The sequence below is a fragment of the Steroidobacter cummioxidans genome (assembly GCF_003104955.1).
This window is the reverse complement of record NZ_LSRW01000045.1, coordinates 1-57671: the sequence shown is the minus strand read 5'-3', so window position 1 is coordinate 57671 and position 57671 is coordinate 1. Positions and strand designations below refer to the sequence as shown.

Annotated in this window: 14 protein-coding genes (1 of these 14 running past the window's edge); all 14 read right to left on the bottom strand. The window is 61.2% G+C overall.

Features of this window, described 5'->3' with window-relative positions; translation table 11 throughout:
- Positions 1–785 carry the 5' portion of an ACP S-malonyltransferase gene (fabD, locus tag D0550_RS20975; RefSeq protein ID WP_116811144.1) on the bottom strand. It extends 358 nt beyond the left edge of the window, so only the first 785 of its 1143 coding nucleotides appear in the window; its start codon is at positions 783–785; its stop codon lies beyond the left edge, outside the window.
- 81 nt (positions 786–866) lie between these two features.
- On the bottom strand, positions 867–1877 hold the full coding sequence (locus D0550_RS20970) for a hypothetical protein (protein WP_153067255.1): 1011 nt from the start codon (positions 1875–1877) through the stop codon (positions 867–869).
- 14 nt (positions 1878–1891) lie between these two features.
- Positions 1892–3163 (bottom strand): hypothetical protein, encoded by a 1272-nt coding sequence (locus D0550_RS20965; protein ID WP_116811142.1) that lies wholly within the window; start codon positions 3161–3163, stop codon positions 1892–1894.
- A 10-nt stretch (positions 3164–3173) separates the two neighbouring features.
- The gene (locus D0550_RS20960; RefSeq protein WP_116811202.1) at positions 3174–4145 is read right to left on the bottom strand and encodes an NAD(P)-dependent alcohol dehydrogenase; all 972 of its coding nucleotides are present in this window, start codon (positions 4143–4145) and stop codon (positions 3174–3176) included.
- A gap of 25 nt (positions 4146–4170) precedes the next feature.
- The gene (locus D0550_RS20955) at positions 4171–5541 is read right to left on the bottom strand and encodes a DUF1302 domain-containing protein (RefSeq protein WP_153067254.1); all 1371 of its coding nucleotides are present in this window, start codon (positions 5539–5541) and stop codon (positions 4171–4173) included.
- A 31-nt stretch (positions 5542–5572) separates the two neighbouring features.
- Entirely contained in the window at positions 5573–6457 is an 885-nt protein-coding gene (locus D0550_RS20950) for an outer membrane lipoprotein-sorting protein (RefSeq protein ID WP_116811140.1), read from the bottom strand.
- A 31-nt stretch (positions 6458–6488) separates the two neighbouring features.
- Positions 6489–9059, bottom strand: a complete 2571-nt coding sequence (locus D0550_RS20945) for an efflux RND transporter permease subunit (protein WP_116811139.1) — start codon at positions 9057–9059, stop codon at positions 6489–6491.
- A 61-nt stretch (positions 9060–9120) separates the two neighbouring features.
- Positions 9121–20853, bottom strand: a complete 11733-nt coding sequence (locus D0550_RS20940; protein WP_116811138.1) for an SDR family NAD(P)-dependent oxidoreductase — start codon at positions 20851–20853, stop codon at positions 9121–9123.
- Positions 20854–20936: 83 nt separating this feature from the next.
- On the bottom strand, positions 20937–35678 hold the full coding sequence (locus D0550_RS20935; RefSeq protein ID WP_161965956.1) for an SDR family NAD(P)-dependent oxidoreductase: 14742 nt from the start codon (positions 35676–35678) through the stop codon (positions 20937–20939).
- A gap of 20 nt (positions 35679–35698) precedes the next feature.
- Entirely contained in the window at positions 35699–37474 is a 1776-nt protein-coding gene (locus tag D0550_RS20930) for a polyketide synthase dehydratase domain-containing protein (RefSeq protein WP_116811136.1), read from the bottom strand.
- Positions 37471–50964 (bottom strand): beta-ketoacyl synthase N-terminal-like domain-containing protein, encoded by a 13494-nt coding sequence (locus tag D0550_RS20925; protein ID WP_116811135.1) that lies wholly within the window; start codon positions 50962–50964, stop codon positions 37471–37473. The genes D0550_RS20930 and D0550_RS20925 overlap by 4 nt, the downstream gene beginning before the upstream one ends.
- 61 nt (positions 50965–51025) lie before the next feature.
- Entirely contained in the window at positions 51026–51841 is an 816-nt protein-coding gene (locus tag D0550_RS20920) for an START domain-containing protein (protein ID WP_116811134.1), read from the bottom strand.
- A 227-nt stretch (positions 51842–52068) separates the two neighbouring features.
- On the bottom strand, positions 52069–53292 hold the full coding sequence (locus D0550_RS20915; protein WP_116811133.1) for a hypothetical protein: 1224 nt from the start codon (positions 53290–53292) through the stop codon (positions 52069–52071).
- Positions 53289–57644 carry a beta-ketoacyl synthase N-terminal-like domain-containing protein gene (locus tag D0550_RS20910; RefSeq protein WP_206606440.1) on the bottom strand — a complete coding sequence of 1452 codons (4356 nt, stop codon included), beginning with the start codon at positions 57642–57644 and terminating at the stop codon, positions 53289–53291. The genes D0550_RS20915 and D0550_RS20910 overlap by 4 nt, the downstream gene beginning before the upstream one ends.
- Between the last annotated feature and the right edge of the window lie 27 nt (positions 57645–57671).

Here is a 57671-nt window from a genome sequence, read left to right as displayed (position 1 = left end):
GACTCGCCGCGGTGTTCGGCCAGCGCCATCAGGTATTGAATGCTTTCGCACCAGCGCACCGTGCTCGCGATCTGACCGGAGAGGCCCTCGACGATCTTGCCCTGCTCATAGGGCCGGGCGGTCACGTTCGCGAGCACGGGAATCTTCGGTGCGGAGAATTTGAACGTGCGCAGATAAGTGCCAAACTCGTCCATCGCGCTGCGCATGAAGCGCGAATGGAATGCACCGCTGGTCACGAGCGGGTAATAGAGCATCGTGCCCACCTGGAACAGCGACTGCGCCTGCGTGATCTCGTCGAGCAGACCGGAAATCACGATCTGCGACGGCGTGTTGTAATTGGCCAGGTCGATGTTCCTGAGTCCATTGCGTCTCAGAATGGTCTCGATCTCGTCCTTGCTGGCATTCAAGATCGCCGCCATACCGCCGCTGGAGACGCGGCTCATCAACTCGCCGCGCCGGCGCACCAGCCGCAGGCCGGTTTCGAAATCGAAACAATCGGCCGCAAGCAGCGCGTTGAACTCGCCGAGGCTATGGCCCGCAACGAAGTCCGGACGGCCCTGCTCCGTCACCTTCTTCAGATACGACAGCGCATTGACCACGAACAACGCGGGCTGCGTGAACTGCGTCTGGTTGAGCTGGTTTCTCGGGTCGTCCAGGCACAGCTCTTTGATGGAATATCCCAGGATGCTGTCGGCCTTGGCCGTGAGCGCCTCGAACTCATCGAACAAAGCGCCGCCCATGCCTTTGGCCTGCGACCCCTGCCCTGGGAACATAAAGACTTTCATGAACTCGCCTCCACTACCTTGAACTAGGAATGCATTCCCGAATGACGCTCGGCAGCTGGCCGTCGTCGAGTGCCTGGCCTTTCAGGCAGAAATTCGTTCACCGAACCGTTCGAGGCCGGATCGGTCGACGCTCGCCGGCGTCGCTTGAATGAAGGGCTCTGTCCAGGCGTCGAGCAGGTCATGCGTGTCTTGCAAGTTGTCGCTCAGCGCTTCATGCAATTGCACGGTGAGCGCCATGCAGCCGTTGAGCGTCAGACACCCGGCTCCGATCGGTTGGGCGCGCGACACGGCGGGGCCGAAAACCCAGTGGCCGGCGCCTGGCACGGTCCAGACACCGAGGTTCGAAAAGAGTCCCGTCCAGCTGTTGTTCTGCTTGTCCCGCTTGCGCAGCTCGCGACGGATGCCTGCCGCGCCGATCAACTTGCCGAGGTGTAATGCAGCCCATGAGCCCCAATGACAATGCCGGTCCTTGAGGCTCGTGATCCGTGCTTGCACCTGCCCCACCGACGGGCGGCCTTGCAGATCGACTGGAAAGAACGACATCTTGAGAAACGCTTCCGGATGCTGCCGAGGCAATCCGCCTCGCAAGTTCACGGGAATCATCCACAGCCGGTCCGCCAATTCGGGCGTCAGCTGCGCAGACACGGCTCTGTCGAGGTGAAACAGCAGCAACGTATTGACGGTCACTCCCGTGGCCTTGGCCGCCGCAACGATCGATTTCGTTTCGTCTTCGGTCAGCAACTTCCAGGCGACACGCTGGGCCACGGGGCGGAAGGTCGCGCTACGAGTGGCGTCGAAGTTTCGCCACTGCTGGGTTCGTACTTTCAGAGCCGGTGAGACGGCAACCAACCCTCGCACCGCTCGAGAGAACGTCAGGCTATCTGCGTTCAACACCGGTAGCTCATCCACCGGACAGCCATGTTCCCGCAGCAAGTGCCCGAACCCACCGATGCCGTCGAACTTGTCGTGCGGCAACTCGGCCCACTCGGGCTCGGCGCGCGGCCCCTTGTTGACCCGGCCATAGACGATCGAGATGTCCTCGCCGCAATCGCGCATGGCGGCGAAGCCTTCAGCGACCCAGTCGATTTTCATGATGGCTCCTTGCGTCACTCGGCTTCGCGCGGCGTAGCCGTGCCTACCTCGTCGCGATCGACGCCCGCGTGCACACGATGCTCGTCCGCGTCGTGATATCGATCGACCAGCTCCATGAACCAGCGATAGCGCGCGTTATCCCATTGGTAGCCGTCCAGCCGCTCATCGAGCGCGATTGCCTGCCGGAGACCCGCCGGAAACATCTTGAATTGCTTCTTGATGTCCTCGGAGATGTGCGGCTGATCGACGTTGACGGCGAAGCTGTAAGGCTCGACGCGACCGAAGTGATGGACCGAGTGCTGAGCGATCTCGAAGATGTGTCGCGGCAGCTTGGGGAACACGCCAGGGATGTACTGGTGCAGGTCGATGTCGCTCTTCACCTCGATGGTGTAGTAAAGCGCCGCCACTAGCGGATTGAGGAACGGCGTCGGAAACGCGATGGCGCCTCGCAGGAAACCCTCCAGGTAGCCATTGCCGGCCACCCCGATCAATCCCGACGGAATAGCGTCGTGATGTGAGCCGTGCAGATAGACGAAATCGAATTCCGAGTTGTGCCCCACCCAGTGATCTCGATAGAACCACTCGTTGATAACGTTGGCGAACTGAATCGAGAGCACCGCGCCCGCGACCAGCGTGAGCGGCAGCAACACCAGCGAGAAGTTCGCGTGTGTAATCACCAGATACCACGGCACCACCAGCACGAGGTGCGTCAGCAATCCCGTCCAGTAGGCGTGCAGGATCTCGAGCACGATACTCGGCTGCCGCTCCAGACGCTTCTTCCAGATCGACTGCATCAGGATCTCTCGCACCAGATCCTTCTTGTACAGGTGCGAGAACAGGATGACAGTTCGATACAGCGTGATGACGGCGAGATGACCGTAGAACAGATACAGCGCCGCCTTACGCATCCACTCCACGTGATGCGGCCACTGCGGCGTCAGATAGATGACGAAGTTTTCGAGCAGAAGCAGTCCGATCGCCCACAGGTACGGCGCCTTGATGTTCTGGACCTTGTAGAGCAACGAATACAGCACATCTTGCGGACTGGAGAGAATGATCGGCGTTCTAAGCTCGATGCCATGTCGGATCGGAAACGAGAACAGCATGAAGGCGCACAGCGCCAGGCCGATCGGGGTCAGCACATTCGTCGCGCCAAAGCTGAACCAAAGGAGCGCACCGGTGGCGAAGATCATCAGCGCATAGTCCAGCGCATCTTTCGGCTGATACGTGATTCTCTGCCGCTTGGCGCCGTAGAGCTTGTGGAAATGTTCGGCTTCGGTGCTCATGATCTTCCCTTCAGACGATCGAGATGACGACGTTGCCCTTCTTGCGGCCCTGGTCCACGTAGCGATGGGCCTCGACGATTTCATCGAACCTGTACTTGCGGTCGACGACGACTCGGATCTTTCCTGCTTCCAGCAACTCGCGGATGAAGTCCAACGCCTCGGCGGTCTCCGGCGGCGCTTCGCCGAGGATCAATTTGTGAGCGCCGGACAGCTTGGCGCGCATGACCTGGATGCTCGGCAACACGGGCGTGCAATTCAGATAGCTGCCGCCACTCTTCAGTACCTTCATGCAGTCGCCGAATGACGCCTTGCCCACTGTGTCGAATACGACGTCGTATCTGTCTGGGCGAGTGGTGAAATCATCTGCGGTGTAATCGATGACCGCGTCGGCGCCCAGCGATTGGGTCAACTCGACGTTCGCAGTGCTGCAGACTGCGGTGACGTTGGCGCCGAAGTGCTTCGCCATCTGCACTGCATAGGTGCCGACGCTTCCAGACGCGCCGTAGATCAAAACGTCCTGCCCGCTTTGGACATTTGCCTTTCTGAGGTAATGCAGCGCCGTGCGAGCACCGATAGGAACTGCCGCGGCTTCCTCATAGGTTAGATTGCGGGGCTTCGCGGCGACCGGACCATCCTCGGAAATACATCGGTATTGCGCATAGGCGCCAAACCCCTGCAGGGTCGCCGCGAACACTCGATCGCCCTTCTTGAAGCGCTGCACCTGACCACCCACCGCTTCAACCTCGCCAGCGAGCTCGATTCCCAGAATGTTCCGCCGCGGCCGCGTGAGACCCAGCGCCATTCGCGCCGGTAACCACACTGCGGAGGGCACCGTAAAGCTTCTGATCCTGTGATCGCCCATGCTCACCGTAGTCGCATGCACCTTCACGAGCACTTCGTTATCGGCGGGACGCGGCTTCTCCACATCCTGCATCTGCAGCACTTCCGGCGGTCCGTAACCGGTGCACACGATTGCTTTCATCGGCGTCTTCATGGCATCGCGCCCTCTAGAATTGATACTGCACCTTGAGCGCGACCTGCTTCTGGTCACGAACGTTCCAAAGGCCAGCCTGCTCGTCCCGTGTGTACGGATAGACGACGTTGAAGCCGAACCTCAGGTTGTCGTTCCAGTCATAGGTGGTCTGCAGGATCGCCAGGTTGCTGTTGCCCGGCTGGGTGTAGAAGTTCATGACCTGGATGTTCAGATCCTCGTGCATCAGCAGCTTGGTCAGGGTCACCAGCAGCGATTGACTATCGCGCGGCGCGCTCGCGACCTCGGCGCTCCAGTCGGAGACGTGCTGATTGATGCCTTCGACGCTCAAGGTGAGCGTCGACGAAACCGAATACTCCAGTCCCAGATAGGCCTCGATTGCATCGCGCTCGACGATCTGCATCTCTGCGGTGTTGAAAGGTAGCTTCGACTTCCAGGCTGCCTCGCCGCGCAGGACGAAATCGCTAAAGGCGTAGTTGAAGGAGAATCCATTCATCGAAAAGCGCACTCGCTCTCGCGACACCGTGCCGTCGTCGTTCATTCGCAGCGCGTAGTCGTTGTCGATCAGGCTGGCCGTCATGAACGTGATGTCGCCGCGGGTGAATGTTTTCCTCCAGCTGGCGCCGTACTCCGATAGATCGGTTTCGCCCGATACTTCGGGTTGGTAGCGAAACCGGTCGAACGAATAGGCAGTGCCGCGCTCCGGGTTCCTGTTGAAGGAAGCGCGCGGATTGAAGAACATGCTCACGCTGCCCCAGCCCGAGAACTGATCGACGACCAGCATCGGCTGACCGATCCGCAGCTCCTCCAGATTGAAATTGAACAACTCCCGGTTGTCCCTGGGACTGACTTCGTCGGTGATCGGCGCCAGGATCGATTCGCCCCAGGGCAGGCTTTGAAATCCGGCCCGGATGGCCGTGCGCCCGAAGCTCGTCTGCACGTAGGCTTGCGACACCAGGAAGTCCTCGCCTTCCGCATCGTGCCGATGATCTTCGCCCCAGAACCCGGTCGCCTTGCCGTCCAGCTGCACATAGAAGTTGTCGAGCACGTACTTGGAATACTCGACTCGCAGCGACGAACGATTCTTCACCACGAACTGCGGCTCCTCGACCTTGTAGGAAACCTCGTGCGCCAGAGTGACACGCAGCGGTGATGTCGCTTGCCGCCCGCCCATGCCGCCGCCCGGCGAGGACTCTTCCGCTGCCGAATCGAATATGGAGAAGTCCGGGACAGCTTGATCGGTACTCGAATTCGACTCGGGCTCGGTCGTGAGTTGCTCGGCGCCCGCCAGCAATGGATTCACGGCCGTGAGGCACAGCGGCACGATCAATCGCAGATCGCATCGCACGTGACCCTGCCGCGACTGCTCCAGTAAGAGGGTTGGCATCGCTGCCTCCTGTCCGCTTCAGCTACCGTCTTTAGTGGTAATAGGTTCTGAGCAGGGCGAGATTTCTTTCTCTGAAGGTGAAGTCGGTGAGGCTGCGTTCGGTCAGCACTTCATCCGGCACTTCGCGGTGATAGGTCACGGAGAGGTTGTCTATCGACGTGATCCGGTTGGTCGACAGATTGTTCATGGTCTGCTGCCGCGACAGCCACACGTTGTCGATCAGGGAATACTTGCGGTACAGCCGCTGGCGATACAGCCTGCCGGAGCGGTTGTAGATATCCTCCTTCAGGTAGATCTTGCGCTCCTGGTCGATCCACACGACCAGCTTTCCATACGCCGTTTTCTTCGCACGCGCCGCTGTGGGCGTCACTTCGACAACCCATGTCGGACGGTCGTCGTAGGTTTCCTCGCGCAGCAGGACGTAAGTGAACTCGTCGATCTTGCGCGCCTGCGCATCGTCACCGTAGAACTCCGTGCCGAAGAAGCTGCCGCCATCCTCGTTGTCGCTGCCCGACACCAGGCGCCGCACCTTGCCCAGCGCCGGCAGGTACAGAAAATTCTCGTTGTCCCGATTCGCCTCGTAGTATTCGTAGCGCAGCATGCCGACGCCCTTGTCGGAGATCGGCTCGAGCACCAGCGCGATCGACTTGCCGTCGCGGTTGTCGCCACCGTACTTCTTCTCGCCCACTTCGAGCACGACGACGCGCGGCTTGTCCTTGCAGCGAATGCCGCTGTCCGACTTCTCGTACTTGCAAGTGGACAACTGCGTCTTCACGACCGCCGTCGAGAACGCCTTGCGGTTGACCTCATCGACCATCTTCATGATCTCGGGACCGTTCATGGCGGGCAGCCGCAGCGGCACCAGCAAACAACCGATGGCGAGCGCCCGAGCAATGGCACCCCAATAAGTCTTCATGGGAATCTCCTCTACTTGCGGTGGTTGGCAGTCATGCTTGCGCGTTCTGCGGCACGGCTTGCGGCTCGACGGTCTTGGGCGCGAACGTCAGCTTGAACACCATGATCAGTGCCGGGGTCAGGAACAGCTCGCAGAGCAGTCCTGAGAAGATCGACAGGAAGCCGAGCTTGCCCAGATTGGCCACACCCGGGGAGCTGGCAATGGCCATGATGCCGAAGCCGAGTCCGAGCACCAGCGATGAGAAGAAGATGCCCTGGCCGCACTCTTTCACCGTGTCTCGCACCGCCCTGCGGATGTCTCCATCCCTCAACACTTCGGCTCGGTACTGGCTGACGAAGTGGATCGTGTCGTCGACCGCGATGCCGACCACGATGGGCGCGAGCATCATGGTGTAGAAGTCGATCGGCACATCCAGCAACCCGAGGATGCCCAGCACCAGGAACGAGGGAATCAGGTTCGGCAGCAGCGAGATGAGCCCGGCTTTGAACGAGTTGAAGATCACCAGCAGGATCAGCGAGATCACCAGCAGGCTCAGGCCGAAGCTCTGCAGCTCGTTGGTCATCAGGTAGTCGGCCGCCTGCAGGCCCATCGAGAACAGACCGGTGATGGACACGGTCGCGTCCGGATAGGTCTTCTTGATGACGCTCAACGCGTCGTTGACATCCTGTTTCATCGCCGCGAACACATCTGTGTATTCGTTCGACCCGAAGGTGCGCAACGTGACCGTGATGTTCGCTTTGCGATAATTCTCGCTGACGACCTTCTCGCGCTCTTCGGGATCCGCGGTATTGAACATGAACAGCGTCTGCGACAGCTCCTGGTGGCTGTCCGGGATCTTGTACATCTCGGGACGCCCTTCGTTCTGCTTCTGATTGGCGTCTTTGACGATGTCGACGATCGACGCAGTCGTGACCACATACTTCTTGTAGTCGGTCTCGAGCTTGCGCTGCATGGCCTCGACGACGCGCAGTACCGCCGGATCCTGGAAGCCACTGTCCTTGCCGAGATCGACATAGAGCGACACCCGCGCCGAGCCCGCCATCTTTTCATCCAGCAGCTTGATGCTTTGGTAGAAGTTGGACTCTTTGGGATACTGGTCGTAGCTGGTGTAGTCGACCTTCACATGGAAGGCGCCGTAGACGCAGACCGCGAGAATCACCGAGAACAAGGCAACGTAAGTTCGCGGGCGCTTCTCCACCATGGGCGGGATCTTGTCCAACACCTTTTGTAGCGCCAGCGCAAAGTCAGGCAGGAGCCGCTGCAGGATCGAAGCAACACGCCCCACCTTGACCTTCTTCACCTTCGGCACCGGCGACCACAGATCGAGCAGCACCGGCAGCAGATAGAGCGTCAGGAACAGCGCCGCGGCCACACCTGTCGCCGACATGATGGAGAAATGCTTGATTGGCACCAGGTTGGTCGACGACAGCGACAGCATGGCGGCCATGGCCGTCGTCGCCGTCAGCAAGCACGCGACGCCGGCCTTCTCGTACGCCAATCGCACCGCGGACTCGTAGTCGTGCCCTTCGTTACGGAAGAACAAGTAACCGGAAATGATATGGACCACGTCGGCCATGCCCATCGTCAGGATCAGCAGGATGGTCAGGGTGACGAACGGCGTAGCGGCCAGGCCCAGCAACCCTGCGATTCCCAAGGTCCAGATCGTGCTCAGGATCACGACCAGGAATGACCAGATTGCCGCCGACAACGAACGGAACACCAACAGCAGCGACACCAGCATGATGACCAGCGCCGCCAGATACAGGCCGGCCACTTCCTTGCCCATCTCCAGCTGATGCTCGGACTCGATGGTGCTGCCGACCTTGTAGTACTCCAGATGCTCCGCGAACTGGGGCTTCTCGAGGATGTCCTTGAGCGCGGCGTTCAACGCCAGGTAATCCGCGGTATCCGTGGGCTTGAAACGCGGCGGCCCCTTCTTCTCAGTACTGGCTGCCGCGGCGATCTCCTGCGCCATGTCGATGCTCAGGCCCGAGGCTGGCTTCTCGTCCGAGTCCAGCGGGATGGCGCCGAAATCCGTTTTTATATAGATCGCCGCATACTGCATGTCCTCGGAGAAGAACTTCAGCGGGAAGTCGCGCTGGGCCAGCGCTCTGCGCCGAATATCTTCGAGCGCGGAGCGGTCGGTGGGCACCGTATCGCCCACCAGGCCGCTGGACAGCAAGATGTCGTCCTTGACCGTCAAGATAAAAGCATTGATCAGGGTGTCGATATCCACGATGTGATCGAGCGCGGATGCTTCGCCTTCCTGCAGATGCTTGTGATAGTTCAGCAGCTCGTCACGGATGCCTTGCACGGCCTTCAGCGACTGGGCGGAGAACACATCTCCGTCCTTGGCTTTGTAGACGATGACGACGCCGTCCTCGCTGCCGAACTGCTCGTGGAATTCGTTGTACGCGATGAACGATGCGTCGTCCTGCTCGAACCAGCGCTCCAGCGTGAAATCGAACTTCAGCTGGCTCAGCCCGTAGCAGAAGATCGCGGTGGTGATCGTAAAGAACGCCAGGACCAGCAGCTTGCGCCGCCGCAGCCGCTCCGGCACATGAGTGATGTGCTCGGCAATCGCTTGCAATACTCTCTTCATGGCAGTCCTACATTGATTGAGGGCCCGCAAAGGGTTGCGGGCGCTGCTACGGATCGAACGGTCAGACGCTCAGCGATGCGCTGGCGGGAGTGAACTTGAAGGAGCGAACGCAGAAGTTGCTGAACTTCACCAGCACCAGACCCTGCTCGTTCGTGATCTGGAGATTGAACTTCCTGACATCGGCACCGCCCTGCGATTCACAACCCGCGGCCTCGACGTGCACGTAGCACGATGGCGCGGTGGATCGCAGGATCTGCACCTCCTCGATCGCGAACGGCAGATACGGCACCGATGTTTCGACGCGGCCGATCAGGCCGGACACTGTCTGCAAAGCGCCATCGACGATGCTGGGATGAAGCACGTACTCATCCAGATCGGTCGCGAGCTCGTCGGGCAATTGCAGTCGCGACAATGCGAACGAATCGCCGACGTACAGCTCCTGCACGGTGCGGAACGACGGCCCATAGCTGAGGCCGGATTTCTCGACCTGGTCGTAGTAGCTAGCCCCGTCCATGCGCTTCGAGCACTGCTTTTTCAGCGCTTCGATGTGCAGATGGGCCTCGCTCAGCTGCGGCTCGAATGCGTCATCCTGAAATTGAACGACGCCTTCCGCGTGCACCACCTTGTCGTGGTTCTGATCGAACGACGTGATGGTGTACTGCGCTTCACCGTCGCCGGGCTGAAGTGCGGTCTGGAGCAGCTGCGACTCGGATGAGAACACCAGCGGCTGAACCCAAACTACGTCCTTGATCGCGGTCACTCGGGCTGCCGCCGCGACGCAGCCAGCGAGACGAGCGATCTCCAGATAGCCCGCGCCTGGGAAAATCATCTCCTCGTTGACCCGATGATCGCGAGCATAGAACTCGTGCGCCGACAGCAACGAGCTGAAGCTGACCTCTTGCAGCGTCGATGAGTTGTGCGAGACCAGCGGATGCAAGCGAGCCTCGCTGGTCACGGTCACGGGCAACGCATGCCGTGCGGACCGCGAGACCCAATAGCGCTCCTTTGCGAACGGATAGGTCGGCAATGAGATTCGATCCGGTCGAGCGCCGGCGTACAAGTGTTCCCAGTCGATCTCTGCACCTGCCGTCCAAGCTTTTGCCAGCGATTCCAGATCTCGATCAGCGCTCGTCGACGACTTCCTGATTGCCCGGCCGGGACCGATCGTTCCGCGATGGACCGCTGGCGACGCAGGATCGCTCAGCCAGTCGCTCAGCTTTTTCTTGAGTTCTGCAACACTGGCGACGACGACGGCCAGGCGCTCGGTCATCGCTTCCCGGCCCACCTGCAAGGTGAAGGACAGTGCTGTGAGATCGACATCGCTGCTCGTACCCAGGTAATCGAGCAGCCGTTTGCCGTACTCGTGCAAACGATCTTCAGTCTTGGCGGACAGGACGATAAGACTCGGCCCCGTCGATGGCAATCGTCCTGAGATAACGGGCGATTGATGCTCTTCGAGGACGACGCAAGCATTCACGCCACCGGCACCGAAGGAATTAATGATGGCTCGACGCGGATGCTCGACTGAGGCCGGCCACCGCGACAACTCCCGCTGCAGATAGCAAGGCGAGGCCTCGAAGTCGATGTTTGGATTGATCTCTTCTGAATGAATGCTGGGTGCGAGCTGCTGATGCCTCATCTGCAGCAAGATCTTGGTCACACCGGCAACGCCGGCGGCCGATTCGGAGTGCCCCAGATTCGCCTTCACCGAGCCCACCGGACAGAACTGACGCTTGTCCGTCTGTTTCTTGAAGGCTTGCGCCAGAGCGGCGATCTCCAGGCTGTCACCCAGCTGTGTGCCAGTGCCATGCCCCTCGATATAGCCGATGGTCTCCGGATGAATCTGCGCCTTCTCCAGCGCGCGAGCGATTACGCTCGCTTGCGAGTTCGGATTTGGCGCCGAGTAGCCGTTGGAGCGTCCGCTGTGATCGTAAGCACTGCCAGCGACGACTGCGTAGATGTGATCGCCGTCTCTGAGCGCCTCGTTGAGCGGCTTGAGCACCAGGGATCCGATCGCTTCGCCAGGAACGAACCCGTCGTCGCCAGCGCCGTAGCTGCGGCATTTTCCGCCCAGCGCGAGCATGCGTCGGTCGCAGAGAGAATGATATTTCGCCGGATGCAGGTACATGTTCACGCCGCCGGCGATAGCGACCTGGCATTCGCGCTTGCGCAGGCTTTCACACGCGAGGTGAATGGCCACGAGTGAGGACGAGCACGCCGTATCGATCGGCATGCTGGGTCCCTGGAAGTCGAAGAAATAAGAAACCCGGTTCGCAATGGACCAGGGCAGCGCGCTCGCAGAGGCGACGTTGCCCTTGCCCCACTCGTCCGCTGCCAGCAACTGATACGAATTGGTCGTGACGCCGACGAAAACGCCTACGTCCGCGCTCTTTGCCTTCGGATGCCGCCTCTTCAAACTGTCGCGGGTGTAACCCGCGTCTTCCAGCGCTGCCCACACCGAGTTCAGGAACAACCGCTCCTGGGGATCGATGACTCTGGCCTCTTCCGCCGGGATGTTGAAGAACAGTGCATCGAACTTATCGGCGTCGGCAAGGAAGGCACCCGATTTGCAGTAGATCTTTCCTTCCACTGATTTGATCGGATCGCTGTCGTAGAGCGCTTCCGCATCCCAACGATCGGGCGGCACCGTGCCAACCAGATCTGTGCCGTCGCGCAGATGTCGCCAGTAGTCGTCGAGATCTGTGCAGCCCGGGTAATAGCCGTGCACGCCAATGATGGCGATCTGCGCGGGTTCCTCCGCTTTCGTTGCGGGCTGCGCCGGCGGCGGGGCCAGCTCATTTGTAACGAGCGGCGCCGCAGTGCTGGTGGTCGCTGCCGCACCCAAAAGTTTCGACAGCGCGCCCGGTGCTTCGTCGACCAGGTACTGCGCCAGCTCCTCGATGTTGTCTCGCTCGTAGAACAGCGTCTTCGGCAACTCGCCCAGATCGCGCGTCAGCGCCGCATTCAAGCGACCGACGACGATCGAATCGATGCCGAACGCCTCGAAGCGTTCCTGCGGATCGACCTGCTCGGCGGAGAGCTTGATCTCAGCGCCGATGAGACGCTGCAGGTATTCCCGAGCTTGCGCAAGTAGATCGCCGGCGATCGCTGCCGACTCGACCGTGGCTGCTGCTTCGGGCTGTGTCGCTGTCGAAAGTTGAGCGCTGATCTTTGCCGCGTCTCCGTAGAGCCCCACCGCTCGGGTGAGGTCGGTGCGCAAAATCTCTTCCCACAGTTGAATGCCGTCCTCGCTCGGCAGCGGGCTGAGGCCGGTCTGCGTTTCAGTGCGCTCCAGGTCACCTTGCGACACAGTCATGCCGCCTTCGACCCAGAACGGCCAATTGATCGACAGCGTGCGACCCGACCGCTCACCATTGCTCAGCAACTGCTCTCGGTACTCGGCGAATGCATCCATGAAGTTGTTGCCGTACGCGTAATCGCTCTGCCCTGCATTGCCCCACGTCGCCGCAACCGACGAGAACATCACGAACAAATCGAGCCGCTCCGCGCGGGTCGCCTGATCCAGATTCACCGTGCCGAGCACCTTCGGGCTCAGCACCGCAACCATTTCGTCGCGCGTCTTCTTGAGGATGAACGCATCCTTGTTGACACCTGCCGCGTGAATGACGCCATTGATAGCCCCGAAGCGCTCTTTCGCTATCTGCACCGCGTGCGCAACGTCATCAAGCCTGGCAACGTCGGCCTGCACGTACGTGGCATCTGGCTGGTGAGCCTGTAGTCGACGCAGCTTGTTTGCCTGTGCTGACGTGAGCGCCGAGCGACCGAGCAGGATCAGCCGAGCGCCGAACTGCTTGGCCAGGTACTCGCAGACGATGAATCCCAGCCCACCCAACCCGCCGGCGACGATGTAGACCCCACGCTGTTTCAGCGGCAGCTCATTGCTGAGATCGCTGGCCGGAAGATGAGCGACGAGTTCCTCGACGCTCCGACTGTAACGATGCTGGCTTCGCTGATAACTGACCGCAGTCGTCTGCCAGTTCGAGTCCTGCAACTCACCGAGCACGAGCCGCGCCGTTTCCGAAGGCGCGATCTCGCTGGTTCGAATGTTCACGACTTTGCCGCGGTACTTGGGATTTTCCAGCGACAGCGTCTTGAAGAACCCCGCCAACGCCGCATTTTGAGCAGCCTGCAAGCTCGACTCACCGGCGTACACCGATACGACTCTCACGCGTGATTGCTGCTTGTTCGCGAGCAGCGCTTTGCACAGGTCAAAGAGCGAATAGAAGCGTGCATTGAGCTGTGAGGTGTCGTCACTGCTCAACACCTGCGTCGGGAGCTGGTTGCGAGACTTCAGCGCTTCTACGAGCTGGAAGAACTGTGCGCCCCCTGCCGGATCGAGCGTGAAAACATCCGGCGCAACTTCCTGGAACCTCGCAGCGGCTTGCAGCCGGACGAGCGTCAGCTTCGTATCAGCCGGCACCTGCTTCTTTAGCGCCAGAAACAACTCGTCTGAGGTATCCAGCAGCAACGTTGGGCCCGACAGCGGCTCAACTGGCGCGGATGGCGGCAATGCTTCGGCTTTCCAACGTGGCGCGTAGATCAAACGCTGTTTTGCCACAGCACAAGGAATTGCAGCTGCGTTGCCGCGCTCCAGCGTCGCACTGGCTGGGGTGGAGGCCGTCGCAGTACCCGCATTCACGTTCGGCCAGTATCGATCCTTGGCGAACGGATACGTCGGCAACCCGATGCGGCGTGGCGGCGTTTGCCCCGCGTAGAGCTTGCGCCAGTCCACGTCCAATCCCTTGACCCAGAGATCCAGCAAGCTGCTGAATTTGCCCTGCTCCAGCCAACGAGCGATGGTCGCCTGCAAATCTGCATCAGCCGTGAAGACCGCGAGCGCCTCCTTGTCACGACCCGCTTGGCCGCGATAGACGCGCTCGGCACTGGTCGTACCCGAAAGGTAAGCTCGGAGCTTCTCCACCAGCTCTGCTACCGAGCCAGCTACCACACCCAAGCGTTCCTTGAACGTCTCTCTGCCGACCTGCAGCGTATAGGCGACGGCGACGAGATCGACTTCTCCAGCGAGCAGGAAATCCAACAGATCTTTGGCCTTCTGCTCGAGTTGTGCCGAGGTCCTGGCCGATAACAGCACCGCGACCTCCTTGGCAGGCGACAGCGTGCGAGTGGCCGTGGACGGCGGCACATACTCTTCCAGGACTAGGTGCGCATTGGTGCCACTGAACCCGAACGAGCTGACGCCAGCGCGCAGTAGCGAGCCCGGCGACGCTTTCCACGCCTGCTGCTCCCGGCAGATGTAGAACGGCGAGCGTTGGAAATCGAACAACGTGTTCTCTGCCTTCACGTTCAGGCTCGGCACCAGCGAGCGATGCCGCATCGACAGCAACACCTTCTGCACGCCGGCAACGCCGGCCGCTCCGGAGGTGTGACCGATATTCGTCTTGACCGAGCCCAACGCGCAGAAATTCTTTTTCGCGGTCTTTTCACCGAACACCGTCGCCAGCGCTTCCAGCTCGATGGGATCGCCAAGCTTGGTGCCGGTGCCGTGCGTCTCGACGTAGCTGATCGATTCGGGATCGATCTGGTATCTCGCGTACAGATCGCGCTCCAGCTCGATCTGACTGCTGACACTGGGCGCGGTGATGCCGTTGGTCTTGCCGTCCTGGTTGATGGCCGAGCCGAGGATGACGCCATGGATGAAGTCGCCATCCGCCTCGGCATCTTCCAGGCGCTTCAAAACCAGCGCACCGACGCCCTCGCCCGGCACAAAGCCATCAGCGGAGTCGTCGAACGTCTTGCATTGCCCATCCTTCGACAACATGCCCAGCTGGCACATCGCCAGATAGGAATCGGGCGTCAGATACAGCGTGACGCCACCCGCGAGCGCCATGTCGATCTCGCGATTCAACAGCGCCTGGCAAGCCAGGTGAATGGACACGAGCGATGATGAGCACGCGGTGTCGATCGGTATCGCCGGCCCTTTCAGGTTCAAGTGATAGGCAATACGCGCGGCGCCGATGGCGTAGCTCGTGCCAGTCGCGGCAGCATGGATAGAGCTGTCCTTGGCGAGCAGCAATTGGTACTCGTTGCTCATGATGCCGAGGTACACGCCGCACTTCACATTGCTCAGCGCAGTGTTGGAATAGCCCGCGTCCTCGAACGCTCGATAGGCTTCCTGCATGAACAGGCGATGCTGCGGATCCATGGCCTGCGCTTCGGCGGGCGAGATCTGGAAGAACAGCGGATCGAAACAATCCACATCGTCCAGCAGGCCGAGCCACTTGCAATACACCTTGCCTGGCTGGTTCGGATCCGCATCGAAGTAGTCGTCGACGTTCCAGCGCGAGCGTGGAATTGCAACGATGGAATTCTTCCCCTGAGCCAGGTTGTCCCAGTACCGATTGAGATTGTCCGCTTGCGGGTACCGGCCCGACATGCCGACGATGGCGATCTTGCCTGAGGGGCGCGCTGCGGTTTGCTTCACCACAGTCGCGTCGGGCTCAGGAACGATGTTTTGATCTCGCGTGACAGTCGCCACCGATTGCGTCACCGAGGTCGTGCGCTTGACCGCAATACTTGCCTGCGGCGGATCGAGCACTGGCTTACTTGTCGCAACCGACTTGACGGCTGTAGCCGATTTGGCGACCGCTGTCGGCTTGGCGATCGGTTTGAGAGCCGCGAGCTCCTTCGCTACGAACGAGGCCAGCTCTTTGATGTTCGGGTAGTCGTAAACGCGCGTGGCGGCGAGCGACAGGCCGTAGCGCTTGTTGATGACCTTCACCCACTCCACGCCGACGATGGAGTCCATCCCCAGATCGACGAACGACTTCTCGCTGTCGACATCGGCGACATCCATGTACAGCGCTTCGGCCAGCGTGGCACTAAGCTGACGCTGTAGCTCGCTCTGCGAAGGAACAACGACCGCGGCGTCGACAGTCGCGGAATCGTCCTGCGGCATGAGCACCGCCATCTCCTGGACCGCCTCGATCTCTTCGACGATCCGAATCTGCTCGATGACCTCGACCTGCTCGATCTGCGGGTCCTGCTGAACCTGATCGGCGTCGCGACTGTCCTCGACCGCTCCAATCTCCTGCAACCCAATCAGCGCCACCGACTTCGGCTTGCCCGCTGCCGTCGCCGGGGCGGCGCCACGCAAAGCATCGTTGGCCGAAGCCTCACCCAGCTGAATCGCTTGCGGCTTCACCGCTGCGGCTGAAGACTGCACGGCACTCTTGACAACCTGCCCCACCGTTTCAATCCAATACTTCTCCTTCGCGAACGGATACGTCGGCAGGCTGATCCGGCGCGGCGCACCGGCGCCGTACAGCTTGTGCCAGTTCAGCTCCAACCCCTTGACCCACCCATCCAGCAACTTGGGCAGATTCCTGCGGGCCATCCACTTGTCGACGGTCTCCTGAAAGTCCGGATCTTCACTGAAGGTAGCCAGCGTTTCTCTGTGATCCTTGATCCGTCCCCGACACATGCCCTCGATATCAGCGTCGTCCACATCCGCGCTCGCAAGGAACGCCTCCAGTCTCTCCACCAGCTCCGCGACCGAATCGACAATGAAGCCGAGGCGAATCTCCATCGCCTCTCTGCCGACCTGCAACGTGTACGCCATACCCGCCAGATCAATCGATCCCTCCGCCTTGCGTGCGCGGGCAAAATCCAACAAGTCGCGAGCTCGCTGTCTGAGCTGCTCCGGCGTCCTCGCGGACAGTGGAATGATCACCGGCCCCTGCTGAGGCTGCGCATCGGCGCACACATACTCCTCCACCACCACGTGCGCATTCGATCCACCAGCGCCAAAGGAAGAAATCCCCGCGATCCGAGGCAGCGGTCTGCCCTCGCTCACCGGCGGCTCCCAAGCTCGCAGTGCTTGATTGACCACGAACGGCGTACGCTCGAAATCGATGTGCGGATTCAGACGCGCCGAATGCAGCGACGGCACGAGTTGTCGATACTGCATTTGCAGCAGCACCTTGGTGAGACCAGCGATACCTGCAGCGGACTCACAATGGCCGATGTTCGACTTCGCGGATCCGACGGCACAGGCAGCGCGCGATTCGCTCTGCGACACCTCTCGACCCAGCTCGTCGAAAGCTTTGCTCAATGCCGCGATCTCAATCGGATCGCCCAGCTTCGTGCCGGTGCCGTGCGCTTCGATGTACGAGACATGGCGCGGGTCGGTGTTCGATTCCGTCAACGCCTGGCGAATGACGCTCGCCTGCGCCTGAGGATTCGGGACCGTATAACCGTTGGTCTTGCCGCCATGATTCAGCGCGCTGCCGCGGATGATTCCGTAGATGTTATCACCCGCTCTCTCCGCGTCCGACAGCCGCTTCAACACCACCGCGCCGACACCCTCGCCCGGGATGTAACCATCGCCACCCTCGCCGAAGCTCTGGCAATGACCGTCGCTGGAAATGAACTGCCCGGCGCTGAGCATCAGATACTTGCTGGGATGAATGCTGACATTGACGCCGCCAGCGATCGCGGCATCCGTGCGACGCTGCCTCAAGTCCTGGCAGGCGAGATGAATGGCGGTCAGCGAGGAAGAGCACATCGTGTCCAGCGTCATGCTGGGCCCATGGAAATTCATCACCGAGGACACGCGATTGGCGATGCCGGCAAGACTTCCCGATAAGTTGTATTCGCCATACATCGCGCCGACGTAGACGCCGACCTGACCGAGCTGGCGATCCGGCCGAGCATTCGGCACTTGCAGGGCCGCACGCGTATAGCCCGCATCCTCGATGGCCATCCACGCGTGTTGAAGGAACAAGCGCTCCTGCGGATCCATCAGCCGCGCCTCGCGGGGCGAGATACCGAAGAACAATGGATCGAACTCATCGACTCCCGCAATGAATCCGCCCCATTTGCTGTAGTGATATCCCGGCTTGGTTCGATCTTCGGTGTAGTACTCGCGCCAGCTCCAGCGCTGCTCGGGCACTTCGGTGATGCAGTCCTTGCCATCACGCAGATTGCGCCAGTAGGCGTCGACATCGATGGACTCGGGATATCGGCCGCTCAGGCCCACGATCGCGATCGGCTCGTTCGTCGCCGCGAGGCTTGCTGGCTCGAATGCTTCCTGCCCCGCGCGACGGAATCGCCGTGCAGTCTTGGACTTCGCCCTCCTCGACTTCACGATTACCGAAGACACAGGCGATGCCTGCGCCTTGGTTGCGCGCTGTTCGACCGCGCCGGTCTCCGCTGCGAACAAACTCGCCAACGTGTCCGCGTGACACTCGATGAGATGTCGAGCCAGATCACGTACGTTCCGATACTCGAAGAGCAGCGTCTTGGGCAACGAGCCGAAGGTGAGCTCCAGCTGATTGGTCAGGCCCATTGCTACGATGGAGTCGATGCCGTACTGATCCAGCGGTGCAGCCGGATCGATCTTCTGCGCGGGCAGCTTCAGCACCACGGAGAACTGTTTACGCAGGAAACTCTGCGTCTTTTCCATCAGGTCGCTGGAATCCACAGCAACCGCTGGACTGACGACATCGCGCTGAACAACTGCAGGCGACATCGGCGCTGTGCCGAGGAAGGCGCGATGAATGCGCTCCAGCTCGCCCTCCACGACCAGCACCTGACTGCGCTGTAACGTCAGGCACTCATGGAACGCGCGAAGGCCCGTTTCCGTCTGCATCGGATGCATGCCGGTCGAGCGCTGCAGGACTTGCAGGTGCTGAGGCTCGATGGTCATTCCGCCATCCCGCCACAGCGGCCAGTTGATCGAGACGGTCAGCCCCTGCCTTGCGTTGGCAGCGACCAGCTGATTGCGGTAAGCCGCGAACTGATCCATGAACCCATTGGCGGCGGCGTAATCCGCCTGACCAGGGTTGCCGTGAACCGCTGCGCCGCCCGAGAACAGCACCAGAAAGTCGAGATTGATGTCCTGGCTGGCTGCGTCCAGGTTGAAGGTACCGATGACCTTCGGCTCCAGCACGCGAGCGAATTCCTCCGGTGTTTTCTTCAGGATGAAGGCATCGCAGATCAGGCCCGCGCTGTGCAGGATTCCATCGACGCGACCGAACTCCTGCAGAACATCCGTGAACAGTCCTTTGACCTGATGCAGGTCGCTGAGATCGAGCTGGCGATAGAACGCGCGTGGCGAACTGCCCGCGGAGAGCTCATTCAACGTTTTTTGAGTCGCTGCGCTGGCCGCAGAGCGCCCCGTCAGGATGACCTTGGCATCTGCCGTCCTCGACAGGATCTCCCGCGCAAATATCATTCCCAAGCCGCCAAGGCCGCCCGTTATCACATAGACGCCGCGGTCCTTGAATGCGATCTGCTGCTTCAGTGGGGTCGAGTCATCGACCGCCTGCCAGCGCAGCACCTGGGGCTCGTGATTCTCGAATCTGACGATCGCCTGATGCGACAGAGCGCGTGCCTGTCGAAGCTGGTTCGCCAGCTCGGTGGCAGACAGCGCAGGCGTCGTCACGACGATCTGGCCGAGCAGGTTCGGATTCTCTTGCGTCGCTGTCTTCAACAAGCCGGTCAGGCCGGCGAAGATCGAATCCGACTGTGCAATGACGACCTGCACGAGCGCGCGATCCTTCAAGCCCTGCAAGAGCGACCGCAGCGTTTCAAAACAAGCGAGCGCTGCTGCGGTATAGCGACCCGCCATCGATTGCTGAGCGCCCTGCCACTCGCGACAGGAAACCTGATCGCCGGACTTGCCAAGCTCGATCTCGAGCTCCCGCGCGACCACACCTGAAATATCACAAAGAATCACGTGCGTCTGAACCGGCCGAGCCGCAACTTCGACTGATTTCGGAACCGCCGCACTAGCAGGTTGCCACTCCGGCACAGCGAGCACACAACCAATCTTGCTGGCGACGCTCGACACGCGAGACGAGAAGCCTCTCAGGCTGACGCACACATTCCCGTCGCCATCGCACAAGTCGATATCCAACTTGGCAACCGCGTCTCCAGGCTTGCTGCCCGGCGCATGACGAGCCCAGGCGAACATCTCCGGCTGGCAACCGGAGAACACTTGCAACGATTCCAGCGCAAACGGTAGTGGCGGCTGACCGGGCTTGCCCGTCAGATCAACCAGCAGGCCGGACGCGGCCTGCAGCACGCTGTCCATCACACTCGGGTGCAGCACATAGTCATTGCGCGTGCCCTGCACTGCTTCGGGCAAATGAATCTCTACGAGCTGCTGCCGCTCGCCTTGATGAATAGCCCGAATGCCCTGTTGCGCAGGGCCAAGATCGATGCCCATCTCGGCAATAGCGGGATAGATGTGTGCCGCGTCTACGGGGCCGTTTCGCATTTGTGCGCGAAGATCGTCGATGTCACAGCGCTGCGGCCTGGAGCCTTTGGTCAATAACGCCTGGCCCTGGCAATGGATGACTTCATCGGAATCCGCGCCGCTGAAAATCTCAAAGTCGATCTGTTCCTCGCTGCCAGCCGCATCGACGGATAGCGCAACGGACACATCCTTTCTATCCTGCACGACCACCGGCTGCGCCCAGACAACATTGCGAAGCTCGAGCGTCTTCCCCGTGTGGTCCGGCACCGCATCTGCCATCGCCGCGCGAATCATCTCCAGATACGCCACCGCGGGCAGCACTTTGTTCCCGTGCACACGGTGATCCCGCAGAAAGAACTCTGAGCCAGTCAAGCTGCAGGCATAACTCTGCTGCACGAGATCGGACGTGTTCCTGTGCAGCAGCGGATGAAGCACCGCCGCGCCGGTCGCCGTGGAGCGGCCGGAGAATTGATTGATCAGCGCCAGAGCATGGCCTTTGGAGAGGCGCTTGCTCTTCAGCTCGCCGACCACGTATTCGATGAAATCGATCATTGGCTGACTCTTCTTGAGATATCAGGCGCGACGCCGCGGACCCGCCGGCGCGTCATGAGAGGCAGAGGAGAACTAAGGTCGTTTCAGACGATCGTCTTCAACAGCTGCACGGCGGCGTTGACATCGATCGTGTCGTCATCGAGGCGGTCGATGATGTCCTCGATGTCATGCGACGGCAGCTCCGCCGCAGTGTCGAAGGTCTCGAGGTCGACTGGCGTCGTGCCGGAGATACCGGCCCAATACCTTTCCTTGGCGAACGGATAACCAGGCAAGCTCATGCGCTTGGGCTTCACATCGCCCCAGAGCAATTGCCAATCCACCGCTGATCCCTGCAGCCACGATTCCAGCTGCGTTTCCAGGTTGTCCGCGCCGATGCCGCGAGTATCACTTGCGCCCACCAGCCACGCGCGGAGCTGGTCGGTCAGTTGATCGACCGAGCGGACCACGAACCCGACGCGCTCCACCATCGCCTCGCGCCCTGTTTGCAGTGTCCAGGCCATGGACGCGAGATCGATGGTTGCGACGCTGGACTCGATGAACTCCAGCAGGTCGCGACCCTTTTGTTGCAACTGTTCAGGCGTCTTGGCCGATAACGGCACGACGACGGCGCGGTTTGCATGCTTGGCCTCCTGGCGAGTCGCCGGTAGATACTCCTCGACCACCATGTGAACGTTCGTGCCGCTGTGGCCGAAGGAGTTGATGGCGGCCATCCGAACCTCACCCGCCGGCTGCCAGGGCGAGCGCTCGGTGACGACATAGAACGGCGATTGCTCGAACTCGATGAGCGGATTGAGGGTCCTGAAGTTGAGCAGCTTCGGCAGCTGCCGGTGCTGCATCGACAACAGAACCTTGATCAGTCCGGTGACACCCGCTGCGGCAGCGGTATGCCCAACATGAGATTTCGCGCTACCCACCGCACAGTAATCTTGCTTGCCGGTGTAGCTCTTGAACGCCCTGACCAGCGCGTTCGTCTCCACCGGATCGCCGAGCTTGGTGCCCGTGCCGTGTGCTTCGACGTAGCTGATCCGCTCCGGATCGATCTTGAACTTGTCGTAAACGCTGCGGATCAACTGCTCCTGCGCGGCGCCGTTAGGCGCGGTGATGCCGTTGCTCGCGCCGTCCTGATTGATGCCTGAGCCCTTGATAACTCCGTAGATGTGATCGCCTGCGGCAATGGCATCGTCCAGACGTTTCAGTACGACCATGCCGACGCCTTCGGAGATGATCGTGCCATCGCCCGCCGCGTCGAAGGTGAAGCAACGACCGCTGGGCGACACCATCTCGATTTCGTCCAACCGGATTTGCGTCGTCTGGTTCATGCACGCATGTACACCGCCAGCGAGCGCAACGTCCGACTCGCGATTCCGCAGACTCTCACAGGCCAGATGGATTGCGACGCCGGAGGAAGAGCAGCCCGTGTTGACGACGAACGCCGGACCATTGAAGTTCAGTACATAGGAGAGCCGCGAGGCGATGATCGCTTCCGACAAGCCGGTGAAGGTGTGGCCCTGATAGCCCGTCGGCTCCGAGCCGACGAACACTCCGGTCTGCGAGCTCGCCAGCGATTTCGGGTTGTAGCCCGCGTCTTCGAGCGCATTCCAGCTCTCTTGCATCACCAGCCGCTGATGCGGATTCATGGACTCCGCTTCATGCGGCGAGATATTGAAGAACAGCGGATCGAAGCAATCTCGCTCGGCGAGCACGCCACCCCACTTACATCGGGTCTTGCCCTTCTGCTTCCTGGCGCTGTAGTTCGCCGGATCCAGATACTCCGCTGACAGCTCCGTGACGCCATCAACGCCGCTCACCAGGTTGTTCCAGAACTCACGCACGTTCTCCGCTTTCGGAAAGCGGCCCGACATGCCGATGACGGCGATATCGGTGTTGCTTGCAGGTGCCGCGCTCTCGCTTCGTTTGGCGCGACGCTTGGTGCTCACAGGAACTGCTGATCGCTGCTGCACTGGTGCGGCGATCGGCGTCGTGCTGGGCACGGGCAACGCACTCAGCTGCGCTTCGATCTGAGTCCCGAACGCCGCGAGGATGTGGGTGCTCAACCGCTCCAGCGACGGATACTCGAAGATGATCGCCGTGTTCAACGAGATGCGCAGACTGTCGTTCACCTGCTTGACGAAGTTGACGCCAAGGATGGAATCGATGCCGTAGTCGGAGAACGCGATCTCGGCGCCGATGCTCGCCGCTGGAACCTTCAAGGTCCTGGACAGGCAATCGAGAATGGCATCACGCACATGCGCACTGCTGGACACGACGGGCGCACGATCCGCAACGGCTAGGCGCACCGGCAATTGCACGGGGGCTCGCCGCTGAACGGCGACCGGCGCTTTGGCTACAACCGGCGCCGGCACGACGTGCTCGGTTCTTTGGCGAATGATCCCGTTGCTACGCGCGACGATGATCTGGTTGCCGAGCACGTGAGCATGTTCCGCCGGGAATTGCACCGAGCAGAAGCCCTCTTCCTCGAGCACACGTTGCCAGCTTTGCGGGTACAGGCCCGGGCAGCCGGGAATACGCAGCTCCGGATCCTGGAACAGCCACCACCCATCCAGCAGTGCAACCGTCAGATGCGCCGGCAATGCCTTGTCGCTGATCTCATTGAGCAGCAGGACGCCATTGCTACGCAACGCAGCCTTGGCATTGCGCAAGGTCTGCCGAATGTCTCGCGTTGCGTGCAAGACGTTCGTTGCAATCACGACATCGTAACTACCGAGATCCACGCCCTGCGCACCGATGGGCTGCTCGATGTCCAATCGTCTGCATACGATATAGGGATTGCTCGGGAGATAGTTTTCCTCGGCGTGCAGGAAGAACGCCTTGGACAGGTCTGTGTAGCAATACTCCTCGACGGCGCGCTGGAACGGCTGCAGCTTGGCAAATACAGTCGCCGACGTTCCACCGGTGCCCGCGCCAATTTCCAGGATACGCAAGCGAGTGCTCGGATCGACTTGCAGACGCTGCTGCAAACAGGCCAACACGGCGTCGGCCACGATGTCGTTGTACGTGTCCGCAATCGCGTTTTCTTTGTACAGCGCCGCCACCTTCTCCGTGGATGAGTTCGGGAAGATGATGTCGGTCGCCGCGACGTTGCCTTTCAAGATGTCCGGCAGATTGAGCAGGCAGTCGGTCACCAGCGCAGTGAGCGCCTTGGCGTATGCATCCTCGGTGTACGTGAACCGTCGTGTCTGCCACTCGTGCCACCTGGCCTTCGCATTCTTCGGATCCCAACGGACGATCGTGTCGTCGCGCAACTCGATGCAGCCGCGCTCGGCCAGCATTCGCAGGCTCTCGTTGACCCATGGAATGTACTTGTCAAGAATTCGGCAGCGCCCGAGCAGCTCGCGCACAGTGGCTGGCGCACGCGTCGGCAGACTGTGATCGCACGCCTCGACCAGGCGATTCAGCTGATAGATCAGCAACTGGCTGAACCAATCGTCCAGATCGCTGCGCTCCTGAGCTTGTATCAACGCAGCTATGCGCTCGCTGGGGAATTGGATCTCGAGATCCATCTTGGACGGCGCAACGGGCACGTCAGCCGCCAACGTGACGAGTTCCTCCGAGTTGCGGTTGATCAGCGGCTGCACTTCCTCCGACACTCTCATGCACAGGACCTGCTGAATCCTGCCCTGCTGAAGGGCGGCGACGAAGTGCTCGAAGCAGGCAAATCCTTCGTCATCGCTGAGCGAGCCAACGTTCTTCGCGCGCACGTCGTGATGGAGCTCCATTCGCTCCTTGACGAATGCTCGCCACGCGCCCCAGTTGATGGTGCCGACGGGAACTTTCGTTGTGCCTTGAATGGAGCGCGTGAAGCCATCAGCCGCGCTGATGCCGGCGGCGTACGCTGCGACGGTCAACGCACCGGAGAAGGAATAAGCTTGCCCGGACGAGAAATAGACCATGAAGTCCAGCGGCTCGTCGTGCAACGCCGCGTAGAACACCCGGCTGCCCTGCGTCTTGATCCCGACGACCGACTCGAACTGGGCTGCCGAAATCTGATCGATGGTGTTGTCGATGCCAAACACCATGCCCGAGAAGATCGCACCGTTGATCGCCTTGTACCGAACTTTGATCGTGGCGACAGCCTTGCGCATCGAGTCCAGGCTCAGCACGTCCGCTTGCAGGTAGTGCAGCTTGTTGCCGAACTCCGCGAACGATTGCAGCGCCCCGCGAACCTTCGGTGAGTCCCCATCGCTGCGGCCCAACCACACCACGGTGGCTCCATACTTCTGTATGAGATTCCGTGTGATGATGCGACCGACGATGCCGCTGCCGCCGACAATGAGATAGACACCGTTCTGTTTGATGGCGGCTGGCGCTGCCTGCCCCCAACTCAACTTCAGGAACGTCCCGCGGTACCGCTGGCCTGACTGGATCTTGAATACTTCGCCCCGATCGGAGGACGGTTCGCGATTGATCAGCGTGAGCAACTGCTTGGCACTGCCTGGATCGCGCAGGTCCTCGGTCGACAGATCCAGATTGCGCACTCGGAACTGATAGTTGCCCTGGGCCAGCGAATATCCTAGCCCCGCCGCGCCCGCGCCGGACCACTGATTGAGCTCGCCCGTCAGTGAATGGTTGTCGACCGTGAGGATGTAGGTGTCGACCTTCTCGCCAACCTTCTGACCCTGCTTCAGGGATTTCACCAGTCGCAGCAGCTGTCCTTCCGCCGCTTCCTCCACCGAGGTGTACTTCGCCTGCGAGCTCGACGCCAGGAAATACAGCGCATCGATCTTGCGGACGCCCTGCAACGCCGTCTCGAACGCTCGCGCGTCCCGCACTCCGCAGCGCCATTCGTTGTGGGCCAACTGCGCCGTTGTATCAGCCAACCGAAGCAGCACGACGTCTGCCTGCTGATCGTGCCGGTAGTAGTCGCGAATCGTCTCTTCAAATCCGTAAGAATCATCCCAGCAGACGATCAGGACGGTCTGGTGCGCTGTCGCCAGGCTAGGAACGACGGCCCGGCACTCTTCCCAGCGATATAGATAGCTGACGCCGTCCCACGCGGATCCGGCAGCCGTTTCGACTTCTGCATTAGTGCCCGGCGCAGTCCATCGCACGCCTCTCATCCATGCGCAGGAGTTTCCAGCCTCGTCGTACAGGTCGACATCGAGGGCCCGGTCGTCATCCGCTGCGTATCGGACCAGGGCGAACACCTGCTCCGGACAATGCGAAGCGATGGTGAACGAGTCCACCGAGATCAACCGCGTACCCGCGTCTGCGCCAATGAATGTCGTGCAGGCATGCCATGCGGCTGCCATCAAACTTGGATGGAGCACGTAGCCTTGGGCGCTAGCGTCCGGCGTGAGAGCGATCCGTGCCCGCAGACAATCGCTGCCACGGAAAACCTCTTTCAACGAGCGGAGTTCGTCAGCCTGCAGCTCTTCACGCGCCATCTGGCTCACGACTGCGGCAACATCGAGCCGCTCCGCATCGATCTTCCCGATCAGTTGGGCGCGACCACGCGCATGCACCACTTCGGTCTGGATCTCGAACTCGATCCCGTCGTCATCCGCCTCCAGATTGACTGTGACTTCGGTTGGATCCGCCACGAGCAGCGGTTGATCCCACTCAATCTCGCTCAAACAGATTGCTTCCGGAGCGCCATGATCCGAAGTCGCATGTACAATCGCTGCACGCGCCATTTCCACCAATGACAATGCCGGGAAGGTCTTCGCCGCGGGATCGAGGAAGGATTCCGTGCCATTGAAAATCGATTGGTATCGCTGCTGGCTGAGCAGCGACGCATTCCTGTGCACCAGCGGATGGATCGCGTCACTGTCGAGCGGTGAGTCCGCGACTGTGGCGCCATCAATCCAGAAGCGGTCCTTGGCGAACGGATATCCGGGCAGCTCGACGCGTCGCGGCTTTGCCTCGCCGTACAGCAGCTTCCAATCCAGCGTCAGGCCCTTCGCCCACCACTGCGCGAGCTTTGCTAGTTGTCGCTCTCGCAGCCACTTGCCGACCATGGTCGTGCGCACATCATCGTCCTGGTTGAAGAGTCTCATCTCTTCCTTGTTCTGCCTTGCCTGCCCTCGGAATGTGCTCGCGGTGTCGGATTCGCCCGCCACATACGCTTCCAGGTTGGCGATCAACTCGTCGAGTGAGCTGACCAGGAACACCACGCGATCAGCCATCGAATCACGTGCTACTTGCAGCGTGTAAGCCACATCGGCGAGGCGCAGCGTTTCCGATCGCTTGCGGATGAACACCAGTAGATCGTCGGCCTTCTGTTGCAGCTGGGTTTCATTCCTGGCAGACAGCGGCACGATGAACTTTTCGTGCTGTGGCCAAACGGACGCATCGAGCGGCAACGCCCGCACATGCTCCGCAATCACGATATGAGCATTGGTGCCGCTGAAGCCGAACGAGCTGACCGCGGCGCGACGTTTACCCTGATCTGCAACGTCCCAGTCCGCCAGGCTGTCATTGACATAGAACGGACTGCCCGCGAGATCGATGTGCTCGTTACATTGCGAGTAGTTCGCAGCGGGCGGCAACTTGCGATGCTTCATGGCAAGCAGAAGCTTCGCCACCCCTGCGACTCCGGCGGCGGTCAAGCAATGTCCGATGTTGCTCTTCACCGAGCCGAGGGCGCAGTAATCCTGTCGATCCGTGAATGGCTTGAATGCCGCTTTCAATCCGGCGACCTCGATCGGATCGCCGAGCTTGGTGCCGGTGCCGTGCGCCTCGATCAGCTGAATGCCGGCCGGATCGATCTGGAACTTCTCGTAGACGGATTGCAGCAGACGCGCCTGACTGTCCTCATTCGGCGCCGTGATGCCATTGGTCTTGCCGTCCTGATTCACGCCCCAACCTTCGATGACGCCCAGAATGCAGTCGCCATCGCGCTCGGCGTCGTCCAGACGCTTCAGCACGACGACGCCAACACCTTCGCCAATGACGAAGCCATTGGCGCGCTGATCGAACGTGAAACAGCGGCCATCGCTGGAAAGCATGCCGGCTTGCGACGTCATGACGTGCATGGAAGGGCCCGACATCACGTAGACACCGCCGGCCAACGCCATATCGCTCGACCCCGAGCTCAAGCTGTCGCACGCCTCGGCAATTGCGACCAGCGATGACGAGCATGCCGTGTCAATGGAGATACAAGGCCCGCGCAGATTCAGGAAGTAAGCGATGCGGGCCGCCAGAATCGAAGTCGCCGCGCCAGTGAAATCCTGTGCGCCCAACGGAGTCCGGCGAGGTAACTGATGATAGTCGCCGGCTGCGCAGCCAACGAACACGCCACAACGACTGCCGGACAGAGATTGCGAGTCATACCCCGCGTTCTCGATGCCATGCCAGCAAGCTTGCAGGAACACTCGCTGCTGCGGGTCCATGCATTCCGCTTCGGTGGGCGAGATGTTGAAGAACAGCGGATCGAATGCGTCATAGTCCGTCAACGCGCCGAGCCACTTGCTGTACGTCTTCCCTGCCGCCGCTTCGCCGGGCTGGTAGTACTCATCCAGAGGCCAGCGTTTGTTCGGGACTTCACTGATGCAATCGCGACCCGCGGCAATGTTTGCCCAGAACTCGTCGAGGTCGTTGGCCTTGGGGAACTGGCCTGCCATGCCAATCACGGCAATGCGCTGGGGAATGAGATTGCCCTTGGTAGGGACGATCGCCTGTCGACGCGCCGGCGCTTGAGTCAATCGCGACACGAGTTCCCGTCGCGCGCTCTTCGATGCACCGGGCCTGACCTTTACAGGCTCGACTGGGACCGACCGAGTCGGCGCCGTGGCTGGCGCCACTTTCGTCGTTTCCTGCACCACGAAGCGGCTCAGCTCCGCCAGCGTCGGATAACTGTAGACCTTGGTCGCCTCGATGCTCGTGCCGTAGCGATCGTTGATCTTGCGTATCCAGGTCACGCCAGTGATCGAATCCAATCCCAGGTCGGTGAACTGCACGCCTTCGTCGATGCCATCGGCCGGCATGTGCAGCTCATGCGCCAGCAAGTCCTTGAGGACCGCAATCACGTCGCGAAGATTCGTCCCCTCACTCGCGACAGGCCGATCCGATGTAGCGGCGGCCGGCAACGACAGCGAGCTCGAGAATTTCGTCTGGATATGCTCAAGGGTGTCGGCCTTACCCACGAAGGTTTGCTCATGCATCTGCACTTCGCGCCGGTAGACATCCTCTCGTACCTGGCGCAGAGCGTGGGTCCACTGGCGCTTCAAGGCCGTCAGTTGCTCACGCGGATGCTGAGCGATGGTTCGGGCCAACTCGATTGCACTCGACAAGACGTCCCGTCGGGGCGCAACCGAGACATGCAGTCCTCGGTCACGCAACTCATGGCCTGCAACCTCTCGCGCCGTCAGCAGAGTCTCGCGCGCGAGGTCATGGCCAATCTTTCGAGGGAAGACCAACGTCGCGCCCGCTCCCGGCGTGAAGCCGTAGCCCATGTAGGGGCTGTGAAAGCGACTCTCCTCGCCAAGTACGACCAGATCCGCAAACATTCCCAAGGACCAGCCTGCGCCGATGGCGTGCCCCTGCATAGCGGCGATCACGGGCAGCGGACAATTCAGCGCGATCTCGAAGATGCGCTCGTCGGTGAACTGCGCCTTGCCCTGCTGAATCGAAAGCAATGTCTCCTTGGTACCGCCGGCTGCGAAGTAAGTGTCATAGCCGGTCAGTACGACTGCTTTGCAAGCCGGCGACTGCTCGACGTACTCGAACGCCTGCTTCAGAGCGCTCAGCAGCGTTGCGGAGAACAGGTTCTTCGCGTGGCGATCGTGCATGGAGATCACAGCGACGCCATCGGCGTCGACGGTCACAGTCACGGCGTCGGAGTGTGGCGCCTTCGGCGCAGCGGCGCGGGAGACATTGGATTCCGTCGCTTGCCAGACAGGCAAAGCATCGAGCGCCTGCTCTGTGCGGCGGAATCGCGCCGTCTTCCAAGCCTCGACAGTCCCACGCGGCCATTGCGTCCAGAACTTCGCCAAGCTCAATGCTTGCGGAATAACTGTCGATGCTTCGGCGACCGTCACCGCGGCTGTTCGAGCCTGCAGGTCAGCTCCCGAGTAGCCACGGCCTGTCAAACAAGCCTCTTGACCGACCGACGCGCCCAACCGGGTTACGAACACCGCCGCAGCTTCGCGAGCCAACTCCGAGTCAGACCAAAGATCGTTCGCGCAGTAGCGGCCCTGGGCTCGGTACACGCAAGCGTCGCTCCACAATCCCAACAACCAGGCAGCGCCCTCAGCATTTTCGTTGAATGCCGTGATGACCGGCACCTTGCGGCCTTGTACCAATCGACGCAGCTCCAACACGGTGCCCGCGTCGAGCGACTCGCCCGATGCCAGAAAGCCGGGGTGAGCGCTTGTCAGTACGATCGCGCGATAGCCGGAGCATCGCTCGATTTGCTCGAACAGCGCCGTCAGGTCGGCGATCAATTGTTTGGTGTCGCTGGCGGACGCGCCGACCTTCACGACGGCAACACTCTCAGTCGAATCCTCGAGCGACAGATGCGCGACCGGCGACACGATGCTGGTGCAAGTTCGAGTGTCGAGTTCGGCTTGCTCTGTCGGATCCACCACCGTCAGCGCGTCAATAAGGGGCAACAGCTCGCGTGCCAGATGCTCTTTCAGTACACGGAGCGCAGTGTGTGACTTCTGCGCGAGGTCGGTGGCCAACTCCATCGCCCTGGCGTCCGCCTGTGCAGCCGGCACGATGGCACCGGTCCAGCCCTTCTGCAGCAGTTGTTCGCCTGTCCACGGGCCGCTGCGATACAAGAGTTCATCAGCCAGCACCTCGCCGAACCGCTCGCGGAAGAACCGATCTTCGTTGTCGGTCGGGAATAGCGCGAGGCGCGGGCTCGTGTACTCGTAATGGGCCTCCTGACTGGCAACCATCAAGTCACAGACGCTGGCCAACAAGAAGCCGCTGCCGCCAGCATCGCCCCGCACGGATGCGATCACTGGGAATGGGAATGACGCCACCGCGCTGAGTAAACGGCGCTCGACTGCTTGATTGCACGCCGTTCTGTCGCCCGACCAGCACTGGCCGGTTCCTTTGATCAGCAATACCTTCAGGGAGGCTTCCTGCCGGGCGACGCGCAGTGCATTCAACAGTGACTCAACGATAGCCGCCGCGGGCCGTGCATCGGACGCGAGCTCGATGGCAAACACGCCGCTGCCAAGGTCGAACAGCTTCACGGAAGGGCTTGACTGACCAGTTGCTGGTGCAGAGCTAGACGCCCCCGGATCGACAAGCGTTACGACCGCCCTGCCGGCAGGCTCGCTCACCTGCAGTTCGTCCGTTGCCGCAAGCGTGACCTTCCTCGCTTTGCTTGCGGCCGGAGCGTCGACTAAGTCGCTGCCTGCGGACGCCGGAGCAGTTTCGATCCCGAGCGGGATCTCTCGCGGCGTGGACAGCCCTGCAGGCGCTGACGCCTCGATACCCGCATCGTCAGACGCTTCATATTGCACACCGCACATCTGCACGCACACATCGCCGTGCTCGTTGCACAAATCAATGTCGACGCCCGTCGGCGCGCCGCGTCGAATCCAGATCACTGGATTATCGGGACACTCAACGAGCAAGCGCACAGACTCCATCGAGATCAGCGAAATCTTCTGACCAGCGAAGTCCGCTAGCAACGCCGACACGACGTTCAGCAATTCCGGGCGCAGCGCGTAATGCCCCTTCTCGTGGGCACTCAAAGCATCCAGGCGGATCGCCGCCATCAACTGCCCCTCGCCTTCATAACTGCTCACAACACTCGGCGGCAGCGACTGCGACCGCGCACGCAGCGCCGACTTGAGTTGTGCGATGTCGATCCCTGCCAGTGTCTGCTGAGTGGTGTAAACAGCCAGGCTCTGACAATGAACGATGCTCTCGCCACTGACGATCTCGACATCGACGCTGTGATCGTCCCTCGCCTGCAAGGCGACTTGGACGGTTCGATCGGGTGCCACGGCGATCGGCCGGCCCCATGCGATGTCACGCAGTTCCAGAGCGTCCGTCGGCGACCGACCTGACGCTGCAAACCCCACGGCCGCTCGCATCATCTCCAGCGTGATCCACTCAGATAGCTCATTCCGCTCAACGAACGACTCGGTTCCATCGAACGTGGATGTGTAGCTCTGTTGCAGAAGAGTCGACGTGTTCTTGTGAACCAAAGGATGCAGCAGCGCCGCCGTCGGCGCGGCCTTCGTGGGGGCCGGCAGCGCGAGCCAGTAGCGCTCTTTAGCGAACGGGTATCCCGGCAAGCTCATGAGCCGCGGTGTCTCGCGACCTTCGTAGAACTTGCTCCAGCTCAGCTCTACCCCGTTCACCCAGGACTCGGCCAGCTTCGACAGCTTGCCGTCCGCCATCCATTGCTCGACGACCTTGCGGAAATCCGCGTCGGTGCTGAACAGCGACAATGGCGTGCTGCTGCGTCCTGTCTGGCCCCGATACATACCATCGACGACGACGTCGCCTGCGACAAACTGCCGCAACTGTTCCGTCAGCTGCTCGATGGAGCTCGCCACCAATCCCAAGCGCTCGTCCAACGCTTCACGACCGATCTGCAGCGTATAGGCCAGCGAGGTCAGATCGAGCGCCTCTACTTGCCGCTCAATGAAGGTCAACAGCTCCCTCGCCTTCTGCTCCAGCTGCACAGCCGTCTTCGCCGACAAAGCGACGACCACTTGCGCAGGCTCGATGCGGCTGCCGGCAGCTGTAGCTCGATACTCCTCTACGATGACGTGCGCGTTCGAGCCACCAGCGCCGAACGACGAAATACCCGCGATGCGCGGCACGCGCCTTCCATCCACTTCCGGGCACGCCCACTTCCGCAGAGACTGGTTCACCACGAATGGCGTGCGATCGAAATCGATATGCGGATTGAGCTTGCTGGAATGCAGCGACGGCGCGATGAGCTGGTGCTTCATTTGCAGCAGCACCTTGGTCAGGCCGGCGATGCCGGCCGCCGACTCGCAATGGCCGATGTTGGATTTCGCCGAGCCAATCAAACACGAGCCCGCCTCTACTTCGTCGGCCTGCCGCTCGCCACGGAACGCATGACTCAGCGCCGTGATCTCGATTGGATCGCCGAGTTTCGTGCCGGTGCCGTGCGCTTCGATATAGCTGATATGACGAGGGTCCAGATCGGCGTCCGCCAGCGCCTGACGAATCACATCGGTCTGCGCCTGCGGGTTCGGCACGGTGTAGCCGTTGGTCTTGCCACCGTGATTCAGCGCGGACCCGCGAATGACGCCATAGATGATGTTGCCGTCCCGCTCGGCTTCCGACAGCCGCTTCAGAATGACCACACCAACGCCCTCGCCGGGAATATAGCCGTCGCCGCCCTCGCCAAAGCTCTGGCAATGTCCGTCGCTGGAAATGAACTGGCCGGCACTCAGCAACAGATACTTATTCGGATGAATGCTCACATTCACGCCGCCGGCGATGGCCAGACTGGTTCGGCCCTGACGCAGATCCTGACAGGCGAGATGAATGGCGGTGAGCGACGAGGAGCACATGGTATCCAGCGTCATGCTGGGACCGTGCAGATTCAGGAAGTACGAGACGCGATTGGCAATACTCGCAAAACTGCTCGAGACCGCCATGCGCTGACCGTGCACGCTGGCCTCGGCGCCAAACAGCTGATACTCGCTATGCATCGCGCCGGCATACACGCCCACGCGATCGTTGGGCAGGCTGGCACGCGTGTAACCCGCATCTTCGATCGCCAGCCACGCATGCTGCAGGAACAGGCGCTCCTGCGGGTCGATGCCCTTGGCCTCTTTCGGCGAGATATTGAAGAACAGCGGATCGAACTCGTCGACGCCCGCAATGAACCCACCCCACTTGCTGAAGTGACGGCCAGTCTGGGTGCGGTCTTCACTGAAATAGTCGCGCCAGTCCCAACGTCCCTTGGGAACCTCGGTGATGCAGTCCTTGCCTTCGCGAAGGTTATGCCAATAGGTGTCCAGATCCGGCGCTTCGGGATAGCGACCGCTCAAGCCGACGATTGCGATCGGCTCGGCACTCTGCGTCGAACTGTCGGTGCGACGATGCGAGGTGGCGGAGCTTCGAGGCGCGCTCGGCGTGGTCGATACTTGCGCGGCTTGAGTCATGGCCGGCGGCTGGAGGGGACGCTGCGGCGAGGCGCTCTTCGCAGCGAACAACGTCTCCAACTTCGCGGTATGCGAGCGAACGAAGTACTCCGCGAGTGCTTGAATGTTCTGATACTCGAACAGCAGCGTTTTGGACAGCGCGCCGAACGTTCGTTCCAGCGTGTTGATCAGGCTGACGGCCAGGATGGAATCGATGCCATACCGCTCCAGTCCCGCCCGCGGATCGATGTTGTTGGCCGGCAGCTTCAACAGCGTCGAGAACTGCTTTCGCAAATAGTCGCGAGTCTGCTCCAGCAGGTCACCGGAATCTCTGGCAATCGGTTCGATCGGCGTTGACTCGATCGCGGCGGCCTGTACCTGTAACGTCTGGGTAGCCAGCACGCGATGCAACTGCGCCACCTCGCCTTCCATCACGAGCATCTGATCGTGAGGTGACTGCAGACACTGATACAGCGCCTGAAGACCGGTGGCGGTTTGCATCGGCTGAATGCCGCTCGAGTCTCGCAACGTCTGCAGCGTTCGCTGATCGAGCGCCATGCCGCCCTCGGACCAGAACGGCCAATTGATGGACAGCGTTCGGCCACGCCGCTCGCCCGCCGCAACCCCGCGATTGCGCTGGGCGGCGAATTGATCCATGAAGCCGTTGGCCGCCGCATAGTCGGCCTGCCCGGCGTTGCCCATCACAGCGGCGATGGATGAGAACAGCACCAGAAAGTCCAGGTCGACATCGCGGCTCGCCGCATCGAGGTTGAAGGCCCCGGTGACCTTGGGTGCCAGGACTTCGCGGAATTCCGTCTGGGTCTTCTTCAGAATGAAGTTGTCAGCGGTCACACCGGCACTATGGATGATGCCATTGAGCTGGCCGTGCTCGTCGACGATCGCCGAGATGAGTTGTTCCACCTGCCGCAGGTCGCACACATCGACGCAACGATATTCGACGCGACTTGGATCGGCTGTCAGCATCGTCTTGACGGCGTCGGACGCCGAACGGCCTGCCAGGACGATCTTGGTTCGGGTGGTCTGCCGCAGAATCTCGCGAGTCAGGATCTGGCCCACACCGCCGCGGCCGCCCGTGATCAGGTAGATGCCTTGGTCTTTGAATGCAATGGGCGCCTCGCTGCCTGTAGCTGGTAGCGCGCCCCAGATTTGAACCTGCGGGACGCCGCTTCTATATCTAACAACTGCCCCGCTCGCGGCAGCAGCTTCCTGTCGAAGCGTCTTCGCCAACTCCGCGGTAGTGGTATCGGCCGGCACGACGATGCATTGCCCTACCAAACTGGGATTCTCCAGCGTGGCGGTCTTGAGCAACGCGGACAATCCCATCAGCACGCCTTGCTCGGGAACGTCCGGCAAGACAACGTGTACGAGCACTCTTTCTTGCGGCTTGGAGCGCAGGATGTTCTGTACTGTGTCGAAACAAGCCACGGCGTGATCGCTGTAGCTCTCCGCGATATTCGAGCGTGCCGCCGTGCCCAGCGATTGGCAGCGACTGCCAGCAACCAGGGTCTGCAGCTTGGCGGAGTCGACACCGGGCAGCTCGCACACCAGCACATGCTGCTCGGTGTATTGACCCGCAGTCCGCTCACTGGATGCTGCTGCATTCACGCGCCACTCGGGAGTCGCCAGCACAACGCCTGCGCTGCGGCTCTGCTGTTGCCGCTTGAGCGTCTCGATGATCTCCAGGGCCGCTGTCTTCGACAGCTTGCCCGCGGACAGATCCCGATAGATTTGCTGTAACTGCTGTTTCATCAGCGTTTCCATTCGCGCGCTCAGCCCAACTCTGCCGCGTCCATCGCCGACACCTCGCCGGTCATGATTCGTTCGAGCAGCCGCCCATAGAACGCGCTGTCGAAGCTGGCGGCGCTTTCCGCCACTCGCGCCGAGAAGCCCTGCATTTGCACGCAGACACTGCCGTGTCGGTCGCACACGTCGATGTCCAGCCGAATGACCTTGTCTTCTGGGCGACTGCCAGACGAGTAACGCAACCAGGCGAACATCTCTTCGGTGCAGGCGGAGAAGACTTGCAGCGATGCGAGAGCAAAGGGCACCAGCGGCTCGCCCGGAGGCTGGGCGAAGTCGACGATCAATCCGGCGCAAGCCTGCAAGGCCGAATCCATCAAGGAAGGATGCAATTGAAACGCCGCACTGCCCTGCAGGACGCACTCCGGCAACCGCAGCTGAGCCAGGAGCTGATGATTTCCCAGATGCAGCGAAGTGATGCCGCGATGAGCTGAACCGTACTGCAGGCCCATCACATCGAACATTCCATACAGCGCGTCGCAATCGACCGCCCCTCGGGTCATCTGTCCCTTGAGCTGATCGAGATCCAGCCGCGGGGTCGCTGACAACGGCTTGTACGCCGCGAACCCCTGACAGTGGACACTCCGGCCTGCCGCGTCCTCGCTGAAGATTTCGTAGTTGATGTTCGCGTCCTGATCGTTACGCGACAGAGCGATGCTGACTTCCTTGGGCTCGGTCACCACCAACGGCTTCAACCAGACAAACTCGCTGATCTCCAGCACGGGCGATTTCGCTTGAGCCGGCGCGGCGTGCTGAATCGCTGCGCGAGCCATCTCCAGATACGCGACACCTGGCAACACCTTCTGCACACCACGGCCACCGAGCTTGACGCGGTGATCTCGCAGGAAAGTTTCCGTGCCGGTGAACTTGGAGCGGTAGCTTTGCGCCGTGAAATCCGACGTGTTCGTGTGCAACAGGGGATGCAGGGCCGTTGACGTCGTGGCTGTCTGTGTCGCAGACGACGAATCGATCCAGTAGCGCTGCTTAGCAAACGGGTACAACGGCAGACGAATGCGTTTTGGCTTGATCTCGCCGTACAGCTTGCGCCAGTCGAGATCCAGGCCCTTGGCCCACAAGCTCAACAATTTGCCGAGCTGCCGCTGCGCGATGCATCGATCGACGATGGCGTCTCTCATGTCGGCGTCCTGGGCGAAGATGCTCAAACTGTCCTTGGCATCCTGCATCTGTCCACGATGCACGCCTTCGCTCTCGCGTGCGCCGCTCAGGAACGCATCGAGTTTTTCGGTGAGCTGCGCAATCGAGCTCACCAGGAATCCAAGTCGCTCCTCCATCGCTTCCCGGCCCACTTGCAACGTGTAGGCCAGATCCACCAGATCGATCGGATCCTCGGCGTTACGAATGAAGTCCAGCAACTCCCGAGCCTTCTGCTCCAGCTGCTCGGGCATGCGCGCCGACAGCGGGACGACGACGCCATTGCCATCCGTGCGTGGCGCAGCTGACTTCCGCACTTCCTCTCGCGCCAGCGGTTCAGCCACCACCACATGAGCATTCGTACCGCTGAAGCCGAACGCACTGATCGCTGCACGTCGTCGGTCCGTATCCGCGACTTCCCAAGCCTGCAATCGATCGTTCACGTAAAACGGCGTGTCGGCGAGAGCGATGTGCTCGTTGAGCCGATCAAAATTGACGGTGGGTGGCAGCTGACGATGCCGCAGGGCCAGCACGATCTTGATGAAGCCCGCGATGCCGGCAGCCGCCAGACAGTGACCGACATTGCTCTTCACCGAGCCCAGCGCGCAGTAGCTTCTCTTCTGCGTGTACCTTGCCGAAAGGATCCTTTTTTGAGCCCTCGACTTTCGATTGGGATCGCCGAGCTTTTCGTGCCGGTGCCATGCGCCTCGATCAACTGAATGCCGGCGGGATCGATCTGATACTTATCGTAGACATCCTGCTGCAGACGAGTCTGCGACTCGGGATTCGGTGCGGTGATGCCGTTGGTCTTGCCGTCCTGGTTGACTCCCCAGCCCTGAATGACGCCGTAGATCGTATCGCCGTCGCGTTCGGCATCGGCCAGCCGCTTCAACATCACGACACCGACCGCTTCGCCAGGGACAAAGCCATTGGCTCGCTGATCGAAAGTGAAGCAGCGGCCGTCGGGCGAGAGCATGCCCGCTTGCGCCGTTTTGATGTGCATCTCGGGCGTCGCCATCAGCGCAACACCGCCGGCCAACGCCACATCGCTGTTACCTAACGCAAGGCTATCGCAGGCCTGAGCCAGGGCCACTAGCGATGACGAGCACGCGGTGTCGACGGACACACTCGGCCCGCGCAGATTCAGCAGATAGGAAATGCGCGCCGCAAGGATGGAATTGGCGCCGCCTGTGAAACCTTGCGCGGAGAAACGCAGCTCCGGGGCCAACTGGCGATAGTCGCTTCCCGTACACCCGACAAAGACGCCGCACTTGCTACCCGACAACGATTTGGCGTCGTAGCCGGCGTCTTCAATGCTGTGCCAGCAGGCTTGCAGGAACAACCGCTGTTCCGGATCCATGCACTCCGCTTCGACCGGAGAGATGTTGAAGAACAATGGATCGAACAAGTCGTACTCGTCCAGGGCCCCCATCCACTGGCAATTGGTCTTGCCAGCGACGACGGCGCCGTCGGTGTAGTACTCGTCCATGTCCCAGCGCTGCGTCGGCACGCGCGCGATACAGTTCTTGCCTTCGGCAATGTTGCGCCAGAACTCGTCCAGATTTCGGGCTTGCGGAAACTGCCCCGCCATACCGACGACAGCGATCGGCTGCGACGGCGAGGCCTCCGCCGCACGCGGAGCCTGTCTCGCAGGCGCGCGGTTGCGCCAGGAAACGAGCTTTCTTGTCGTGAGCTTGGCCGCGCTCGTATAGGGAACCCGCGCCTTCGGCGGTGGCGAAGCGACCGGCACGTCTGCGACAGCAGGGCTGCTCACAGTTGCCTGCGGCGCCTGCTTGTCGGTCTCCTCTTTAATGTGACGGGCAAGCTGGCTCAGCGTGGGATAGCTGTACACCTTGGTGGCCAGCATCGACAGCTTGTAAGCCTCATTGATCTTTCGCACCCAGGTCACGGCCGCAATCGAATCCATGCCCAGGTCGATGAACTGCACATCCTCGTCGACATCGCTCTCCTGCATGTGCAGCTCTTGCGCCAGCAGTTGTTTGAGCTTTGCCGTAATTGCGGGTAGCGCATTGCCTTCAACACGCGTTGCCGGCGCACTCGGCGCAGCGACAGGCGCCTGGAGTTCGCCCTCCGCCGCACCGATCTGCAGAAAATTGCGTTGAATCTGCTCCATCGCTGCCGACTGGCCGACAAACGTCTGGTCATGCATCGCCAGCTCCAGCCGGTAGGTTTGGTCCACGACGGCCAGCACGGGTTGCGTGAGCTGCTGTTTGAGTCGCACCAACCGGCTGCGCGGCATCTGCGCGATCTTTCTTGCCAACGCCATTGCGGTCGGCAGCACCTCGCTTCGCGACGCCACAGGAAGCAACAGTCCGCGGTCGCGAAGCTGCGTGCCCGTGTATGGCTGTGCTGTCAGCAGGCTTTCTTTCGCGAGATCGGCACCGAGCTGCCGCGGCAGAATCAACGTCGCGCCAGCACCCGGCGTGAATCCGTAGTCCATGTAAGGGCTCACGTAACGGCTTTGCTCGCTCATCACGACGAGGTCGGCAAACATGCCCAGCGTCCATCCGCCGCCGATGCCATGCCCTTGCATGGCCGCGATCACCGGCACATCGCATTCCATCGCCAGCTGGTAGATCCTGGCGTCGGTGAACTTCTCCTTGCCTTCCTGGATGGCGAGCAGACTCTCTTGCGTCCCGCCGCAGGCGAAGTAGCTGTCGTAGCCGGTGAGGATCACGGCCCTATAGGCAGAGGTCGCTTTGATGTGGGCGAACACTTCTTCGACACCTTCGACGAAGGCTTTGGAGAACATGTTCTTGGCCTGGCGGTCCTCCATCCTGATGACCAGGATGCCTTCAGGGTGCGCAGTCGCCGAGATGACGGATGATTTGAGCGCAACCGGAGTCGGCGAAACAGGCAGTGATGCAATGTTGTCCTGAGCCTCGGCACCGCCCATCGGCATACCCGCCAATCGGTCGCGCACCATCGCAGCCATATGCCGCTTCCACGCGCCAATGGCATCGGCGCGAAGCGAAGACCACGCGCCGGCCAGCCGCAGTGCTGCGGGCAGCACTTGATCGTGGTCATGGACACTGAGTGCGCCGACACGTCGCTGCAACTCGGCGCCCGTGTATTCCACTCCGGTCAGCAACAGCTCCTTGCCGAAATACTCGCCGAAGCGCAGCGGGAAGAGCGCCGCTGCTTCATCTGCCACCGCGAACTCACCGCCAGCATCGACGAGCGAGTAGCGTCCGTCCTTGTTATAGATGCACGCGTCGAAAAGCTGGCTGGTCAACCAGGCGAAGCCGCGGGCATTGCGACTCAGAGCCCCAATCACCGGAACTTTGGCGTCGAGGATCAGGCGCCATAGCTTTCTCGCCGCCTCCGCCGACGCGGGAATGGCCGGCGGCAGAAATTCGGGGCAGTCGCTCGCCAGGACGATGACTTTGTGACAAGAGGCTGCACTGACCTTCGCAAACACATCCCGCAGGTCGTGAAACAAGTCTTCCCATGACTGCCGGGTGTCCCGGATTCTGATCAGCAGCACGTTGCCCGCATGGCTCTCCAACTGCAGATCGCCGGAGGGTGAAGTGATTCGAGCCGCAAATCCGGCCTCGTTCAGCGGGCGCTCGACCGTCGAGCGCTCCACTGGATCGACGGCAAGCTCCCTGACCAGTTCGATCGAGCGGCGCGACAGATGCTGCTTCAACAGGTGCAACGCCTTTTGTGACTTGGCGGCCAGCGTCTCCGCCAGGCGCAGCGCGTAACTCTCGACTTCCGCTTGTGGAACGATTGGACACGTCCAGCTCCTTTCGCGCAGCTCTGCACCCGTCGCTATCAGCGACACATACAGAAGATCCTGCGTGCGGGCCTCGCCGAAGCGCTCGTTGAAAAGCGCAGCTTGTTGCGCCGTCGGATAGAAGTCGTCGCTCAGCTGAGTGTAGCTGTAGCTCGCCTCCTCGCTGCAGATCATGAAATCCGCGAGCGCGCCGATCAGGAGGCCGGCGCCGATCGCATCGCCTCGCATCGCTGCGATGACAGGACAAGGAAAGGAAGCGATCGTGTCGACGAGTCCTTGCTCGAGAGCGTCTTGGTATTGTTCGCGACCACCACGCAAGAATCCTTGCTCGGCGCCGTTGACGATCAGTGTCTTCAAGTCAACGGCTTGCCTGGCCGTACCCAGCGCCTGATGGAATTGCTGGATCACGTTTCCGGACAGCGTATTGCCCTCGGACGTGTCGATTCGAATGGAATAAATGCCATTGCCGTGCTCGTACAGGCTCACAGCGGTCGAGGTGGCAGCGTCAGCTGGCGCGGCCAATGAAATACCGGTGGCTTTCTTGCGCTCGGCCGGAGCGGCCTCCGGCGAGCAAAGCTCGGCGAGCACGACGGATTTCTGAACAGTCGGGAGCATTGCGATTTCCTTCGGCTTCGGCGCGCGCGCCGTAACAGAAACAGGAGTCACCAGGTGCACCGCTCTCTCGTCGCTGGGCGCGGCTATGGCTGGATAGCTGATCCCACGCATCTGCACGCAGACGCGCCCTTGCGTGTCGCAGAGATCGACATCGACGAGATCGCCCGCTGAGTAGCGAACCCACGCCACCATCTCCGACTCACATTTGCGCAGCACACGTAGGGACTGCAGTTCCAGCGGTGCGTGTGATGCGCCCTGCCAGTTCTCGATCAAGGCCCCTGCCTGCAAAGCACCTTCGATCAAGCTCGGATGCAAACCGAAATCCGGCAAACTAGCCGCGACCTCCGCAGGCAAACACAGGTGCGCGACGAGTTGTCCATCGCCCGCGTGAATCGCCGAGATCACCCCGCTGCCCTCGCGCTTGCCTCGATTCATCTGACTCTCGATGTGAGAGATGTCGAGCACCGACGGCTCCGACGAATCGACAATGGCTCGACCCTGACAGTAGACGAACTCCTGGTCGCTCTCGCTGTAGATCTCGAAGTCGACGCCGCCCGTCGCGCCGGTGCGCAAGGCGACGCTGATCGGGCGCGCCGGGTCGACTTCCATCGGTCCCGCCCAAACGACATCTCGCAACTCGATCACTGCCGATTCTGGTTGTGCCGGCGATGCGTGCTCGACGGCGGCTCGCGCCATTTCCAGATACGCGCCCGCAGGCAGGGTTCGCTCGACGAGGAAGGACTCGCGGCCGGTGAATGTTGAGCTATACCGATGCTGCTCGAGATCTGAGGTATTCGTGTGTAGCAATGGATGCAGCACAGCCGATCTCGGCGTCGTCACGGCGCGTGCTTCTGCCGTTCTGTCCATCCAATAGCGTTCTTTGGCAAATGGATAAGTGGGCAAGCTCAAGCGTGCAGGCGGAATCTCGCCGTAGAGCTTGCTCCAATCCAGCGTCCGCCCCTTCGCCCACTGGTTCAGTAGCTTTGCCAGATCTCTGCTCGCCATTGCGCTATCTACGAACTCATCGTCACCGCCGAGCCCGGCTGCGGAGCGCTTGACCTGCCCTCGCACATCGTCGCGGTCCGGCTTGCCATCCAGATGAGCCTGCAACTTCGCAGTCAGTTGCTCGACCGAGCTCACGATCATGCCGAGACGCTCGTCCATGGCCTCGCGTCCGATCTGTAACGTATATGCGAGGGCTGCAAGATCGATTCCCTCGGAGCCGCGAACGAAGGCCAGCAGATCGCGCACCTTCTGTTCGAGCTGCTCCGCCGTCCTCGCGGACAGCGGAACGATCATCGGTGTGCCCCCTGTCCCCGTGTTGGAGCGTCGAATGTCGATCGCCGGCAGATACTCCTGCAGGATCACATGGGCATTCGATCCGCCTGCACCGAATGAAGACACGCCGGCGATACGCGGTATCTCGCGCACGACACCGTCGATCTCACGCTTGGGACGCGCCCAGTGCTGCAGGCCGCGCTGAACGCGAAACGGCGTTTGCTCGAAATCGATGCGCGAGTTGGTGACTTCGGAGTGCAACGACGGCACCAGTTGCTGATGTTTGAGCTGCAGCAGCACCTTCGTCAGACCCGCGATGCCAGCGGCCGATTCGCAGTGACCGATGTTCGACTTCAACGAACCGATGGCACAGTACTGCATGCCCGCGCTCGTGCCTTTGAATGCGCGCGTCAGTCCAGCGATTTCGATGGGATCGCCGAGGGCAGTACCCGTACCGTGCGCCTCGATGTAGCTCACGTGTTCCGGAGCCACCTTGGCGCGCTCCAACGCCAGAGATACCAGCGACGCCTGCGCAATTGGGTTGGGGACGGTGTAGCCATTGGTCTTGCCGCCCGCATTGACGGCGCTGCCCTTGATGACTGCGTAGATGTGATCGCCGTCGCGTTGCGCCTGGTGCAGCGGCTTCAGTACGACGACGCCGACGCCCTCCGCGTCCACGAATCCATCCGCGTGCTCGCCGAACGATTTGCATTCACTGCCGCTCGACAGCATGGTCATCTGCGACAGCTCCATGTAATGGACCGCGTCGATGATGAGATTCACGCCGCCGGCGATCGCGCAGTCGCTCGAACCGCTATACAAACTCTCCAGGGCCAGATGAACCGCGGTCAGCGACGACGAGCACGCCGTATCCACTGCCATCGATGGGCCTTGAAAATTGAAAACATACGAGACCCGATTGGCGATGGAATAGTGCGCCGGCTGCGGGATGTAACGAGCGTTCATCGCGCCGGCAAAGACGCCGATCTTCCCGGCCGGTCCCAGGCCTTCAGGCGTGTACCCTGCATCCTCTATGGCTTGATAGCAGGATTGCAGGAACAAGCGCTCCTGCGGGTCCATGCGCTTGGCTTCCTTGGGCGCGATCTTGAAGAACAGCGGATCGAACTCGTCGATGCCGTCCAGGAATCCGCCCCACTTGCTATAGATCTTGCCGGACTTGCCCTTGTCCGCGTCGTAGTAGTCCTCCCAGCGCCAGCGCTCTGCAGGAATTTCAGTGACGCAGCTGCGGCCGTTGGCCAGATGCGACCAGAATTCTTTCAGGTCGTTGGAGCGCGGATAACGTCCGCTCAACCCGACGATGGCAACATCGAAAACCGCTGACGCCGCAGCCGGCGGCGGTGTCAACTGCTCGCGCTCCGGGCGACCGCCCCTAGAGTGTTGCGACGGAGAAATTGGTAACGGTCGCGAGCGCTCTTGCGCGGCTGCAGCTGCCTGCGGAGCTGAAGCAACGGGCTTCGAGCTGGGCAGGACGTTCCGCAGCTCGTCCTTTCTGTTCTCCAGCAGATAATCGACCAGGCCGGCGACGGTCTGAACTTCAAAGAACAAGGTGCTGGAGATGCCGGGGAAGACTTTGCGCAGCTGATAGTTGAGCTGGCCGATCAGAATGGAGTCCAGTCCATACTCCGCGAACGGACGACGCGCCTCGATCTCATGCGGCTGCATCCGCAACACCGACGCAATCACTTGCTGAAAGTGCGCGATGGCCGCCGTGCGCATGGACACGTCAGAGCTCGCGGGCACGCTTTCAGCAACCATCGCCTTCGCCGGAGCCGCAACAGCCTCGCTGCTATCCAGAACGATTGGCGCCCGATGCTCAAGATGCTGCCGCACCCATCCGTCACTGCGCGCAGCGACGATCTGCTGTCCGAATCGATGCGCGTGCTGCGCTGGGAAAGTGACGGTGCCGAAGCCCTCCTCCGTCAACACATCGCGCCACTTTTCGGGAGACAACCCTGGGCTGCCGGGCAGGCGCAGCGCCGAGTCCTCGTGCAGCCACCACCCTTCCAGCAAGCCGAAGGTCAGATGACTGAACAGCGACCAGCTGCTGATCTCGTTCAGCAGCAGCACGCCGTCTTGGGCGAGAACGGCTTTGGCATTGCGGACGGTCTGCCGGATATTGGGCGTAGCGTGCAGCACATTCGTTGCGATGACGTAGTCATAGCAGCCCAGCTCGATCGCCTGCGAGGCAACCGGCTTGGAAACATCGAAGAGCGCTGTGGTCAGCGCAGGAAAGCCCGGCTGATAGTGGTTCTCCGCGTGCATCAGGAAGGCCCTGGACACATCGGTGTAGCAATACTCGGCGATCGGCAGATTGCGCAGCTCCGGCAAGATGCTGGCGGTGGTACCACCCGTGCCGGCACCGATTTCGAGGATGCGAATCCCGCTTTCTCTACCGCTCCTCTTGCGACGCTGGATGTGGGTCAGCAGGGTCTCGCCGAGCGCGGCGTTGAAGAAGTCCGCCACCGCGTTGCCGCCGTAAATCCCTTCGACGAGGTGCATCGAGGAATTCGGGAACATCACGTCCGTCGCGGACTGCTTGCCGAGCAGAATATCGGGCAGCGAGCTCAAGCATGCGTCCAGCAAGACCACCTGGGCGCGCAGATCTGCATGCGTGATCCATTGCGACTGTCTGTCTTGCCAATCGATCCACACCTCGCTCAGCGGCCTGACTTTGCTGGTGGGCGTGAGATCCGCCGTGAGCCACGCATGCTGGCGCAAGTAGCCAATGCTGCTCTCCAACCAACGCTCGTGGAATGAAGTGAGTCGTCGCTGCGCCGGCAAGTCCGCCAATCGGCGCACACCACGCTGAAACAGTCCCATGGAGACCAGGCTCGACAGGAGCAGCTCCGCGAGCAACTCATCCATCATCGGAGTCTGCAATCCTCCCTCTCGTGCAGCAGGCTCCTGGCAAGTGACGAGGGTCGGCAGCTCATCGCCGCCGAGATCTTTCTCGGCGCGAGCTTGTCCAAGATGAACCCACTGCTCCGAGAACTCGATGTTCTCCGGGCTGCGGCCTGCGACAGTCTTGATTAACGCCGCCTGGCTCAAATCCGAGCTGACCAGCGACTGCAGGAATGGCATGCCCTCGCGCGGCTCGATGGAGCCGATCCCGAGGCGCTCCATGCTCTTGCTGTGCGCGTCATCGGCGACGATGCCGACGTTGCCCCAGTAGCCCCAATTCACGATCTTCACCGGATAGGGACGCTGCTGCTCCAGGTAATGTGCAAAGTTGTCCTTGAACGTGCAGCCCGCCGCGTAGTTGGCTTGGCCGGGCGACGTGATGAAGGACAGAATCGATGAAAAGAACAGCATGAAGTCGAGCGGCTGCTGGCCGAACACGCGATCCAGGTTCACGCTGATATCGACTTTCGCGGCGAGCCCGGCACGGAATCGGCTCTCCTCCATGAGCTGTACGCTCTTGTCCTGCAGGACGATGGCCGAATGCACGACGCCATCGACGGCCGGATACGTTTGCAGAATGGTGTCCAACGCGCGCTGCAGGGCGTCCGGGTCGGTGGCGTCCGCTCTTATATATAGAGGCGCGCGGCCCGTCGGCCCGGCGAGCCGAGCTAGCGCGTCGATCTTCGCTTGAACAGCGGCATTCAACTCGTCACGACCGATCCAGACCATGCGGGCCTGGAAGTGCTCGATCATGAAGCGGCTCCACACTTCGCCCAGGCCGCCCGCACCACCGATGACGACGTACACGCCCTTCTGCTTGTAGTACACGGGGCGTGACTGCGGCACTGACGGCACTCGAGCAAAGGTCTGCTGCAACCACTCTCCTTCGCGATGCGCGAGCCGCCCAGCACGCGTGCTACGGGTCGCTCGTGACAGGCACTCGGCCGCGGTCACTGCGTCCAACGAATCGACGTCCAGCAACGTCAGATTCCAGTGCGGATATTCCTTCGCCAGACTGCCAACAAAGCCAGCAATTGCGGCATGTGCCGGACGCACCGGATCGGACTTCCTCGCTTGCTGGGTGTGGCGAGTAACAAGCGTCCACGCGAGCTCCTTGTCCGCATAGCCGAGCTGTAACAGCGCTTTTGCGATTCGGAACACGGCCAGCACGCCGTCTTGCTGCGCGTCGATCATCGAACCGTCGACATCGCCGGCCACGTCCGGCGCAATCCACATCAGATGTTCAAAGGAGCAAGACTCGAGCGCCCGCTGTGCCGCTTCGATGCTCGCAGAGGACGCCAGTTCCAGCGCCTCTACATTCGTGTGCGTCCGCTGCAACCAGTCCAGATGAGCCGCATCCGTTCCCAGCAGCAACACCTTGGCCAAATCTGGAAACGTGCTCTGCTCGCGCCACTCGGAGCGCAGCGGATTCCAGATCGGTACGAAACACTGCAGGTCCGAAGTGAGCTTTCTCGGCCGTGGACCGTCGCCCTTGACATCCCGCGCGGAGAACTTGCGGAACTGCACTTTGACGTTTCCCTGCGCGTCGCAAAGGTCGATATCGAACTTCTTGACGGCATCGCTGGCGTGACTGCCGGCCGCATAGCGCACGAGAGCGAACATCTTCTCGGTGCATGGACCAATGATGCGAAGTGATTCCAGCGCGAACGGCATGGCTGCACGGCCAGGAGCGCGATTCATATCGATGCTGAGGCAGATCGCCGCCTGCAGGGCACCGTCCAACAAGCTCGGATGAAGCTGGAAGTCACGGCCAGCAGTCGCCGGCAGACTGAGCTCGGCCAGCAGTTGGCGCTCGCCACGATGGATCGAGGTGATCGAGCGATGCGCTGGACCATACAACAGTCCCATCGCTGCGAGAGCATCGTAAACGCCGGCCGAGTCAATCCGTGCGCTGCCCATTTCAGCTTTCAGCTGCTGCAGATCAAGCTTGGATGGCAAAGCATCACTGCAGAACAGCGCGCGCCCGTTACAGTGAGTCGTCTCCTGCCCCTCTTCCTGGGTCGCTACCTGGTACTCGATCTGATCATCGCCCTGCGCAGTCAGCTTGATACTGACCTGCTTGCTGCCGTCGACGATCAGCGGTCGGGTCCACTCGACATCGCGGAGTTCGAGCAACGATCCCTCCGGCGATGCTGGCAGTGCTCTTGCGACCGCCGCGCGCGCCATCTCCAGATAGGCAACTGCGGGCAACACTCGTTCGCTACCCTGCTCTCCAAGGTTCACGCGATGATCGGCGAGGAAGAACTCGTCGCCAGTGAACGTGGAACTGTAGCCATGCTGGAACAGATCCGAAGTATTCGCATGCAGCAACGGATGCAGCACATTGACCGTAGCACCGAAGCTGACGCTGTGGGTCGCGTCATCCGTCACCCAGTAGCGATCCTTCGCGAACGGATACGTTGGCAAGCTCACTTTCGCGTGAGTGGCCGTTTGACCTCTGCGCCAATCGATGTCGACACCCGAGGTCCACAGCTCAGCCAGCTGCTCGATATCATGATCCTGCAACGCCTGCTCGATCAGACGTTTCCCGGCCTTGCCTTGCCACACTCGCCCAAGCCCGGCAGCAGCTGAATCGGTCGTGCCCGACCAGACAGTCACTGAATCCTCAGCACCGGTCAGCCAGCCGCTCAGCTTGGCGCGCAAGTCCGTGGCGTCCGTCACTCTGATCGCCAATCGCGCCTTCATCGGCGTGCGGCCAACCTGCCACGTGTAGATGGCATCGGAGAAATTGGCGTCAGTCGCCGAACTTTTCAGCCATTGCATGACTTCGCCGGCGTAAGTACGCAGGCGCTCATCGTTGGCGGCGGACAAAACAAACAATTGCTCGTGCGCCGATGATTCGGCGCTTGTGTCACCCGAGTATTCCGCAATGACCACGTGCGCGTTGGCGCCCCCCGAGCCGAAGCTACTGACGCCCGCGACCCGTCGCTCCGCAGCCCACGGGCCGAGCCGCTCCTGCACATGAAACGGCGTGCCTTCCAGGCGAATCTTGGGATTGAGGCGGGAAAAGTTGAGCGACGGCGGCAGCTGACCGTTCTGCATGCAAAGCACGATCTTGAGCAGACCTGCGATACCGGCTGCCGGCTCCAGATGCCCCAGGTTGCTCTTCACCGAACCGATCGCACACGCCTTGCCGGCCTGCTCGTCGCCGTACGCGGTTTGAATGCCCTGGATCTCGATCGGGTCGCCCAGCGACGTGCCCGTGCCGTGCGCCTCTATATATGTGAGATCCCGCGCAGCGACACCGGCATCTTTCCAGGCCGCTCGCAGCAGCTCGCTTTGCTTCTGGGGATTGGGCACGGTCAAGCCACCAGCGAGGCCGCCGTGATTGGTGGCGCTGCCCTTGATGACTGCATGAATGCGATCGTGATCTTCGATCGCCTGTTTCAGCGGCTTGAGCAGCAGCATCACGGCGCCTTCCGAGCGCACGTAACCATTCGCGGTGGCGTCGAAGGTTTTGCAGCGGCCGTCAGCCGCGAGCATGCCCGCCTTGTGATAGGCAATCGACAGATCGGGATGACAAATGAGGTTCACACCGCCGACCAGCGCCGTCGTGCACTCACCGGAACGCAGCGACTGAACGGCTGAATGCAGAGCGACCAGCGACGAGGAACAAGCGGTATCGATCAGCAGACTCGGACCGGAACAGTCGAAAAAGTACGATAGACGGTTGGCCAGGATGGCGAGCGAGCTGCCGACACCGTGATGCGCTTGAACCTCCAGCCCCGCCGCTTGCGTGAGACGGCTGTAGTCGCAATTGCTGGCGCCAATGAAAACGCCGGCCTTGGTACCTTGGAGCGCGGCCGGCAACGTGCCGGCGTCCTCCAGGCAAGCCCACGCCAGTTGCAACAACATCCGCTGCTGCGGATCGGTGACGACTGCTTCGGCTGGCGACATCCGGAAAAAAGCGGCGTCGAAGGCATCTGCATCGTTGACGAAGCCGCCCTTGTCGATACCGGGCATGTCGCTGCTGGCTGGCCATCGCCCTCGGCTCTGAGGAAACGAGCCCACGACCGAGGTTGCGCCGACCAGCGTCTGCCACAGCTGGTCCGGGGTCTCGATACCGCCCGGAAGTTTGCAGGACATGCCGATGATGGCGATGTCCGTGTCCAGGCTCTTGGCCTTTTTCGAGCTCGCACCGCGCCCGTCGGAGTCGTCGTCGCTATCCGAGATCCTTCTCTCGCCGGTGGAATCGAACCGCACCAACGTCAACAGCCGATCGGTCACCTTGCGCGTGCTGTTGAACTCGAAAAAGAAGCCGGCTTGCAACCGGCACTCCAGCCGCGCCTCGACCTTCAGTTGCAGCTTCAGCAGGTCGGCGGAGTCCAGGCCCATTTCCATCAACGGCCGATCGACTTGAAACTCGCGTGCATCGACGCCCAGCAATTCCGTAACGCTGTCCTGGACGAACTGTTCGAGCTGCCGGGGCAGCATCGTCACGACGCGAGTGGTTGCAACGGCACCGTTTTGTTTCGATCGAGGCTCGCGGTGGCGAATGTCGTAGGTCACCAATACACCGTGGCCACGATTTGCGCGATCCTGCGGTCGATACCCCGGCAGCGATTTGACCACCGTGGCGCCGTGCGTCTCGTGGAATGCCAGCACGGCATCCTGATCGTTGCCCTGCAGCCGGATGTAACGATCGATCGACTGCGCACCGCTTGCGTCGAAATCCTTACACAACGTGACTGCGACGACGCGATCGACACCCGCGACCAGGCCACACCGTTGCAACATGAACTCCAGCAGCTGATCGCCATAGCCGAAGTTCTGCGCGTCCGGATCGATGTTCACGGCCAGCAGCTGGATGATGGAGCCCGCGTCTTGATGCAGGCGGTGCACGTTCGTGGCGTTTGCTTCGTCGAGCGCGTCAACGTCATCGATGCGCTGGCTATAGATCACACCCAGCACTCGCCCCGCCCGCTCCAGCACGAACTGACCTTGGGGATACTTCTGCAAGCGCGCGCGGATTCGTTGTTTCGGCGTCCGCGTGTGCTGCCAGCACAGCTTCTCGAGCTCGCACAAGCGGTCCAGATCGCCCTCCGCCGCGTAGCGCACGACGTAATCACGCTTGCAGAAGCGACGCAGACTGGTACGACAGAGGCTATCGATGTTCGGGTACTGCTTGATCGGCTCATCGCTGAACAGGCCAACGCTGCCGGCCAGGACGATGAATGCCTCCGAGCTGATGGGATAGCGATGCGCGAGATGATTGACGGCGTCGAAATAGTCATCGCCCGACAGCTCGGTCTGCTGGGGCCGCTCGCGAGTGCCGGGCCGCGGCTCGCGGAATGTTTCCGCATGAACTCGCAACTGCTGTTGCCACTGATTCAGCACGACCATCGGTTCGAGCGGCCTGCCCGCCCCGTCGAGGCAGTGCGTCGCAGGCTCTTTGGCGAGTACGGCAATCGTAGGATCCGCGGGCCATGAAGCCTCGACCGCGTCCTGATCGACGAAGGATCGAATATCGAGAATTTGGCTGCTCATCGAGTTTGCTTACTCTGAGATTTCGCCGGACGATGCGGGTGCGCCTGGGCTCAATGACGCATCACTGAGACGCCACAGTGGCAAAGGCGCTGGCCGGTGCTCGGGTCGTAATGATCGGTGACGCCAATGTGGTCGGCGTCTTCAGCGTCGGCGTGGCTGGGGTCGTGGCGAACAGCCCGTTTTCCTGATCGTACTTCGCCTGGTTGACGATCTTCGGCAGAGACAGCAGCCCGTCGTGGACAAAGCCGGGCGCGAGCAGGTTATAGACGAAGTAAGGCAGGCCCACGTCCATGTCCTGCATGAAGTCCACCTCGATCTCACCCTTGCCGGCTGGCGTGAAGCGCCAGTTGTTGTTCATGTGGGTGACGCGATAACAGCAGTCGTTGCGCGGCAGCTCGTCCGGCATCGCCGTGTATTGGATGAAGACGGACTGATCTTGCAGGTCCGGCGTGAACTGCGCTTTGAGCAGGAACTCTCGCGGTGTCATTGGATCCGGCAGATTCACACGATAGAAATGCACGAAGCTGCGATCCTGCTGATCCCAGGGCTGCACCGTTTGTTCGCTGACGCAGCCGGGATTCCATTCCGCGCAGGACTTCAGATCCCGATCCATCATGCCGGCCACGACTCGATTCATCGTGGATTTCATGCGCATGCTCGCCTTGTACTGCTTGAAGGTCGAGCCGGACGGCTTGCGCTCGTAGACCCGCACGCCCTCCCTGTCCGAGACCAGTCGCCACTGGTCCGAACCCGACATCTTCCAGGTGTAGTGCGCGCCGACCAGCAGCGCCGCGGCAACGCAGCTGCCGTAGAGGGCGATTTTCAGAAACTTCCGCCCGCGCCGCTGCGGCTGTGCCGCCAGGCTTGCATTCGACATGGATGCGCTCCTTGAATGATTTTTGCTGGCGCACGCGTACGCACGGCGCCATTCGGAATGGGTCGAAGGTCAGGAAAACAGCGAGAAAATTGCGGGCGGAGCTACCGGAAGTGGATCGGGCAGGCTCCGCCCTTTCGATTCGCGTGGGTCACGCGACGGGGTGGGATGAAGATAACAAAGCGCGCCTGGATTGATGCCTGTTGCTTTTGTCAGGTCGCGCAGCGGGGTCAGTGGCGAGTGTCGTCATCCGTGCTGGCGTGCCGCGAATACAGCTCCACGAAGCGACGGTACTTGGGGGTATGCCACTTGAAGCCGTTCAATTGCTCGTCCAGCTTGATCGCGTGCTGCATCTCCTTGGGCAGGAATCGATACTTCTTCAGGATCGCCTCTGGAAGCTCCGGCTGATCCAGGTTCATGCCCACCCCGTACGGCGTCAGCTGGCCATAGTGGTGCGTCGAGTGCTGGTTGATGTCCTGGAATTCTTTGGGGATGCGCGGATACACGCCGGGAATGAACTGGTGCCCGTCGATGTCCGATTTCACGTCGATGCTGTAGATCGCGAACAGCAGCAGCGGGTTGTAGAAAATGCCGGGACCGCCCAGCGTATAGCGCGCAAACCCCTCCAGAAAGCCGTTGCCCGACACGCCGATCAGGCCGCTCGGAATGGCGTCGTGATGCGGCCCGTGCAGATAGACGAACTCCAGCTCCGAGTTGTGGCCCAGCCAGTGGTCGCGATAGAACCAGCGATTCAGGACCTTCATGAAGCTGGCATGAATCAGAAAGTTCGCCACCAGCGCCAGCGGCAGGAACACCAGCGAGTACTGGACATGCGTGATGACCAGGTACCACGGCGCAATCAGAATCACGTGCGCCAGCAGACCGGTGAAGTAGGCGTGCATGATCTCCACCGTCACGCTGGGCTGCCTTTGCAACGCCACTTTCCAAGGAGTCTGCACAAGGAATTCGCGAACGTGACGCTTGCGTCGCAAGTGTGAGATCAGGCTGGCCGTTCGATACGCCGTCAGCACGATGAAATGCGTGTAGAACAGGCCGATGGCAATCTTCCGCATCAATTCCGTGTGATGCGGCAGCCCCGGCGTCAGATTGATGAGGACATTCTCCAGCAGCAACAACGCCGCGGCGAGAAAGTACGGAACCGTCATATTCCGCAGCTTGTAGATGACCATGTACAGCACATCTTGCGGCCGCTTCACGATGACGGGCGTTCGCAGCTTCCACCCGTGCCGGAGCAGGAAGGTCCCGAGCAGGCAGACACAGAGCGTCAGCCCGATAACGGACAGCACGCTCGGCAGCCCATAGACGAGGCCGACCACGCCTCCGCACAAGGCCAGCATCAACACGTAATCGATGAAGTCATCGCGGCGATAGGCCATCCTGGGGTTGTGGACCCCATAGAGCTGATGAAACTTCGACGCATCGGCGGTGTTCATGTCCAGGTTCCTTCCACGTCGGTGGAATCAATCGATCGGCTCGCATCAAGGGCTGCGTCGTATGCCAGCTCGTAGGTCACGCCACGCATCTGTACGCAGACGTTGCCCTGCGGATCGCACAGATCGATGTCCAGTTGAATGTTCGGCTGCTCGGTGTATTCGCTCTGCGAGTAGCGCACCCAAGCGAACAGGCGATCGCTGCAAGCACCGAGGATGCGCAGTGATTCCAGCGCCAGCGGCTGTGAAGGCCGCCGCTCGCGCGGGATGAGATCGAAGGCAACCTGCAAAGCGCAGTCCAGAACGATGGGATGCAGGACCAGCCTGCTATCTACGGCTGCATTGGGCACGTTGATCTCCGCCAGCAACTCCTGATCGCCGAGAGAGATCTCGGTCACCGCTTGGTATGCGGAACCGTATTGAGAGCCAGCGTCCGCGAGGCTGCTATACAAGCTGCCGGAGCTGCGCTTGCCGCTGTTCATTTGCGACTGAAGCCGGTCGATGTCGAGCGTCGTCGGCTTAGGTTCGGCGCTCAGCACCGACTGTCCTTGGAAGTGGACGCTATCGCCTTCCTCGTGCTCACTGTAGATCTCGTAATCGAGCTGATCGTCATCCCGGGCGAACAGCGCCACTGTGATGGGTTGGTTCGCAAGCACCGTGACGCGCTCCGCCCAAACGATGTTGAACAGCTCAAGCACGCGACGCTCACTCCGGGCGATCGATTGCGACGCGGTGGCATTCTCAATCGCCGCTCGCGCCATCTCCAGATACACGACGGGTGGCAACGACAAGCGACAGGTCGGCTCATGGCCGGCCGACGGATGCTCGGCTACGAATTGCTCGTCGCCGCTGAAGGTCGAGCTGTAGCCGAGCTGGCGGACATCCGAAACGTTCTTGTGTAGAAGCGGATGTAGCACTGCTTCCGCCAACGGCTTGGCCGGTCCACTCGATACGTCCGTTCTCTCGCGCCAGTACCGATCTTTCGCGAACGGATATAGCGGGAGACTGATGCGCCTCGGTTTCGCATCCCCGTACAACCGGCTCCAATCGATCTGCGCACCTTGAGTCCAAAGTTCGGCGAGACGCGGTAAACGGCGATCCTGCAACGCTTCCTCGACGCCACCGGGCGCCGCTGCGATTCCCTGAGTTCGCTTGAATCGTCCCCGATAGGTGCCCTCGCCCGATTCGCCAGCGACAAATGCATCGAGTTGGGTCGTCAGATCATCGATCGACGCGACCACGAAAGCGACTCGTTCCTCCATTGGCTCTCTGCCCACCTGCAGCGTGTACGCCATCGCGAGCAGATCGACCGATTGCGCCGCTGCACGGATTAAAACCAGCAAATCGCGAGCTTTGGTATGCAGCTGATCGGCAGTTCTTGCGGACACCGGGACGATGACGGTATCGGCCAGCGTGCTCGGCGCACTTGGGTACTCATGCTCCTGCACGATGACATGAGCATTCGCCCCGCCGGCACCAAATGAAGACACGCCAGCCGTGCGAGCAATCTCTCGGGTGACGCCATCCACCTCACGCCGCGGCCGCGGCCATTGCTCCAGCCCTCTCTGAACTCTGAACGGCGTGCGCTCGAATTCGATTTCCGGATTCGGTACGTCGGCATGCAGCGAAGGCACCAGTTGCTTGTGTTTCAGCTGCAGCAGGACCTTGGTCAAGCCGGCAATGCCCGCCGCCGACTCGCAGTGGCCGATATTCGACTTCAACGAACCAATGGCGCAGAACTGGGTGTCGCGAGTCGACTGCCCGAATGCCCGGGTGAGACCGGCAATCTCGATCGGATCGCCAAGCGCCGTGCCTGTGCCGTGCGCCTCGACGTAACTGATGTGATTCGCCGCCACGTTTGCACGTCGCAATGCCTTCGATATGACCGCGGACTGGGCTTGCGGATTCGGCACCGTGTAGCCGTTGGTCTTGCCGCCGGCATTCACGGCGCTGCCTTTGATCACGCCGTAGATGTGATCGCCGTCCCGCTCGGCTTTGCTCAACGGCTTGAGCACGAGCGCCCCCACACCTTCGGCATCGACGAAGCCGTCCGCTTCGTTACCAAAGGATTTGCACTGCTGCCCCGCCGACAGCATGGTCAATGCAGACAGCTCGAGATAGTGGACCGGATCGATGATCAGATTGACGCCACCCGCGATGGCACACTCGCTCGAGCCGCTATACAGGCTTTCCAGCGCGAGGTGGATCGCAGTGAGCGACGCGGAGCAAGCGGTATCCACGGCGAGCGATGGACCTTGAAAGTTCATCACATAGGACACCCGGTTCGCGATCGAATAGTGCAGCGGCTGCGGCGTGTACCTGGAGTTCATGACTCCCACGAACACACCGATCTTGTCGATGTCACCCAGGCTTGCCGGCGTGTATCCCGCGTCCTCAATGGCGTGATAACAGGACTCCAGGAACAGCCGTTCCTGCGGGTCCATGGCTTTGGCTTCCTTGGGCGCGATCTTGAAGAACAAAGGATCGAAGGCGTCGATGCGATCGAGGAAGCCGCCCCATTTCGTATAGATCTTTCCGGCCTTGCCGCGCTCGGCGTCGAAATACTCCTGCCAGTCCCAGCGCTCGTTGGGGACTTCGGTGACACAGTTCCGACCGCTCGCCAGGTTGTTCCAGAACTCGCTCAAGTTGGCGGACTGCGGATATCGACCCGCGATGCCGACGATGGCAACGTCGAACACTGCCGGCGCCGCCGCCGCGTAGGTTGCGACTGCCGATGTGGCCTGCGGACGCGAACGTCGAGACAGTCGCGAGACGTTGCGTGCTTCGACAGTGACGCGAGTCGCTGCGGGCACGGGCTCACGCTGGGGTACGGGTGCTGCCGCCTCGTCGCCACCGACCAGCGCGATCAGCTCCTGCCTCTTGTTCTCGATCAAGAAGTCCGCGAAGCCGTCGATATTGCGCACTTCGAAGAACAGCGTGCTCGTCACGCCCGGGAACACACGACGCAGCTGGCTGGTGACTCCGACAACGACGATGGAATCCAAACCATACTCAGCGAGCGGCCGGCTGGGTTCCAACTGCGACGGCTCCATTCGCAGCGCTTTTGCGACGACGCCTTGCAAGTACGCCACCGCCTTGTCGCGCAGAGTTGTTCCCGGAACATTGGCGCGGGTTGGCGTCGCAGGCTTCGCGACAGTCGCACGCTCGTTCGTTTCGGCTAGTGTCGCGCGAGGCCGCTCTGACAATCGCTGCCGCACTTGACCATCGCTGCTCGCCACAATGATCTGCTGTCCAAATCCGCGGGCCTGCTCGGCGGGGAAGCACACATTCTCGAAGCCCTCTTCCTCCAGCACCCGCCCCCAGGTCGCTGGCGCAAGACCGGGACTGCCGGGCAGACGCAGCGCGGCGTCCTGGTACAGCCACCAGCCGTCCAGCAGCCCGAATGTCAGGTGATTGAACAGCGACCACTCCGACATCTCGTTGAGCAGCACAATGCCGTGCTTCTTCAGCAACGCCTTGGCATTGCGCATCGTCTCGCGAATATCCGCCGTCGCGTGCAGCACATTCGTCGCAATCACGAAGTCGTAGTGATTCGCTGCCACCGATTGCGATGCCAGCGGCTTGGAAGCGTCGAACAACGCCGTGCGCAGCGCAGGGAAGTCAGGTCGATAGTGTTCTTCTGCGTGTATCAGGAACGCTTTGGACAGATCGGTGTAGCAGTATTCCTCGATGCCACCATCGAGTTCGCGCAGCATGGGCAGGAGCACTTTAGTCGTCCCGCCCGTTCCAGCGCCGATCTCCAGAATGCGAATCTTGCTCGACGGCTCCGCCTGGCGCCGCTGCCTGATGCACGCACACAGCGATTGTGCCAGCACGTTGTTGTAGTAATCCGAGACGGCGTTGCCCGCGTACACACCCGACACGAGGTGCAACGAAGAATCAGGAAACATCACATCCGCTGCTCGCCGCGTGCCGGACAGAATCTCGGGCAGCGCCTGCAGGCAGGCTTTCAACAGTGCCAGGTGCGCTCGCGTGTTCGCGTTCGCCTGCCATACCGCTTCGTTGGCATCCCACGATGACCAGAGCTCGTCCAATCCGGCGCGTTTCGCCACACCTCGCTGCGTGAGGTAGTCGATACTCGTCTCGAGCCATCGACCGAGCAGCGGGTCGGGCCCTCGCTCGACGGACTGGGGAGTTGTGCCGCGAGGATCTGCTCGGCAAGATCCATCACGTCTGGCGACAGCACGCTTTTTTCCTTTCAGAGCTGCTGGCGGCACGCCCGAGCTGAGGTTCTCTCGTAGTGACAGCAGTACATCGGTCGCAACATTCGGCACATAGCTCACGATCTCGGGCCGGCTGATGCCCTCGATCGCTCGAACCTCGATGGCTTTCACCCTGTCTCTTATACACATCTCCGAGCC

Coding starts and splice junctions, on each gene's coding strand:
- D0550_RS20970 (WP_153067255.1), bottom strand. CDS start 1,877: ATGAAAATCGACTGGGTCGCTGAAGGCTTCGCCGCCATGCGCGATTGC.
- D0550_RS20965 (WP_116811142.1), bottom strand. CDS start 3,163: ATGAGCACCGAAGCCGAACATTTCCACAAGCTCTACGGCGCCAAGCGG.
- D0550_RS20960 (WP_116811202.1), bottom strand. CDS start 4,145: ATGAAAGCAATCGTGTGCACCGGTTACGGACCGCCGGAAGTGCTGCAG.
- D0550_RS20955 (WP_153067254.1), bottom strand. CDS start 5,541: ATGCCAACCCTCTTACTGGAGCAGTCGCGGCAGGGTCACGTGCGATGC.
- D0550_RS20950 (WP_116811140.1), bottom strand. CDS start 6,457: ATGAAGACTTATTGGGGTGCCATTGCTCGGGCGCTCGCCATCGGTTGT.
- D0550_RS20945 (WP_116811139.1), bottom strand. CDS start 9,059: ATGAAGAGAGTATTGCAAGCGATTGCCGAGCACATCACTCATGTGCCG.
- D0550_RS20940 (WP_116811138.1), bottom strand. CDS start 20,853: ATGATCGATTTCATCGAATACGTGGTCGGCGAGCTGAAGAGCAAGCGC.
- D0550_RS20935 (WP_161965956.1), bottom strand. CDS start 35,678: ATGAAACAGCAGTTACAGCAAATCTATCGGGATCTGTCCGCGGGCAAG.
- D0550_RS20925 (WP_116811135.1), bottom strand. CDS start 50,964: ATGAGCAGCCAAATTCTCGATATTCGATCCTTCGTCGATCAGGACGCG.
- D0550_RS20920 (WP_116811134.1), bottom strand. CDS start 51,841: ATGTCGAATGCAAGCCTGGCGGCACAGCCGCAGCGGCGCGGGCGGAAG.
- D0550_RS20915 (WP_116811133.1), bottom strand. CDS start 53,292: ATGAACACCGCCGATGCGTCGAAGTTTCATCAGCTCTATGGGGTCCAC.